Annotated in this window: 47 protein-coding genes and 2 pseudogenes; 29 read left to right on the top strand and 20 right to left on the bottom strand. The window is 33.5% G+C overall.

The features are described 5' to 3' along the window. Together ACWVCY_RS04425 and ACWVCY_RS04420 are read left to right on the top strand one after the other, a co-directional pair. Nucleotides 1-228, top strand: a pseudogene (locus ACWVCY_RS04425) (hypothetical protein); the annotation flags it as partial. A 340-nt stretch (nucleotides 229-568) separates the two neighbouring features. After that, the gene (locus ACWVCY_RS04420) at nucleotides 569-2,971 is read left to right on the top strand and encodes a M1 family metallopeptidase (protein ID WP_455140603.1); all 2,403 of its coding nucleotides are present in this window, start codon (nucleotides 569-571) and stop codon (nucleotides 2,969-2,971) included. A gap of 17 nt (nucleotides 2,972-2,988) precedes the next feature. Here the strand turns inward: ACWVCY_RS04420 and ACWVCY_RS04415 are convergent, their stop codons facing one another. The 3 genes from ACWVCY_RS04415 to ACWVCY_RS04405 are packed head-to-tail and all read right to left on the bottom strand — an operon-like array spanning nucleotide 2,989 to nucleotide 6,085. Continuing rightward, on the bottom strand, nucleotides 2,989-4,245 hold the full coding sequence (locus tag ACWVCY_RS04415; protein WP_455140601.1) for an MFS transporter: 1,257 nt from the start codon (nucleotides 4,243-4,245) through the stop codon (nucleotides 2,989-2,991). Between the two features lie 25 nt (nucleotides 4,246-4,270). Then, nucleotides 4,271-5,455, bottom strand: a complete 1,185-nt coding sequence (locus tag ACWVCY_RS04410) for a M24 family metallopeptidase (RefSeq protein ID WP_455140599.1) — start codon at nucleotides 5,453-5,455, stop codon at nucleotides 4,271-4,273. A gap of 42 nt (nucleotides 5,456-5,497) precedes the next feature. After that, the gene (locus ACWVCY_RS04405; RefSeq protein ID WP_455140598.1) at nucleotides 5,498-6,085 is read right to left on the bottom strand and encodes a hypothetical protein; all 588 of its coding nucleotides are present in this window, start codon (nucleotides 6,083-6,085) and stop codon (nucleotides 5,498-5,500) included. Between the two features lie 229 nt (nucleotides 6,086-6,314). Between ACWVCY_RS04405 and ACWVCY_RS04400 the strand changes: the two genes are divergently transcribed. Continuing rightward, complete coding sequence (locus tag ACWVCY_RS04400) at nucleotides 6,315-6,566, top strand: hypothetical protein (RefSeq protein WP_455140596.1); 252 nt, start codon at nucleotides 6,315-6,317, stop codon at nucleotides 6,564-6,566. Between the two features lies 1 nt (nucleotide 6,567). Here the strand turns inward: ACWVCY_RS04400 and ACWVCY_RS04395 are convergent, their stop codons facing one another. After that, nucleotides 6,568-8,025 carry a B12-binding domain-containing radical SAM protein gene (locus ACWVCY_RS04395; protein WP_455140594.1) on the bottom strand — a complete coding sequence of 486 codons (1,458 nt, stop codon included), beginning with the start codon at nucleotides 8,023-8,025 and terminating at the stop codon, nucleotides 6,568-6,570. 215 nt (nucleotides 8,026-8,240) lie between these two features. Between ACWVCY_RS04395 and ACWVCY_RS04390 the strand changes: the two genes are divergently transcribed. The 12 genes from ACWVCY_RS04390 to ACWVCY_RS04335 all read left to right on the top strand — a co-directional run bounded on the left by ACWVCY_RS04390 (nucleotide 8,241) and on the right by ACWVCY_RS04335 (nucleotide 20,326). Further along, a complete protein-coding gene (locus ACWVCY_RS04390; protein ID WP_455140592.1) occupies nucleotides 8,241-8,609 on the top strand; it encodes an NADH-quinone oxidoreductase subunit A in 369 nt (122 codons plus the stop codon). A gap of 3 nt (nucleotides 8,610-8,612) precedes the next feature. Further along, nucleotides 8,613-9,245 (top strand): NADH-quinone oxidoreductase subunit B, encoded by a 633-nt coding sequence (locus ACWVCY_RS04385; RefSeq protein WP_455140590.1) that lies wholly within the window; start codon nucleotides 8,613-8,615, stop codon nucleotides 9,243-9,245. Next, the gene (locus ACWVCY_RS04380; RefSeq protein ID WP_455140588.1) at nucleotides 9,242-9,748 is read left to right on the top strand and encodes an NADH-quinone oxidoreductase subunit C; all 507 of its coding nucleotides are present in this window, start codon (nucleotides 9,242-9,244) and stop codon (nucleotides 9,746-9,748) included. Before ACWVCY_RS04385 ends, ACWVCY_RS04380 begins: the two co-directional genes overlap by 4 nt. A 14-nt stretch (nucleotides 9,749-9,762) precedes the next feature. Further along, complete coding sequence (locus ACWVCY_RS04375; RefSeq protein WP_455140587.1) at nucleotides 9,763-10,851, top strand: NADH-quinone oxidoreductase subunit D; 1,089 nt, start codon at nucleotides 9,763-9,765, stop codon at nucleotides 10,849-10,851. A 9-nt stretch (nucleotides 10,852-10,860) separates the two neighbouring features. After that, nucleotides 10,861-12,102 carry a complex I subunit 1/NuoH family protein gene (locus ACWVCY_RS04370; protein ID WP_455140585.1) on the top strand — a complete coding sequence of 414 codons (1,242 nt, stop codon included), beginning with the start codon at nucleotides 10,861-10,863 and terminating at the stop codon, nucleotides 12,100-12,102. After that, on the top strand, nucleotides 12,099-12,728 hold the full coding sequence (locus ACWVCY_RS04365) for a 4Fe-4S dicluster domain-containing protein (protein ID WP_455140583.1): 630 nt from the start codon (nucleotides 12,099-12,101) through the stop codon (nucleotides 12,726-12,728). Before ACWVCY_RS04370 ends, ACWVCY_RS04365 begins: the two co-directional genes overlap by 4 nt. Before the next feature lie 2 nt (nucleotides 12,729-12,730). Next, nucleotides 12,731-13,291 (top strand): NADH-quinone oxidoreductase subunit J family protein, encoded by a 561-nt coding sequence (locus tag ACWVCY_RS04360; RefSeq protein WP_455140581.1) that lies wholly within the window; start codon nucleotides 12,731-12,733, stop codon nucleotides 13,289-13,291. After that, nucleotides 13,288-13,599, top strand: a complete 312-nt coding sequence (gene nuoK / locus ACWVCY_RS04355; RefSeq protein ID WP_455140579.1) for an NADH-quinone oxidoreductase subunit NuoK — start codon at nucleotides 13,288-13,290, stop codon at nucleotides 13,597-13,599. The genes ACWVCY_RS04360 and nuoK overlap by 4 nt, the downstream gene beginning before the upstream one ends. 12 nt (nucleotides 13,600-13,611) lie before the next feature. After that, nucleotides 13,612-15,906, top strand: coding sequence for an NADH-quinone oxidoreductase subunit 5 family protein (locus ACWVCY_RS04350; protein WP_455140577.1), 2,295 nt, complete (start codon nucleotides 13,612-13,614; stop codon nucleotides 15,904-15,906). 31 nt (nucleotides 15,907-15,937) lie between these two features. Next, entirely contained in the window at nucleotides 15,938-17,500 is a 1,563-nt protein-coding gene (locus ACWVCY_RS04345; protein WP_455140575.1) for a complex I subunit 4 family protein, read from the top strand. 29 nt (nucleotides 17,501-17,529) lie between these two features. Then, nucleotides 17,530-19,047 (top strand): NADH-quinone oxidoreductase subunit N, encoded by a 1,518-nt coding sequence (locus tag ACWVCY_RS04340; RefSeq protein ID WP_455140573.1) that lies wholly within the window; start codon nucleotides 17,530-17,532, stop codon nucleotides 19,045-19,047. Between the two features lie 61 nt (nucleotides 19,048-19,108). Continuing rightward, nucleotides 19,109-20,326: a geranylgeranyl reductase family protein gene (locus ACWVCY_RS04335; protein ID WP_455140572.1), complete on the top strand. Its 1,218-nt coding sequence runs from the start codon at nucleotides 19,109-19,111 to the stop codon at nucleotides 20,324-20,326. 20 nt (nucleotides 20,327-20,346) lie between these two features. Here the strand turns inward: ACWVCY_RS04335 and ACWVCY_RS04330 are convergent, their stop codons facing one another. The 3 genes from ACWVCY_RS04330 to ACWVCY_RS04320 all read right to left on the bottom strand — a co-directional run bounded on the left by ACWVCY_RS04330 (nucleotide 20,347) and on the right by ACWVCY_RS04320 (nucleotide 22,867). Beyond that, the gene (locus ACWVCY_RS04330; protein WP_455140570.1) at nucleotides 20,347-20,535 is read right to left on the bottom strand and encodes a hypothetical protein; all 189 of its coding nucleotides are present in this window, start codon (nucleotides 20,533-20,535) and stop codon (nucleotides 20,347-20,349) included. A gap of 85 nt (nucleotides 20,536-20,620) precedes the next feature. After that, nucleotides 20,621-22,012 (bottom strand): metal-dependent hydrolase, encoded by a 1,392-nt coding sequence (locus ACWVCY_RS04325; RefSeq protein WP_455140568.1) that lies wholly within the window; start codon nucleotides 22,010-22,012, stop codon nucleotides 20,621-20,623. A gap of 9 nt (nucleotides 22,013-22,021) precedes the next feature. After that, nucleotides 22,022-22,867: an undecaprenyl-diphosphate phosphatase gene (locus ACWVCY_RS04320; protein ID WP_455140566.1), complete on the bottom strand. Its 846-nt coding sequence runs from the start codon at nucleotides 22,865-22,867 to the stop codon at nucleotides 22,022-22,024. Between the two features lie 251 nt (nucleotides 22,868-23,118). Between ACWVCY_RS04320 and ACWVCY_RS04315 the strand changes: the two genes are divergently transcribed. The 6 genes from ACWVCY_RS04315 (at nucleotide 23,119) to ACWVCY_RS04290 (ending at nucleotide 30,048) form a co-directional block, all read left to right on the top strand. After that, nucleotides 23,119-23,694: an Hsp20/alpha crystallin family protein gene (locus ACWVCY_RS04315; RefSeq protein ID WP_455140564.1), complete on the top strand. Its 576-nt coding sequence runs from the start codon at nucleotides 23,119-23,121 to the stop codon at nucleotides 23,692-23,694. 84 nt (nucleotides 23,695-23,778) lie between these two features. Further along, nucleotides 23,779-24,411, top strand: a complete 633-nt coding sequence (locus tag ACWVCY_RS04310) for a hypothetical protein (protein ID WP_455140562.1) — start codon at nucleotides 23,779-23,781, stop codon at nucleotides 24,409-24,411. A 289-nt stretch (nucleotides 24,412-24,700) separates the two neighbouring features. After that, nucleotides 24,701-27,667: a leucine--tRNA ligase gene (leuS, locus tag ACWVCY_RS04305; RefSeq protein ID WP_455140560.1), complete on the top strand. Its 2,967-nt coding sequence runs from the start codon at nucleotides 24,701-24,703 to the stop codon at nucleotides 27,665-27,667. 202 nt (nucleotides 27,668-27,869) lie between these two features. After that, nucleotides 27,870-28,523 (top strand): proteasome subunit beta, encoded by a 654-nt coding sequence (locus tag ACWVCY_RS04300; RefSeq protein WP_455140558.1) that lies wholly within the window; start codon nucleotides 27,870-27,872, stop codon nucleotides 28,521-28,523. An 11-nt stretch (nucleotides 28,524-28,534) separates the two neighbouring features. Then, nucleotides 28,535-29,197, top strand: a complete 663-nt coding sequence (locus ACWVCY_RS04295) for a hypothetical protein (RefSeq protein ID WP_455140556.1) — start codon at nucleotides 28,535-28,537, stop codon at nucleotides 29,195-29,197. Between the two features lie 116 nt (nucleotides 29,198-29,313). After that, entirely contained in the window at nucleotides 29,314-30,048 is a 735-nt protein-coding gene (locus ACWVCY_RS04290) for a metallophosphoesterase family protein (protein ID WP_455140555.1), read from the top strand. A 17-nt stretch (nucleotides 30,049-30,065) separates the two neighbouring features. On the opposite strand, the gene ACWVCY_RS04285 is transcribed toward ACWVCY_RS04290, so the two are convergent. Then, a complete protein-coding gene (locus tag ACWVCY_RS04285; protein ID WP_455140553.1) occupies nucleotides 30,066-30,473 on the bottom strand; it encodes a cyclophilin-like family protein in 408 nt (135 codons plus the stop codon). A gap of 166 nt (nucleotides 30,474-30,639) precedes the next feature. Between ACWVCY_RS04285 and ACWVCY_RS04280 the strand changes: the two genes are divergently transcribed. From ACWVCY_RS04280 to ACWVCY_RS04270, 3 genes are all read left to right on the top strand, one after another. Then, entirely contained in the window at nucleotides 30,640-31,533 is an 894-nt protein-coding gene (locus ACWVCY_RS04280) for an SPFH domain-containing protein (protein WP_455140551.1), read from the top strand. A gap of 137 nt (nucleotides 31,534-31,670) precedes the next feature. Then, entirely contained in the window at nucleotides 31,671-32,543 is an 873-nt protein-coding gene (locus ACWVCY_RS04275; RefSeq protein ID WP_455140550.1) for a geranylgeranylglycerol-phosphate geranylgeranyltransferase, read from the top strand. Between the two features lie 247 nt (nucleotides 32,544-32,790). Further along, a complete protein-coding gene (locus tag ACWVCY_RS04270) occupies nucleotides 32,791-35,295 on the top strand; it encodes a lipopolysaccharide biosynthesis protein (RefSeq protein ID WP_455140548.1) in 2,505 nt (834 codons plus the stop codon). Between the two features lie 14 nt (nucleotides 35,296-35,309). Here the strand turns inward: ACWVCY_RS04270 and ACWVCY_RS04265 are convergent. Beyond that, nucleotides 35,310-36,020, bottom strand: a pseudogene (locus tag ACWVCY_RS04265) (DUF554 domain-containing protein). 251 nt (nucleotides 36,021-36,271) lie between these two features. Here ACWVCY_RS04265 and ACWVCY_RS04260 point away from each other — a divergent pair. Next, nucleotides 36,272-36,562 carry a hypothetical protein gene (locus ACWVCY_RS04260; protein ID WP_455140546.1) on the top strand — a complete coding sequence of 97 codons (291 nt, stop codon included), beginning with the start codon at nucleotides 36,272-36,274 and terminating at the stop codon, nucleotides 36,560-36,562. Nucleotides 36,563-36,620: 58 nt separating this feature from the next. Continuing rightward, the gene (locus ACWVCY_RS04255) at nucleotides 36,621-37,205 is read left to right on the top strand and encodes a YfbR-like 5'-deoxynucleotidase (RefSeq protein WP_455140544.1); all 585 of its coding nucleotides are present in this window, start codon (nucleotides 36,621-36,623) and stop codon (nucleotides 37,203-37,205) included. A 19-nt stretch (nucleotides 37,206-37,224) separates the two neighbouring features. Here ACWVCY_RS04255 and ACWVCY_RS04250 read toward each other — a convergent pair whose 3' ends face one another. Both ACWVCY_RS04250 and ACWVCY_RS04245 read right to left on the bottom strand, forming a co-directional pair. Continuing rightward, nucleotides 37,225-38,235 carry a hypothetical protein gene (locus ACWVCY_RS04250; RefSeq protein ID WP_455140543.1) on the bottom strand — a complete coding sequence of 337 codons (1,011 nt, stop codon included), beginning with the start codon at nucleotides 38,233-38,235 and terminating at the stop codon, nucleotides 37,225-37,227. Between the two features lie 120 nt (nucleotides 38,236-38,355). Further along, nucleotides 38,356-39,555: a serine hydroxymethyltransferase gene (locus ACWVCY_RS04245; protein ID WP_455140542.1), complete on the bottom strand. Its 1,200-nt coding sequence runs from the start codon at nucleotides 39,553-39,555 to the stop codon at nucleotides 38,356-38,358. Nucleotides 39,556-39,701: 146 nt separating this feature from the next. On the opposite strand from ACWVCY_RS04245, the gene ACWVCY_RS04240 reads away from it, so the two are divergent. Further along, the gene (locus tag ACWVCY_RS04240; protein WP_455140540.1) at nucleotides 39,702-40,445 is read left to right on the top strand and encodes a TatD family hydrolase; all 744 of its coding nucleotides are present in this window, start codon (nucleotides 39,702-39,704) and stop codon (nucleotides 40,443-40,445) included. A 28-nt stretch (nucleotides 40,446-40,473) separates the two neighbouring features. Next, nucleotides 40,474-42,114, top strand: coding sequence for a glycerol-3-phosphate dehydrogenase/oxidase (locus ACWVCY_RS04235; protein WP_455140539.1), 1,641 nt, complete (start codon nucleotides 40,474-40,476; stop codon nucleotides 42,112-42,114). Nucleotide 42,115: 1 nt separating this feature from the next. Here ACWVCY_RS04235 and ACWVCY_RS04230 read toward each other — a convergent pair whose 3' ends face one another. The 3 genes from ACWVCY_RS04230 to ACWVCY_RS04220 all read right to left on the bottom strand — a co-directional run bounded on the left by ACWVCY_RS04230 (nucleotide 42,116) and on the right by ACWVCY_RS04220 (nucleotide 45,359). Further along, nucleotides 42,116-43,765, bottom strand: a complete 1,650-nt coding sequence (locus ACWVCY_RS04230; RefSeq protein WP_455140538.1) for an FAD-binding oxidoreductase — start codon at nucleotides 43,763-43,765, stop codon at nucleotides 42,116-42,118. A gap of 75 nt (nucleotides 43,766-43,840) precedes the next feature. Further along, nucleotides 43,841-44,455 (bottom strand): YkgJ family cysteine cluster protein, encoded by a 615-nt coding sequence (locus ACWVCY_RS04225; protein WP_455140536.1) that lies wholly within the window; start codon nucleotides 44,453-44,455, stop codon nucleotides 43,841-43,843. A gap of 172 nt (nucleotides 44,456-44,627) precedes the next feature. Then, nucleotides 44,628-45,359: an ATPase domain-containing protein gene (locus tag ACWVCY_RS04220; RefSeq protein ID WP_455140535.1), complete on the bottom strand. Its 732-nt coding sequence runs from the start codon at nucleotides 45,357-45,359 to the stop codon at nucleotides 44,628-44,630. A 372-nt stretch (nucleotides 45,360-45,731) separates the two neighbouring features. Between ACWVCY_RS04220 and ACWVCY_RS04215 the strand changes: the two genes are divergently transcribed. Further along, nucleotides 45,732-45,947: a 30S ribosomal protein S17e gene (locus tag ACWVCY_RS04215; RefSeq protein ID WP_455140533.1), complete on the top strand. Its 216-nt coding sequence runs from the start codon at nucleotides 45,732-45,734 to the stop codon at nucleotides 45,945-45,947. Between the two features lie 79 nt (nucleotides 45,948-46,026). Here the strand turns inward: ACWVCY_RS04215 and ACWVCY_RS04210 are convergent, their stop codons facing one another. The 6 genes from ACWVCY_RS04210 to ACWVCY_RS04185 form a co-directional block, all read right to left on the bottom strand. Further along, the gene (locus tag ACWVCY_RS04210) at nucleotides 46,027-46,326 is read right to left on the bottom strand and encodes a hypothetical protein (RefSeq protein WP_455140532.1); all 300 of its coding nucleotides are present in this window, start codon (nucleotides 46,324-46,326) and stop codon (nucleotides 46,027-46,029) included. A 2-nt stretch (nucleotides 46,327-46,328) separates the two neighbouring features. After that, nucleotides 46,329-46,733 (bottom strand): hypothetical protein, encoded by a 405-nt coding sequence (locus tag ACWVCY_RS04205; RefSeq protein ID WP_455140530.1) that lies wholly within the window; start codon nucleotides 46,731-46,733, stop codon nucleotides 46,329-46,331. Between the two features lie 430 nt (nucleotides 46,734-47,163). Next, the gene (locus ACWVCY_RS04200; RefSeq protein WP_455140529.1) at nucleotides 47,164-47,490 is read right to left on the bottom strand and encodes a DNA-directed RNA polymerase subunit K; all 327 of its coding nucleotides are present in this window, start codon (nucleotides 47,488-47,490) and stop codon (nucleotides 47,164-47,166) included. A 223-nt stretch (nucleotides 47,491-47,713) separates the two neighbouring features. After that, on the bottom strand, nucleotides 47,714-49,342 hold the full coding sequence (gene thsA, locus ACWVCY_RS04195; protein ID WP_455140527.1) for a thermosome subunit alpha: 1,629 nt from the start codon (nucleotides 49,340-49,342) through the stop codon (nucleotides 47,714-47,716). Nucleotides 49,343-49,354: 12 nt separating this feature from the next. Next, a complete protein-coding gene (gene thsB, locus ACWVCY_RS04190) occupies nucleotides 49,355-51,007 on the bottom strand; it encodes a thermosome subunit beta (RefSeq protein ID WP_455140525.1) in 1,653 nt (550 codons plus the stop codon). 403 nt (nucleotides 51,008-51,410) lie between these two features. Then, nucleotides 51,411-51,655, bottom strand: a 245-nt coding sequence (locus ACWVCY_RS04185) for a histone (protein ID WP_455140523.1), incomplete at its 5' end; no start/stop codon positions are given.

Here is a 51,655-nt window from a genome sequence, read left to right as displayed (position 1 = left end):
TTTATAAAGCCTTTCTGGCCACTAATAGTGAAATTTTACCGAAAGAAAGGATTTGGATATCCATATGTTCCTAATGGTCTCTATAAATTGCAAACAAATCGAAATTATTTAAATTTAAAAGCAAAAAAAGATATTGGTTTCCACCCAAAGATCACTTTTGAAGAAGGAGTTGAAAGAACAATAAACTGGATGAGGAGTCAAAATATGATTAAATCAAAGAGGAAATAAATCCTGCTTTTTTCTTATGAGAGGGTAATTCTAATGCTGATCAGATATCCGTTTGTCCTAAATAAGGATTATGTGCTTTTCTTCCTATTAAATACGATCTAAATGGAAATTTAATGATTTTGAAAGTAAATATTTAATCATGAAAATACATAAAGATTGTTTAGCTGCCATTCACATTATGTGGCAAGATAGATTGATTTAAAAATCACTTTGAGAGGTTTGATATACTGAGTTTTTATTCGTTTATCATATATGGTGATTTATAATGACGAATTTAATACCCCAGCATTATAAAGTGCGTTTAGAGCCAAATTTAGAAACTTTTTGATTTGATGGAAGAATAGAGATTACTATAACATCCAATGATCCAACAATAGCTGTTGTTTTAAACTCTTTTGAATTAGCAATATGGAAATGCAAAGTGAACTATCAAGGAAAATTAGTTGATTGCCCATTTCAAATAGATCCAAACAAACAGGAACTTATAATTAATTTCCCAGAAGCGTTAACCGATATTAATGTACAAATTGAATATACTGGCTTAATAAATGATCAATTAGTAGGCTTTTATCGAAGTAAATATGAAGAAGATGGGGTGGAAAAATATGTTGCTGTGACACAGTTTGAAGAAGAACATGCAAGACAGGCATTCCCTTGTTTTGACCATCCATCAAAGAAGGCAACTTTTGATATTGAATTTATCATTGAGAATGGACTATCAGGGATATCAAACACCAAAATAGAATCAGAAGAGGATTTTAAGGAAGGAAAGAAATTAATTAAATTCAAGACTACTCCCAAAATGTCCACTTATTTATTATTTTTCGGGGTTGGGAAATTCGAGTATATCGAATCTTTTTCTGATAGAATACATTATCGGATTGCAACAACCCCAGGAAAAACCCAATATGCTTCTTTTGCACTCGATTTTGGACAAAAAAGTATTGAATTTGGAGAAAAATACACAGGAATAGAGTATCCTATTGATAAATTGGATCAAATTGCTATCAGCGATTTTGCTTTTGGTGCAATGGAGAATTATGCTGCTATAACCTATAGAGAAAATCTCCTCTTAGTTTATCCTGGAATTACTTCCAAAGCTGGATTAGAACGAATAGCTGAAGTAATTGCACATGAAGTAGCTCATCAGTGGTTTGGAAATCTTGTAAGTCCCGCTGATTGGAAATATATCTGGCTCAATGAATCTTTTGCCACATTATTTGGTTATGCTATCACGGATCATTATTATCCAGAATGGGAAATTTGGGAAGAATTTCTAGCAGGTGAGGTTGATAGTGCTTTTGAGCGCGATTCATTAATTGAAACTTTCCCTATTGAATTGCCAGGAAAAGGTGAAAAAACAAAAATAACAGCTGCTACAGCCCCCATCATTTATTCTAAAGGTGGAGCAATTCTTCAAATGATAAATGGATATTTAGGTGAAGAAAAATTTAAAAAAGGAATTAATTATTTCTTAGAGAAATATAGTTTTGAGTGTGCAGAAAGTACTGCATATTGGGAAGGTATTGAGGAAGCTACCAAGGAACCTATTGGAGATATGATGAAAACTTGGGTTTATCAGCTTGGATATCCAGTTATTGAAGCAAAAAAGCAAGGAAAAACTTTATTGATGACTCAGAAGCGATTTAGTTATCTCCCTAATGATTCTTTCAATACTTGGATTATTCCGCTTACAGTTTCCTTCTTTATAGGTTCAGAGTTGATTCAAACTCTTCGTTATGTTTTTAGAGATAAGTCAATGCAAATTTCTATCCCTGAAGGTTGTACTGCTTATAAATTAAACTATGAACAAACCGGCTTTTATAGGGTAAAGTATGAGAAAGAGAATTTGCATGCACTTGGGAAGCTAGTTAAACTAAAAGTTCTTTCTTCTAAAGATCGTTTTGGATTGCAGAATGATCTTTATGCTTTGGTACGGAGTGGAGACTATATGATTGATGATTATTTGGATTTTATAGAATATTATTCAGAGGAAAACGAATATCTTCCCCTGATTGCAATAAGTACAAACTTAATACATGCATACAAAGTTGTTGAATCACGCAGAGAACGTATAAGTGGAATTGGCTTCAAATTATTCTATAAAGTTCTTCAAGAGATAGGATATGAACCCCGTGAAGCTGAAGCTCACAAAATCACCAACTTGAGGAGCAATTTATTGGTTGTAAGCTATCAATTTAATGATGAAGGTGTAGCAACTTTTGGTGAACAAAAATTTAGCGATTATCTTAACGGAAAAGAAGTGAATGCTGATATCTTAGCAAGTATTATGCGTATTGGAGCTGCCCAACGCCCTGATTCTTATTCTTCTTTGATCCAAAAGCTTGAGAAAGCAGAAACTTCTGAACCTGAAAAAATTAATATACTTCGTGCAATTGGATCTTTTGAGGATAAAAAGCTCCTACTTACAGTGCTTGATTATGTTCTTGAAAAGGTTCCTAGTAAGAATAAAATCTTCCCAATTGCATTAGCTTCACAGAATTTGTTTATAATTGATGAGCTGTGGGATTGGTTTAAACAAAATGTTAAAGTCCTTGAAAAACTTCATCCCTTACACTTTGAAAATGTTATTACTAGTGTTGTCTCTTTATCAGGATTAAATCGTCTTGAAGAAGTAAAAGACTATTTCACAAAATACATGAAGGAGAAAGATTTAGCAAAAGATACAATAAAAATGACCTTAGAAAGATTAGAAATAAATTATCGGCTGAAAAACCGATAAATTTCCTTTTATTAATTTTATAATAAGATTATAGCTGATAATAATAAGAAGAGGAAAATAACAACCATTAATCCAGTATTTCCATAAATTGCCAATACATACCCTCCAATTATTGTACCAACTATTGTTGCCATCCCAATTACAGCTTGTCTTAAAGAAATTGCTTTCGCGAGATCATCACCTGCTAAATCAGTTATCCAAGCGATTGGAACAGGTATCAATGAGACTGCTGCTAGAATTGAAGCTAGAAAAATCAAAATGATTCCAATACCAGACGGATTGAGAGAAATAATGTCATTTATTAGAATAGTTGTTAGATCAAATTGGAGAACAATAAAGAATATTGAAACAATAGTAAATATTCCTAAATAGCCTATGATTAAGACTGGTTTTCTTTTCCAATTATCTGAAATTCGTCCCCAGATGACTAAACCAAGTCCAATGGATATTATTGACAAGATTCCAATGATTATTATTATTGGAAGAGGCAGAAGGAATCTTGATGGCAATTCATCAAGAAATAATTTAATAATTGGAATAAGATAAGTTCCAAAGGAAACAATAGCTGAAAGGCCAAACCAATGAAGTGAAATTTGGATCATTTGTTTTGAAAGAAAAAATGACAATTGAGTTTCTCGCGAAACTAGCTGCTGAAACGTTTTCAGAAAAGATGGCCAATTAAAAGTAGCATAGTTCCCCAAGTCTTTTAGCGGGAATATCAGGAAGGAAGAAATTAGTAACAAAATCCCAAAAATGATAAAAACTAACTCTTTTACCAAGATCCATAAGGTAAAACCAAAAATAGTACCAAATACTCCTCCTACACCAATTAATATATTGATATAAGCTATCGATTCACCTTTACGATTTTTTGGACTGTATTGGATCCAAAAAGCTATTATTGAGCCAATTCTAATAGCAGTTCCGATACCAATTAATCCATTCATAAAAAATAATATAATTGGTTCAGTTATAATTGAAAGAACTAAAAAAGCCAAACCGGAAATCCAATTTGAGGAGATTAAGAGGAATTTACGACCATAAATATCGCTTAAAGTGGCAAAAATTGGGCCAAGTAAAAACCAGAATAAGAAATATACACCAATAATGAATCCACTTATCGTTAATAAATTTAATTCATCCAAATAGGCTGCTAATAAGAGTTGTTGGGCAGTAAAAATTGCTGTAACTATAATTTGGTAAATTCCAATAAGAATTAGAGCTGGTTTTAAGTAGAGGTCAAATAGTACCTCTTTCAAAGAAGAGATTTCCATATGTTTTGAATTATCCTTTAAATTATTAAATTTCGTAGTAACTAGCAGCAGTACTTAATAATCGTGCTCCAGTATCCTCAATTGATATACTATCCTCAATTCCTAAAACAGTTTTATCTAAAACTATTATTTTTGGTTCACAGGCAAGGACATTTCCAACACAAAGATCTGGTCCTTTAGCGTAAAAAACTGGAAGCTCATCTAATTCCAAACCTATACCGTGACCTAAAAAAACTGATTTGTCAGAATGGGTACCCATGAAGCAATCATATATCTTTAACTCTTTGCTAAGTTCCATAACCTCGAGAAAAAGATCTCCAAGGTTTTTCATTGGAGTTAGATTCTTCAAAATAAACTCTTTTACTTGTTCTAAAGCTATTAGCTGATTCAATGTTTCTTTGTCAAATTTACCACAGATAAAAGTTCTTGTTGTATCTGAAATATATCCTTGCCAGTTTCCGCAAGTATCTACAAAAAAGGGTCTATTCCTTCCTATTTTTTGATTGCTTGGACCATAGGGGTATTTCAGGGTTAAACCATAACCCGAAATTGGTGTAAACTGTATATTAAGAGACGTAGAATGACTAGAAATGACATAAGAATAATTTAATAAAGCTGAATTCATAGCTCGTGTTGTAATGTAACCACCATGTCCATTGTTTAAGAGCCAGCTATCTAACTTTGAAGCTAACTCGATTTCACTCATATCAGGTTTTGCTATCTCACAACAGTATAAAAAAGATTCATCTACCATCTTTGCTGCCTTTTTGATCATAAAGATTTCGTATTTAGATTTGATTGATCTTAATTCTCTGAATAACTGACTCCCATCAAGAAATTGAATAGTTTGATTAATATCCCTTAGATATTTAACAAATGAATAAGAGAGATAATCTTCTTCAACCAAGATTATTGAGTTTTCAGGAATGTTTAGGTTATCAACTATTTTAGAAGTCCTCCCATAGGATCGAATATTAGATATTTGAGAGTATTTTTGCGCTAAGGCTACATTTCGCTTAACTAGATGGATTGGTTCTCCTTCTATAGGAATAAATATTAAGCCATCAGCACCATATCCCGAATAATAATATGTTCCAGTAATTGAAAAAAGAAGAGCTCCATTCAAATTTTTTTGAATAAGGATTTTTTGCAATTTTTTTATACGATCGTTGATTTCTGCTCTTGGCAGTGATTTGTATAAATGACTCAAAAGTATCCCAACTTTAACAAAAAGAATTTATGGTTATAATGATTAGAAGGAGTCTAATTCATCTAAAGCTTGTTTTACGCGGGAATCTAGATCCGATTCTTTCTTCATTCCTTTGGCTAATCCTTCAATATTTCTAATCATCTCTTCTTCTGCTGAAGTTAGTTGCATCAATTTTTGTTGATAAAGTGCTTTATACTTATCTCCCTTTTCCATATCTCCCACCTTATAATTTGCCTCAGAGATAATATAGAGTGCTGTAGTAAAGGCATTTGCATTATCGAGTATTTCATCTATTGATAAAGCTTGGGAAGCATGAGTTATTGCCTCTATAAAGTTCTTGTTTTCTGTTTCAATCCAAGCTTTATTCATAAATGTCTCTACTAATCCCTGGTTATAATTTATTTTAGCAGCTAAGGTTCGAGCGAAATTAAATGACTTGGTAAAAGAAGCAGTATCGTTGTTTTGATAGTGTAAAAGTATTAATTGATTGTGAATATCAACAAGCTCTTGGACAGCATTATTTTCAACTCCTATTTCATGAGCACGGTTGAGGAGTATTATTGCTTGGCTATAATCCTTTCTCTGCTTCAATGCTTTTGCTTTAAGAATGAGATCGCTTATTTCTTGCATAATAGCACTTCTTGTTAAGATTGAATAGAATATCTGGATGGAATAAATTAACTCAAGAACCTTAAGGTATTCTTTTAATTCATCGTCATATCAATAAATTAAACCTTTCTATTTTCCGGATATTTAGATAAAAATTTAATATATTCTTTGGAATCTTCTATTAAATCCGTATTATATCAATCATAATTCATTATGTATAGGGTATAATCGTGCTACAGGAGATAAAAAAATGTCCATCCCAAAAATAGGTCATGTTGAGCAGACCATTCTCGATATTATGGCACAGTTTCCAGATATACATGTGTTAAATATAATGGTTCAATTTAAAGATCTATATACAATTACTTCCCAGGATTTTAACAAAGATTTATTCGAGAGGGGGATGGAAATATTAGAAAAACACAAATTTATTAAAAGAATCCCTTCAAATCCCGAAACTTTTACTTTAACGGCAAAAGGAAAAGAATATATAAATAGATAGGTTACATTGAAGTTAAAATTTTCATATTTATAATTCCCTTAGCAAAAACCTGTGCGTTATAAAAAAATTGCCTAATGCCATAGCTTTCTAAGGAATATCTTAGTTCCCGAAATGAGTTCTGAAGAATTTTGCTTGGACGAAGGTAAAAACGTTTGTAAGCCCACTTAGTTAAAAGTTTCATTTCATTGCGGGAAATCCCAGAAATTTCTGCAATAGGAGAAAACAGGTTATATTTCGTATAATTATGTTCTTTAATTTTATTTTTAGTTCTCATTCTTCGATAAAATTCTGTTCCTGGATAAGGAGTAGCAAGCGTGAATAAAGCTAAAGAGGGGTCAAGACGTCTTGTGATCCATTCTACTGTATCAATTATGGTCTTTCGTGTTTCACCTGGAAAGCCAAATGAAACAGATGCAAGAGAGTCTAATCTTGCTTTTTTAATATTATCAAAATAATTTTCTATTTGATTGAGGGTTGTTTTCTTATTTATATTATTCAATATTTTTTGATTTCCAGATTCAACTCCCACAAATACAAGTCGACAACCTGCTTTTCTCATTAAATTTAGTAAGCTACGATCACCAACATCAGCTCGAGTAGTTGCTCCCCAATAAACATCCTGTATCTTAGAGAGCTCTTTTACTAAATTTAGTACTCGTTTTTTTGAAAGAAAAAACAAATCATCAACAAAAGCGACAGCTTTTAAATTCATTACTTCACGAAGATAACGAATTTCCTCTGCGATTTTTTCTGGAGATCTTGGTCTCCATTTTGCATTATAAAAAGCTGATACACTACAAAAATCACATGAATAAGGACAACCTCGGCTTGTTAAAACAGAGGTTGCTGGAAAAGAAGATCCAAAGATGCGATATTTATCCATTGGAAGTAAATGGCGTGCAGGTAATGGTAAGGAATCTAAATCTTTGATGAAAGCAGCTGGTAAATTGTGAATTATTTTATTATTTGCACCTTTATATGATATTCCATGTATTAAATTCCATTCTTTACCTGATTCAATACATTTTATGAAATTTAATGTTGAGTATTCAGATTCCCCACGAAATATAATATCAACATTACCATTACTCAGCTCTAAACACTCCTCAGGCATTGCTGATGGATGATAGCCCCCAAGAGCGACATATGGAACATTTTCTTCTTTTGCTATCTTTGCTGCATTTAAAGCATCAAAAAATGTAGGAGTTAACGTTTGAATTCCTAAAAAGTCCGGTTGATATCGTTTAAGAATTCGTCGGTAGTTTTCTGAGGAAAGATTTAAAGCGTGTGAGTCAATTATTTTAAGTTTTGTAAAACCATTTTCTTCTAGGACAGCAGCAATATAACCAAGTCCAAGAGGTGGAGCTGTAAAGTTAAGGAAAGCTAGTTGATACTTTGAAGTAGATTCATCTTGTAATGTGGGAGGAATAAGAAACAGAATCTTCACTGAAGTAACCATTGAGATCTTCAATGTTTTTCTTAATAAATAAATTGTCTACATTGTTTACACTATCTCTGATTAACAATAGTGACATGATCTTTTTATTTTTTAAAGAAATCTACAACACTAAGAAAGATATTAATAACAATCATTGTTGGTGAGACAAAAACATAATAGAAGTACAAATCAGGTCCATTTACAACAGAAACCATATTTTGTGACGGGATATTAGTATGTATGATGAAGCATTGACACATATGGGAATATTTTTAGTTGCTGGCTTGGCAAGTCCAATAGTAATAAAATTAATACAATATTTACTTGCACCTAACATCCCTCGGTTAAGAAGGGCTTCAACTACCTATGAATGTGGTGAAAAACCGATAGGAGAAGCTCAAGTTCATTATAATGTTCAATATTTTACTTTTGCTGTTGTTTTTGTGGTTTTTGATATTTTAACCGTACTACTTGTATTATGGGCTTATGCATTTCAATTATTTGATCCTGTGGTTTCAGGATTGATCATCATGAGTGTTTTCGCTTTTACTTTATTATGTGGGCTTGTTTTTTGGATGAAAAAGGGAACTTTATCTTGGGTGTAAATAATGGCGAGTTTAGACGAGTTAAATCAACTAGGCGAACTTGAAATTTATGAACCGATGCCAAATGTAGTTTTAGCTAATACAAGGAATTTTGTTGGAGTAATTATTAACTGGTTGAGAAATTGGGCACAAAGATGTAGTATCTATCCAGTTTATATAGGTATGAAATGTTGTGCTATTGAAATGGCAGCAACAATGGCTTCCCGATATGATACTGAACGAATTGGGGTATTAGCACGCGCAAGTCCAAGACATTGTGATGTTCTCTGGATAAATGGACCAGTCAGTATTAAATTCGCTTCTCGCTTACGTGATGTGTATGATCAAATGCCAGCACCAAAATGGGTTTTTGCTACTGGGGAGTGTGCTATAAGTGGAGGACCTTTTTGGCAATCTCCAACCATTTTAGAAGGCGCTGATCAAGTTATTCCTGTGGATATATTTGTTCCAGGATGTCCTCCACGTCCTGAAGCGATGTGGGCAGGAATTTTTAGACTTCAAGAAAAAATTAAAGCAGATGGTATTTTTGTTCCAGAACCACTATTACCTGAAGCTCGTGAATTTTACGATCGTGATCCACCAATTTATGATTACAGAATAAAACTGAAGAAAGAATCGAAAGAGGAAGAGAAATGAGTTCAGAGTCACATCTACAAACTCTAAAAGATAATTATGGAACTAAATTGATACTATTAGAAAAATCTGACAACAATAGACTTAAGGTTCAAGTTAACCAAGATAATCTTCTGGAAGTAATGCAATTTCTCAAATATGAGATGGGATTTTCTTCTCTTGAATCAGTTACAGGATTGGATTGGGAGTCATATTTTGAAGTTGTATATCATATTGACCGTTGGGATGGTGATCCCACTCTTCTTCAAGTTCATATCCGACTTGATAATCGGGAAAATCCTGTGGTTCCTTCACTAACTTCCATCTGGGCTTCAGCAAATTGGCATGAACGAGAACTCTGGGATTTATATGGTATTAATGTCAAAGATCATCCGAATTTAAAACGTTTACTCTTACCAGATGAATGGGACGATTTTGAGCATAAACATATATCTGAGCTTTATCCTATGCGCAAGGAATACAAATTACCAGAGAAACCTTATTCTTTTAAACCACATCCCAAATAGGAGAGAATTAATCAATGTCTGAGCAAATGTTTATACATCTTGGGCCTCAACATCCAGTTAATCATGGATTATGGTCTCTGAAGATTAAAAGTGAAGGAGAGCGAGTTGTAGATTCAGAGATTATGATCGGATACATCTTCCGAATGATTGAGAAAATAGCAGAATCACGACCTTATGATAATTTTCAACCAATAGCTGATCGATTGTGTTATGTCTCTGCTATGTCATGGGAGGCAAGCTATATTTTAGCAATCGAAAAATTACTGGGAATAGAGGTAAGTCGACGTGTTCAATACATGCGAGTAATTCTTCTTGAATTTCAAAGGATTGCTTCTCATCTTACTTGGCTTTCTGCGTACGCTGGAGACCTTGGAGTTATAACAATGCTTGTTATTTCATATCGTGAGCGAGAATATATTCTCGACCTTCTGGAGCATGTAACCGGTGCAAGAATGATGTATAATTTTTTCCGTCCTGGTGGGTTAAAAAATGATTTTCCCCAAGGATTCATAGAAGATGCAACAGCTTTAACTGTCTATTTAGATGAGCGAATACGAGAATACAAAGCCATGTTAGATGATTCAAAAGTATTTATGCTTCGTAGTAAGAATGTAGGGATCTTAGGTAAAGAGGATGCATTGAATCTAGGAGCTACAGGCCCAGTATTACGTGCATCAGGTGTTCAAGCTGACTTAAGAAAGATTGAACCTTACTTAGTTTATGATGAACTTGATTTTAAAATACCAGTTCAGAAAGCTGGGGATTGCTATGCTCGATTTCAAATACGCATGGAGGAAATAATGCAATCTACACATATAATACGCCAAGCTTTGGCCGAACTGCCTTCTGAAGGAGAAATTGCTATAAAAGTTCCACGACAACTCCCGAAAGGAGATGTGTACTTTCGAACAGAAGATCCGCGTGGCGAAGCAGGTTTTTATGTTGTGGGAAATGATAATAGGATTCCTTATCGGGTGAAAATTAAATCACCTGCTTATTCAAACTTAAGTATTGGTTCCCACCTTTTACGAGGAGCCAAAATAGCAGATATACCTCCAATTATCGCGAGTCTAGATCTTTGTATGGGAGAAATTGATCGGTAGGTGGATTAAATGGGTTATGGTATATATGATGGAATAGCTGAGTTTCTTTTAAAAATAGCTAGTTTAATTTTATCACCTCTTGTAGTCTTTTTTGTGAATATAATAGGATTTATTCAAGATTTAATCCCTATCTTTCACTTAGTTAATCCAGAAGATTTTCTACATTATGAAATTGAGTTTCAAGATTCTCTTAGATCAACATTAATTGATACTCTAGAAATGACTACTATCCTCCTCTTTCTTATCGTGAATGCCATAATGTTGATTTGGTTCGAACGAAAACTAGTAGCACGAATGATGAACCGTCGCGGGCCAACTTTCATTGATTTCAACTACGGGCATCTATTCGGAAGAACTTGGAAATTTGGTCTTCTTCAAAATATTGCTGAGTTCTTAAAATTCTTCTCTAAAGAGGATATTGTTCCTGAGAAAGCAGACAAATTTCCGTTTAACATTGGGTATTTTGCATTTATTGTTGTCCCACCATTCGTTCTTGGCGCTATCTTGCCATTAGGGGGAGATGCGGTTATTGCTGACCCCGAAGTGGGATTTTTGTTAATTTTTGCGTTATTCTCTCTTGTTCCAGTTGGAGTTCTAATTACTGGATGGTCCTCAAACAATAAATATTCATTAATTGGTGGATTTCGATCTGCAGCTCAAATGATCAGCTATGAGATTCCATTAATCTTTTCTGTTTGCTCTGTTGTTATTGTATCCCATTCGTTTTCATTGGTAGAGATTGCAGAAAAACAATCCTTCGGAAGTACACCATTTGGACTTCCCTATATGTTTTTGATCCCAATCGGATTTATTGTATTCATTGTTTCATTGGCAGCAGAGACTGAACGTATTCCGTTCGATATTCCTGAAGCAGAGGCTGAACTAGTTATGGGATGGAGAACCGAACTGACAGGATTCCGTTATATGATGTCAATGGCAACAGAATATTTCATTCTATTGATAGGTGCGTTTATCGGTGTATCATTATTCTGGGGTGGATCCAACCTTCCTCTAATTTCCCCAGACTTTCTTATGAGCATTCCATTATTACCAAACATAATCTTCGTCGTGAAATTATGGCTTTTTATCTTTCTTTTTATCTGGGTTCGTGCAGCATTACCTAGGGTAAGAATTGATCAACTTTTAGATATAGGGTGGAAAAGATTAATTCCTCTAGCCATTCTAAACATCCTCCTTGTTATATATTTATTTATAAATTATCCAGGACTTTTTGGAGTGATTAATGGATGAATTTTAAATTAATTCCAAATTTTCTAGTCACAAGGCCTTTAGCATATGTTGGAAGGTTACTCATAAAAAAACCGATCACAATACCTGATGGTGATCGAAGGAACAAAAACACTATATACTATCCTAAAAGCCTTGCAAAAAAACAAGAAACAATTTTAGATCGTGATCTGACACTTTCTGATGTATTCAAGCATACACCACATTTAACTCCAAATGCTCGTGGACTAATTGGACTAAATGCAATAAATTGTACTGGTTGTCAAGCTTGTTACCGAATATGTCCTAATAAATGCATAGAAATGGTTGAAGTCAGTCCACCACCACCTCATTGGGTAGAAAAGCAGAAAGATAAGGAGAAAATACGTCCACTATTACACCCTCAAATTTTTATTGGTCGATGTCTTTATTGTGGTTTTTGTGTGGAATCATGCAAGTTTGATGCCTTATATCATACCCCTGGGTTTGATGCTGCAACTAATTCAAAAGAAGATCTTCACCATAACTATCGTGATCTCTATAAGATTTATCAACTATATTTTCCACAAGAATATGAAAAACAATGGAAAGAGTATGAGAAAAAATATAGCAAAAGCTTATACCAAGAAGATGAAGCAAAGGAGGAATAAATATGGCATATCTATTTCCACCAGAGTTATTTGAGACTTTGGATTTTGTATTTTTTCTTATTTTAATAGTTTATACCACTGGTTCTGCTTATTTAGCAGTTTCGGTTAAAAGCATATATCATGCAGTTTTATGGTTAATATTTACGCTTTTAGGGATAGGTATGATCTTTCTACTTTACGCAGAGTCCGCAATATTATTGGTTGTTCAACTAATTGTCTATGCAGGTGGGATTGCTGTTCTTATGCTGTTTGCAATCTCTCTTTCTGGAAAAGAGGCTATGTTTGAAAAGAGAAAAGATATAAAGTTATTAGACTGGCGATTAAGTTTCGCTGGTGCTTTTATTTTATTTACTATAGTAATTTACCTATTAGGACAGGTTACAGGGTTGTTCTGGCGGAATAAGAGCATAGGAATGAAGCCAACAGAAGCAGAATTAATAGAAAATTTCGTAATAGAGCTTTTCACTACATATGGAGGAACGATTATACTCCTAGGTTTTCTCTTATTAGCTGCAATGTTAGGTAGTGTTTACTTAGTTAAAAAAGAGGTTGAGAATTTATGAACCTAGATGCTTCAGTTTTTGTTGGAATAGCATTAATTTTATTCTTAATAGGATTTGCAGGATTCATAAAATCCCAGTCGGCTGTTCGAATGTTAATTGCTATCGAACTAATGATTAATTCTGCAAATATAAATTTTGCAATTTTTGCTTTATATAATGATTCAACTTTCGTTCTAGGACATGTTGCAGTTATAATTAGTATTGCTTTGGCGGCTGCTGAAGCTGCAGTTGGGCTTGGTATCATTCTTTCGGTATATAGAAATCATGGAACCGTTGATGCTACAGATTTTGTTGAGTTTAAAGGTTAAGGTGACATAAAAATGGCTGTAAATTTATTATTACCCGAATTAGCTTTTCTAATACCTTTAATTCCTATTTGTGCTTCTTTTATCATTCTTTTCTTTGGTAAATTCGTAGATCGTGCAGCTCATGGGAATCTAATAGCTTTACTTTCTTTAGGGTCGAGTTTCATACTAACCCTTTTTGTCTCAGGTCAATATATCTTGAATTTATTACTAGGAAATCATCTAGAGCCATATGAGAAATTAATACCTTGGTTTTCAGTTGGTGAATTTAGTATAGATCTTGGGATTTTACTTGATCCACTTTCTACTATTGTAAGTCTTATGGTTTCTTTAATTTCATTTCTTGTAATTGTGTACAGTCGTAGTTATATGTCTCATGAAGGGTCCCCGCGATATTATGCTGAAATGAATATGTTTGCAGCAGCCATGTTAGGACTCTGTTTATCTCCAAATATGATACAATTATTCTTATTCTGGGAAGTTATGGGTGTATGTTCATATCTATTAATTGGCTATTTTTATACCAAGGAGTCAGTACCAGAAGGACAACCTCATCCTGCTTCGGCTGCGAAAAAAGCTTTTTTGACTACTAAGGTAGGAGATATTTTTTTATTCCTTGGAATTATATTATTATTCACTGAAACCCTTCATCTTCCATCCGAAGCAACCACCTTACTCGGTATTCATGGTCCAACCCTGAATTTCCTTGAACTAAGAGCCTTAATTGAGAGTGATTTATTACATATTGATCCAATGATTTTTGTTGTAATAGCTTTACTGATTTTTGGGGGTGCAGTTGGAAAATCTGCTCAATTTCCTCTTCATGTTTGGTTACCAGATGCTATGGCTGGCCCGACTACGGTTAGTTGCTTAATACATTCAGCTACAATGGTTAAAGCAGGGATTTTTCTTGTTGCAAGATCATATTTTATTTTTGAACATGCAAATATCTTAGGAGATGGGACTACTCTTCTCGTTTTAGCAGGTATTGGAGGAATTACTGCTATTCTTGCCGGTACAATTGCTTTAGTTCAGACTGATATTAAAGGGATCTTAGCCTACTCAACAATTAGTCAATTAGGATATATGACGATTGGATTGGGGGTCGCAGGTATGCCTGCAGCTATTTTTCATGTACTTAATCATGGTATTTTTAAAGCACTATTGTTTTTATCTGCAGGATCTGTGATCCACGGAGCTGGAACTCAAGATATTCGGGAAATGGGAGGATTAAAGGAAAAAATGCCTCACACATGGAAAGTAATGCTAATAGGATCCCTTTCTTTGGCAGGGATAGGAAATGGGTTTTTTAGCAAAGATGCAATAATATTACATGCCCTACATCGGGCTCAACATTCAGGATTTGGGTCATTCCATGATCAACTAATTCTAATAGTTTGGTTATTTTCTGTTATTACTGCATTTCTCACCGCATTTTATATTTTTAGAATGTGGTTTCTTGTATTTCCAGGGAAAAACCGAAAATCCGAACATCATGTACATGAATCTGATAGATGGATGACTGGTCCCTTATGGACATTATCAGCTCTATCAGTAGTTCTGGCTCTTTATTTTCTTGTTGGACTATTTATACCTGATCTGTCTTTTGAGCATAAACTTGTTCATTGGCTAGAACCAGGTGTTCAGGCATTAGATTTTGATTGGATTGTCGGTTTAACTTCAATTGTTCTCGCAATTCTTGGTATAAGTTTAGCTTATCTGATTTACTACCCGAGGGGTGAGACTTTCATCAGTTTTGCAAAAAATGAACCAGTTTTCAAGATTGAAGTTGAAAATCCAGACTTAATTGCAAAAGTTCAGCAATCAGTTCGAAAAGTAACATATGTTACAAAGAAATCTTTCTTTGGTCTGATGGTTCAAAAAATTCTTGAAAAAGGATACTTTCTTGATGCTTTGTATCTAAAGATTGTTCATCTAATTTATACATACTACTGTGAGGCAATGAATTGGATCGAGAAGAATATTTTTGATCGAGCTGTACGGTTTATTGGGTTAATTGGATTTACAATTTGTGGAATTTCAAAATGGTGGGATGATGTTATTATCGATGGGATTGTACGATTTACTGCTCATGCCTCTATTGCGTTGTGTGGATTAGCAAAAACTACTGATGAGAAAGTTATCGATCACGGAATTGTAAGAAACACAGCTAAATATGTAATGCGAGCTGGAGTGCATCTAAGAAAAGTACAAACAGGCGTTATTGAAAATTATGCTCTCTATTCATTGGCTGGAGCAATAATCATATTATTAATTATGATCATAATGGTAGGGGTGTTGCCCCTCTAAAATAAATATATTTAAAGAAGGTTGAAGACAAATGGTGGCACTATTAACATTTGGTGAAATTGAGATTGGAGTTCTATCTTTGATATTTCTGCTCCCAATCATTGCTTCATTTCCAACATGGCTTGTGGGACGAGTACACAATAATTTCTCAAAATACTTCGCCCTTATAATCAGCGGGGTCGTTCTCGGACTTACAGTTCTAGCTTGGATGATGTTTGAGCAGCATTCTTGGTTACCTACAAGTTTACAGATAAGCGCAACGGAAAGATCTGAACTTGCATTAGGAGGTTGGGTTCTCAAGGAAATAATTCCTTGGATTGAATCCATTGGTATGTCCTATGCATTGGGAACCGATGGCCTAAGTATGCCATTAATCCTATTGACTGGATTTATTTTCTTTGTTTCAGTTCTAGCTTCATTTAAAGAGATACACGAACGAGAGCCAGCTTATTATGCTATGCTAATGATTCTTGAAACTGGTGTTATGGGGACATTTATTGCCCTGGATTGGGTTATCTTCTACGTTGCATGGGAACTAGTTTTAGTTCCAATGTTCTTCTTAATAGGCATATGGGGTGGACCTAAAAGAGAATATGCTGCAATTTATTTCTTCATTTATACCCATGTTGCATCACTCGTATTATTGCTAGGTATTATAGGAATGTGGCTACAGTATGCATGGGATCCAGGTACTGCAAGTGGTACTTTCTCTTTTATTGAATTAAGTCAACACGGTTTTGATAGTACGCAACCGTTAATATTATTAGCATTTTTAGCTCTGCTATTTGGATTTATTGTAAAGGTACCTTCAGTTCCCTTCCATACATGGCTTCCTTTAGCTCATGTTGAAGCCCCAACACCTGGTTCTATGATTTTAGCTGGCTTATTGCTGAAAATGGGTGGTTATGGTTTATTAAGAACAAGTGGGTGGTTGCTTCCTGAGATAGTTCCTCAATTTGCCCTACTAATAGCTTTAATTGGATTAATTTCACTATTATATGGTTCTTGGGTTGCATTAAAGCAGATAGATATGAAGAGTTTGGTAGCTTATTCTTCTGTTGGGCATATGGGTATCGTCCTTCTAGGTGTTGCAACTCAGACATCTGAGGGATTTGCCGGAGCAATGTTTATGCAAGTTGCACATGGTATTATTTCCCCATTAATGTTCTTTTTAGCAGGAACAATAGGTCATTCAACACATACCCGTAATATTCCTGAGTTGAAGGGTTTTGCTAAAAATATGCCTCTAGTTGCAGCTGTCTTAGTATTTGGTTCTTTCGCTAGTGCTGGTCTACCTGGATTAGCTGGATTTTGGTCAGAATTATTAGTATTCGTTGCTTTATTTATGTGGGAACCCATTTTTGCTGTGATTGGAGTATTAGGGATAATATTTACAGCGGCATATTATCTTTGGATGCTTCAACGAACAGTTTTTGGAGAAACAAATCCTAAACTGGCACATTCGCATGATGTGTCCTATTTTTCACAATATGCTGTCTTAGCTCTACTATGTTTCTTCATATTAGCCCTTGGAATTTTCCCAGCATTACTATTAGATGTCATGAAAACCGCAACAATATTTTTTGGAGCTTGATTTTGAAAAATTAATTAGGTGGTTTAAACATGAGTAACTTCATTACTGTTTTGTTTCCCTTTTTTGTATTAATGGGTACCATTTTGATATGTTTGCTATTAGAAGCTTTTAATATCGGTAAAAGGTTATATGGTCCTATTACATTAATAGGAGCTTTTATCGCTTTATTGACTATTATCCTTGATACCTCTTCTGGAGTTATTCATGTTTTTGCTAATCCTAATGACATATTTGATGTGTCTGCTAGTCCAGGTTTGTTACTAATTGACGATTTTTATCGATTTTTTGCTATTGTGTTTTTACTTGTCTTAATACTTGTTACCCTTTCAAGTATTGATTTTATTAGCTCTGAAAGAAATACTGGGATTTATTATTCACTGCTGATACTTTCAACTATTGGAATGATGGTCATTGCAGCAGCTAATGATCTGCTCATTATTTTTGTTGCATGGGAGCTAGGCAGCTTACCAGCGTATTCATTGGCTGCATTTCAAAAATCTCGGGCCGAAACAAGTGAAAGTGCGCTAAAATTCTTCTTAATAGGTGCCATGTCTTCAGCTTTTATATTATTTGGCATTTCACTTGTTTACGGTATTTCTGCAGAAACAAATTTGCAATCCATCATCTTAGCGTTTTCTGATCTTTCATCTTATACACCATTACACATTGTGGCCTTAATGTTTTTATTTGTAGGATTTGGCTATAAGATGGCAGCTGTTCCTTTTCATGCTTGGGCTGTTGATGTTTATCAAGGAACACCTACAACAATTACCTCATTTCTGGCTGCTGGTTCTAAAGCAATGGGATTTGCCGCAGCTTTAAGATTAATAATATTTGCTTTTGGGGAAATAGAAGGTAGTTGGGGTGTAATCTTTGCTGTTCTTGCTGTTTTAACGATGACATTAGGTAATTTAGCTGCCTTGGTTCAAGAAAATATAAAGAGGATGTTAGCATATTCAAGTATTGCTCATGCAGGATATATGCTTATTGGTATGGCATCTATCAGTTCTTTTGATCGTGTTGCTTCTAATTTTGCAATTGCAGCTACTGAATTACATATTTTAACTCACGCAGTTATGAAATTGTTAGCATTCACAGCAGTTATTATTGTAGCTTTTTCATTAAAGAGTGAAAATATTTCTGATTATGCAGGTCTGAGAAAGAAACACCCATGGATTGCGTTTGGTTTAACAATATCCTTACTCAGTTTAATGGGAATTCCACCTTTAGCAGGGTTTATTTCTAAATTACTGTTATTTTTTGCTGCTATTTATGCTAATATGGCATGGTTAGCGGTAATTGGAATAATTAACAGTGGAATTTCTATATTTTATTATTTACGAGTAATAAAACTAATGTTGATTGATAAACCGATTGAGGAAGAAGAGGAAACTGCTGTAGTCTCTGTTGACCGATTTGTTCCATATTCAGTACCAATATCTTACCAAGTAGCACTTATGAGTGCAATCATCCTTATTATCCTAATAGGTTTACTTCCTGGGTTCTTTATTGATTATGCCTTATCAGCTGCTCAAAGTTTAATTTAATCATGTTCCACGTTATTCTCATTTTGTGATTATCAATTCCATACAATATGAAGGTAATTTCATGGAGGTCGATGTTCTAATTGTTGGACTAGGTCCTGCAGGTGCTTCAGTACTTTATAATCTGTCTAAAGGATCTCATACTGATATTTCTGTATTAGCTATAGATCAGAGAGAAAATCCAGGATTTCCTGTTCAATGTGCTGAATTTATGCCTTCTCCTGACGAAATGAATATTCTAATGCCTGATGTAAGTGATAGCAGAACAATTTTCCGTTTTGAAGACAAATACATAAGTCAAAATACAAATCAAATAACTTTTATTACTCCAAATGGAAAATGGATTTCTACACCCTTTGAAGGACATTCACTTAAACGAGGATTATGGAATAATGATTTAATTAAGAGTTCTACAAAAGAAAATATCGAAGTATGGAATTCTACATCAGCAATAAAAATGAAGGGTCAAAAGGTGACCCTCTCCTTTAAAAAAAATCAGCAAATTGATGTGAAAGCTAAGATTGTTGTCGGAGCTGACGGTGTAAATTCTCGAATTGCACAATGGAGTGGATTGAATGAAACTAGAACATCATATAATTTTGCAATTGTTAAGCAACATCACATGACTAATATTTTGGACGAGTCATACGATCCAACAAATATATTAATGGTGTTTGGTGAAAAATACGCTCCTGGTGCCTATGGATGGGTAATTCCAAAGGGGAAGCATACAGCAAATGTAGGAACTGGTGTTCGGGTTCCTATGCTTAAAAAAGGTATGACCATCTCAAAAGCCCTAGATCAACTGCTTAATTCTCATCCTACCATCAGAAAAATGCTTGAAGGGGCAAAAATTTCCGAAACAATAGGCGGAGCTGTGCCTGTTGGATTACCTTTTAAAAAAACTGTAAATCCAGTTGTAAATAGTTTATTAATAGGCGATGCTTGTTGTCAGGTGGTTTCTAGTGTTGGTGGAGGAATACCACCTTCAATTGTTGCAGGAAAACTTGCAGCAAGGTCAATAACTAATCATATCTACAATGATGAACCATTGATTAATTATCATCGAAATTGGGAAACCCAAATGCTTTCAATGTTTAAAAAAGCCTTTTTCATAAGGAACTTTTTTGATAGAATATCAGTTGGAAGAGATAGCAGAATCCAATGGTATATGAATCATTTAACTTCAAAAGATATTGACAATGTTGTCCACTGTCATATTCCATGGAAATTATCATTAGCTTCTAGATTTGTTAGACCATTAAACCAAATTATAAAATAAATCGAAATAATCCCTCTCAGTTAAATCCATCGACTATAAGCAGGCATAGTACAGCAGGTTGGAAGTGGTTTACTTGGACAATTCTCACCATTTACTAAACAAATAAGTGAAGGTACCCCATTCACTTCTCCTGGAACCATATCTTTGTTATGACATTGTGGAATTGGTCTTATTACATTTCCACAGGAACCACAACGGTAGGATGGCATGTTTACACTCCTCTGTTATATTTTTTATTTTTTAGATATATAATTGAATTGAAAGATTTCATGAAAAGTAGAGAACATCTATTTTTTATCTTTTCCATATAATACGGATTGAAACAAAAACAAGCCCTATTCCAGTAAAGAATACAAACAATCCGATTAGGAACAGCGAAAGTCTACTAGATTCTATTTTTATCTCCAAAAAAGCTTGTTCCACTTGCAATTTACCTTCTAATATCTCTGAGTTATTCCAATTCTCAATAATTCCAGCCAATACATAAGATCCTGCGGGTAGGACTTCATTCAGATAGGTTTCATTTTGATTTGTTAGATTTATTCCAAGTACATTCGAATAAAGAGTACCTAATAAACTATCATAACCTTCTTTAAATTTTAGTAAATTATCTGAAGTATTCAAAGGGTATTTTTCAAATAAACTTGAAACAGCGGTTGAAAAAATATTATAGTCAGAAGTTTGAGTGATTAGTAAAACCTGTTCAAAAGAATGATTTGAAGAACTTATCACTAAATGTCCATCTACAAAATATCGCGTATTGGGTTGTAAAAGATATTGAGTAGTTTCGAATGAAATTGCAATACTTGGAGCGAATTTATTATTTGAAATAAGAAATGATCCAGTTACTGAATTCCTTTCTGTGGTTGAATTTCCAGTTAAAGGACCTATTACTACTCCTGAGATAATTAATATCAAAGCTAAAGATAAAGCAGTTCCATTAAAGGAGATTGAGGATATTTTTGATCTATAATAATTACAAAACTTCATTGAGCTTAGATTTTTAATTGTAGGAATCATCGGAATTGCTACAATTTTAATAAAAATCACAAAGATAAGAAAATGGATAAAGAAATCCTCAATTATAAAAGGGACTGGAGCTGTTCCATAAATTGCTTCACGTTCTGAAGGGGTTAAATTAATGAAAAAAATGCTTAAACCTCTCATGTAAGAAATACTGTTAATGTTAAATCCAATACCAGCAAGAGAAACAGGAAGGAAAAACCAAGGTATCATTTTTAGTAAAAAAGTAAAATTAAATTGGTATAATTGATCTGATAGAGGATAAAAAATTGCAATAGGATAATCCAAGTCTAATAAAATATGTAGTAACCAAAGAGTACCGATATAATATAGAGATTTCCCGATTAGAGCTATTTCAATTTCATATCCTTTAATTGTTATTCTTTGAGCAAAAACGGAGAATTTTGAAGAAAAAAAGTCTTTTGATTTCACATTTCGATAGTAGATGTAAAAACCTAATATTGTAATTATTAATGGAGGGAAAAGGCTATGAAACAATCCGCGATGAATACCTAAAAATATATCAAGATCAGGAGCTACCGAAAAAAGTAAAATAATCCAGAAAACTAATTTTCTCTTTTTAAAGATGATTTTTTCTGAATCAGGAATAATAAACCAAAGGAAAATTCCTGCTAAACTAAGATGAGTTGGGAATAAAGTCATTTTCGATCACTATGTTAAGTTACTAACGAGAAGTGTGAGGATTGCAATAAAAATAGTTAAGAGGCCAAAGCCTATACAGAATTTATTATATTCAATGTTCTTAAGGCTTAAAAGGGTGTTCATTGTTACTAAACCAATCAGAGCACTAATGAAGATCGTCAATATAACAAGAATATACGGAAAAGAAACAGTTCCAATAATTAGGTTTGATGAACTAAGGTAAAATCCACTTAGTAGGTATTCTAGTACAGTTGCTCCTAAAACTGCTGGAACTGAAATGATAAAACTTGTTCGTAAGGCATCCCGTTGACCTAATCCTATGATAAGAAGAAATGTAAGTGTCATACCACTTCTGCTGATCCCAGGAAGGGCAGCTACCCCTTGGATCATACCAAGAATAAAAACTTCTTTATATGTGAGGGATGAAATTTCCCGGATTCCTTGTTCTGGTTGTTTAGACAATATGAAACCTGTAAAAATTAACATTAATCCAATTATTATTGTAAAAAGTATATCAGTTGGAATTGGAAACAAATAACTTATATCTATCCAAAAATTTTTTAGAAGAATAACTAAAGGTATGGCTGTGATCGCTGTTCCAAATGTAACGAATAGTAATATACGGGTTATAGGTTCATTCTTATTTATTATTTGGTAAAATTCCTGTCTAAACTTCCATAAGACAGAGACCATTGTACCTAAGTGGAGAAATAAAGCTAAGGTTACCGCTTCCAGTTCTGGGATTTCATAAATATTGATAAATATTAATGTAAGCTGCCCTTCAGACGATATTGGTAACCATTCAATTATCCCCTGAAGAATTGCCATCAGAATCGCTTGAATAAGATCTATCATTTTCTTAAAACCCCTAAATACTAATTTCTTCAAGAATTTAACGATTTTTTGATTCGAATGGTTTCGAAAGACAATGACTATTTTTTTATAATTTGTGAAAATATTCCTTTTAGCATACCATACGAAACAATGCATTTTTTGATATATTGAGGGCTTAGAGCTGATATGTAGATTTTATTCACATAGCGTTAAATTTATATATAACATATGAATTTATTTTAAATAGGAAATAAATCATTAAGGTGATTAAAATGAACAAAAAAGATAAAAATTTAGGAAATTTTTGGAACTTCGGGTTTTTTAACCTATTTAAAGAGTTTGAAGAAGAAATAAATTCTTTAATGAATAATAATTTAACAGAATATCAGGCAGGAGGTCCAATAACCTATGGCTATTCTATAAACATTGGCCCTGAAACAAATTATCAACCAGAAATTCGCCAATGGGGAAATTTGAACGACTTCCGTAAGAAACACAATCTGCCTGAACTAGAAGATCCTTTCGAATTACATCAAACCCCTCAACTTCCAAAGAATTCCAATTCCAGTGACCCCTATTTTGATATCATTGATGAAGATGAATACCTAAAGGTTATTGTTGAAGTACCTGGATTCACAAAAGAAACAATAGCTATTGAAATTGATGAAGAAGGATCTGAAATCAAGCTTAAAGGAAATGTAGAAGGCCGAGAATTAAATACATCAATTCAATTGCCTTCGAAGATAGAAGCGAAGGGAACAAAAAGCTCGATAACAAATGGGATACTTGAGATTCGTGGAAAAAAAAGGAAGAATTCATCAAAACATTTTAAGTTGAAGATTGATTAAGCGCAAAAACTAATGAGGGCTTACCTCATTCTTCAACTTTTTAATAAAATGACAAAAAAAAGTAATTAAAGAGTTGCTGAAGAATTGAACTCGTTCACAGACCAAGATGATCAATCTATACCTGAATACCTGTCTCAGCTAGAAGAAACTGTTTTAGAAGAACTATCAGTAAGAGAACGGAATTATTCTTTCCGGTTTAATGGTTTAAGAAGATTGTTAAATGATGTCCACCAACAGAAATTAGCACGAGCACTGGAAAGATTACAGGAAGACAATCTTATTGAGCGTTATCCAGATGGGGGTTATGGTTTAGATAGTAAGTATTATGATCGGATAAAAGAAAAATTTGGTAAGCAATCTCTGAATAACGGAAATTTCGGATTTGACCTAAATATTCACCAAAATTATACCGCTATCTCAACAGGAACGGATTTTCCAGTTCAAATTATTATTAACAAGCTTACAGGAAAATATTTTGGGCAATATAGATTCATTGGCCATTATTTCTCAAATGGAAAAGGACGATTGGAATGGATTCACGCTGAGAATCAATCTAAAATCCTTATAACCCAGATTTCACCTCGTAAGATTGAAATTTCAGCATCAAACGTATCTAAATTAGCTATTGAAAGATTTCTAAGAATCATCCAACAAATTTTGTACGAGTTACAGATAATTGCTCAATTCTCTGGAGAACATCAATCTCAAGCAAATTAAATTAGTACTCTTTCAGTAATATTCCACTTGATCTTTTTTTATTTACATCCTTACCCAAGAACTCAGGCTAAAGACTTATAACCAATTATATTAGGTTGGTTTTTTGAGGTAAAAAAATGAGGCCTTGCGTTCTCCAGGTATAGTATCGCTTTTTTCGTAAAATATGAATGCATTGTGCCATCCTCTAAGAATTACTTTTTGCCTTCATTATTTAGTATCAAATATATACTAAATTTTAGAAGACAGATAGAAAAATGTAAAATATTAAGGTTAAATACGGTGAATTTCAGTGAGTGAGTCACAACAATCTATTGAAGAATTTTTTGCGATATTACGGGCAATTGAAAGTAAATGGCAATCCCGCTGGGCTGAAAAAGATATTTTTAAAGGAGTAAAAAAACACGACAAAGAGAAATACTTTGTAACAATACCTTATCCATATGCCTCGGGACCACTCCATGTTGGTCACGCTCGTACTTATACAATCGGGGATGTATTTACCCGATTCAAACGAATCCAAGGTTTCAACACCTTATGGCCAATGGCTTTTCATATAACTGGAACTCCAGTACTTTCTGTATCAGCAAAAATAGAAGCAAACGATGAAGAGACCATAGAATTATACAAGGATTACATAAGAATATACGAATCTGATGAAGGGATAGTTAACCAAATTATCCATTCCTTTATAAACCCCCTCAATGTTGCGATGTATTTTGCGGATAAATTAATCAATGATTTTAAGGCAATGGGTTATTCATTAGACATACATAGACAATTCACCACTGGTGACCCTGAGTATAATAAATTTATTGAATGGCAATATAATCATTTAATTAAGAAAAATTACATTGTCCAAGGCGAATATCCCATTTTATGGTGCTTAAGAGAGCAAAACGCTGTTGGAGAAGATGATATACGTGATGCAGATGTAAATAAAGTTGAAGTTCAAGAGTTTGTTGCTTTAAAATTTAAATTTGAAGAGGATTTTCTAGTAGCAGGTACTTTTCGTCCCGAAACAATATATGGAGCTACAAATATATGGTTACATCCTACAACCACATACTGTAGAGTTAAGGTAGATGAGAAGGAAACATGGATTATTTCAAAAGAAGCTGTTGAAAAATTAACTCACCAAAATCATAAAACGAAAGTATTAGAAGAATTTTTGGGTTCTACATTAATTGGGAAAAATGCTTTTGCCCCTCGGGTTCCTGATAGACCTTTACCTATTCTGCCTGCCACCTTTGTTGATCCTGACCATGCAACAGGGGTAGTTTATTCAGTTCCTGCTCATGCTCCTTATGATTATATTGCTTTACGAGATTTACAACAAGACTCTAGTGCTCTAAAACCTTTTAATGGATTAGAAAAAATAGTAAAATCGATTAAACCTATTGCGCTAATTGCAATTGAATCTTATGGAGAATTCCCAGCCGTTGAAATCGTAGAAAAAATGGGAATAATGAATCAAGCTGATATTAAAAAATTAGAAGCTGCAACTCAAGAAATTTATTCGACAGAATTCTATAATGGCGTTATGATGGACTTCACTGATGAATTTGCTGGTTTAAAAGTAGAAATAGCTAAAGATAAAGTAACAGAAGTTTTGAAGGAAGAAGGTTACGCCACTTCCTTTTATGAAGTATCAAGAAAAGCAACTTCTAGATCAGGAGGAAAAATAATCGTTGCAGTTTTACCTGATCAATATTTTTTGAACTACGGTGATATAAAATGGAAATCACTGGCTAAAAAAGCTTTGGATCAAATGAAAATAGTTCCTGAGAAGTACAGAAGATCATTCGAGAGTACATTTGAGTGGTTAGATAGACGTCCATGTGTTCGGAAAAGAGGCTTAGGTACTGAATTTCCATTAACAAAAGGCCAAGGTTGGATTATTGAGTCATTAAGTGACAGTGTTATTTATATGGCCTTTTATTTGGTAATTCCCCACATAAAAAAACATAATATCAGTCCTGAACAATTGATTCCTGAGGTATTTGACTATATTTTCTTAAATAGAGGTGCTTTATCTAATATAGCTAAAAAAAGTAGAATTGAGGAGCAAATTCTGAAAGAAATGCAAGATGATTTCAGATATTGGTATCCCAATGACCTACGCCACACAGCAATTGCTCACATAGGTAATCATTTGTCATTTACTATTTTTCATCACGTTGCAATATTCCCAGAGAAATATTGGCCTAAAATCTTCTCTTTAAATGAACTCCTAATAAGAGAAGGAGAGAAAATGTCTAAATCAGCTGGAAATGTAATTCCAATAGCTCATCTGCCAAAAAGGTATTCTGTGGATGTAACTCGCTTGTACTTAGTTTCAGCTGGAGCTTCAGATACAGTTTTAAATTGGACAGAAGAAGGAATAAGTACATTAGTATCACGAATCAAAAAATTTTGGACCTTAGCGAATGAGATACTAGATAATACATCGAAAATTACATTTGATATGTCTAAGGCTTCTTTTATGACACGTTCATTTATTTCAGCATGTAATCATCACTTAAAAGAGGGTATGAAACAATTAGAATTCTTTGATGGACGTGGATATGTCTCTCACACATTCCATTTAATGTTAAAAGAAGTGGAATTTTATCTTAAGGCTTCAATAGGATTACATGAGGCCGAAAGAAATTCTGCCTTAAGATCAATTATTGATAATTGGATTCTATTGTTATCTCCTGTAATTCCGCACCTAAGTGAGGAGTTGAATGAAAAACTAGGAAATAAAGAATTTTGTTCTCTTAGAGTAATAGAATCAATAGAAATTTCAGATGAAGCGCCTATTCTAAGTCATCAAATCTCATTCGTGAGCAATTTGATTGAAGATATCAAATCAATTATAGAACTTAAACGCAGTTCTCCTAATAAAATCTTTATCTATATAGCCTCACAATGGAAACATGATTTATATAACCAGATAGGGTCTATGGTAGATGAAGGAGCTTTAGATATAGGTAAAATAATGAGTAATTTAAGAAAAGATAAAAAATATGCTTCCAGAATGTCTGAAATAGCAAAAGATTTGAAAATGACTAAAGGCGATGTAAAAGTATTCAGACAACAGGTAATTGGGTCTGAAAAGGAAATGGAAGTTATTAGAGGATATTCTAAATATCTTGAGGCATTATTTGAGTCCCCAATTTATGTTTATCTTGCTGATGATGAGAAAGTCGATGACTTCCACAATAAAGCTATCCGAGCTCAACCCTTAAAACCTGCAATCTATATCGAGTTTTAAGAGTTTAATACTAGGAAAATTCATGATCCTAATCGAAATAGAATATAAGCTTTAAACCTTCCTAGTCGTTTAATTATTAAAATTCGTATTTTAAAATAATATTTTAGAAAGCTGGTCAATATAATATAACATTAAAAATATTTATACAGATATAAAATTTGACTTAATATAATAGAAAACATAATTAAAGGAGAAGGATGTTATGAATTTTCCTACAAACCCGTTTTATGACAATATCAATCAAAACCAAATACAAGGTCTAAAAGGAACGACAGGTCTTGCTCTAAAGTTTTCTGATGGAGTTATTCTCGTCGCAGATCGTCGTGCCTCAATGGGAACTTTTGTTGCAAGTAAACAAGCAAAAAAGGTTCACAAATTAAATGAATATACTGGTATGGGAATCGCTGGTTTAGTCAGTGATGCTCAAGCCTTAGTCGATCTGATGCGTAGCGAACTTCGTCTTTATCATCTTGAAAACAACTTTCCACCAACTATTAAAGTTGCTTCTTCTCTGCTTTCTACGATTATGCATGGTGGGTATCGTCGATACCAACCTTGGTGGGTTCAATTATTAGTTGTTGGAGTTGATCGTAGAGGAGCTCATGTTTATACATTAGGACCAGATGGATCTGTTTCTACTGAGGATTATTTCGCGATTGGATCAGGAACATACCTAGCAATGGGTCTATTAGAAAACAGCTGGAAAGAAAATCTCCCTCGGGAAAAAGCTAAAGAATTAGCCATATCTGCCTTGAAGGTTGCTATTGGTCGTGATAGTGCGACAGGAAATGGTATTGACGGACTAATTTACAGCATTAAAACTCCTGAAGTTGAAGAAATTAAGATTGATTTGTGAGGTTAATAAAAATGTATGATTCTAGAGCTCCTTATGATAAAAGTGCTGCGATGTGGTCCCCCGATGGGGAATTAGTCCAATTATCATATGCTCGAAAAGCGTCCGAAAGAGGAGCAGCTGCGGTTGGTATGATTATTGACAAAAAGACTATTTTATTAGCTGGAGAAACCCTATATGACCCATTAGTTGTTCGACCAGATAAAATCCAAGAAATTGATGAAAAGTTATTCTTAGTTGCCTCAGGTCTTTCAACTGACTCTAATCTCTTAATTGGGCAGTCAAGAATTCTAGCACAACAACATAGATTAATTTATGGTGAAAAAATATCAGTTCGAGCATTAGCTCAACGTTTAGGAGATTTAATGGCACGTCACACAATTCAAGGAGGACTTCGTCCTTTTGGAACAGCTTTACTTTTAGCTGGATTTAATCCCGTAACGAATGATGCTGAACTATTTTTTGTTGATAACGGAGGATCCTATTTTGCAGTAAATGCATATGCTGCGGGAAGTGGAAATGAACGAGTCATTGAATCACTAAGGAAAGAATATAAAGTAGGTCTTCCAATAGAAAATGCCAAAAAATTAATTCTTCAGACTGTTTCTTCTGCTCTTGGGAAAAAGGAGACCCTTACTGAAAAAGATTTAGAAATTCGAATTTTAACAGTAGAATAAAACACTTCTTTTCCCTTTTTTTTCATTTAAGAAATAAATCTTTCTGAGATTAAACATAAGAGAAGATTTATATTAACTTATTTACTATAGTTCAAACATTAAAGAGCTGGAAGTAGATGGCTCATCGTCCGATACGAATTTTATTACTTGCAGATTTACATAGTAATCTTCCAGCTTATAATTCCATTCAAGATAAAGTTACAGAAAAATATGGTTCAAATATTGATCACGTGCTTTGTTTAGGTGACATTGTCGGATATGGGCCTTACCCAAATGAGCTTATAAAAATCGCTGAAACCTTCGATGCAATGGTAATAGGTAATCATGACATAGCTTGTGCCACAGGAAATGCCACAGGATTTAAGAAGTGGGCCATTGAAGCAGTACTATGGACTTTTGATGAATTAACTACATATTCTAAAACATTTTTGTCTATTCTAGCTAAAAACGAGTTTTTAGAGATAAATGAAAAGGGAGTGCAACTTTATTTAACTCATGCATCTCCTAAAGATTATATTAATGATTATATATATCCTGAAGACTCCCAAACAAGAAAAGAAGAACTATTAGACATGATTGGTGTAAATCATATTCTTATAGCTGGTCATACACATATTCCTTTTATATATCAAAGCGAGAAATCAAAAAAAGTAATATTCAATCCAGGAAGTGTTGGACAACCCCGAGATAATGATCCTCGTGCTTCAGCAGGAATTCTTGAGATTGATTTAAATTCAAATATTAAATTAGATTGGATTCGTGCAGAGTACGACATTAGGGAAATTGCACGTGAGATACAACAAGTTGGATTACCTATAAGATTGGCTGAACGATTATTTTTTGGTCAATAAGATGAAAATATAAGGGGTTACAAATATTTAATCTCATCTATCGGATCTTTTACCATCTCTAACTTAATAGAACTTCCAATTTTTAATTGATTAAAGAAAGTTAAATTCTCCACTTGTCCAATTGGATTGACTGGATATTCTACCTCTTTTGATTTGATAAATATGATTAACACTTGACTTTGTGTCCAATATGCTACATCCCCTTGATTAACATATTTCACTGTATTCTCTGGGCCAGCTCGACCTATTTTAAAAGGAATACTTACTTCATCGTCTCGAACGACAACTCGGGATTGAATTGGATTTCTTAAACGAAATTCCAATAATGCATAGGTTTTTGGAGCCAAGTGTTTTTTGAATACAACTTTTCCAATATCTGAATTGCCTAAAATAGAGAATTCTAAAATAAATTCTTGATTAGACATACTACAAATCTCAATGTTAAGAAAGATATCAATTTATTAATAAAAATCATTTGTGTAATATTTTATTTAATCATTAATAGTTTCCACTACACACTAGTTTTTAACCAGATATATATAGGTAAAAAATTAGATTGTTTACAAATGAATAAATTTAGGTTTGATTAATATGAGTTTAACACAATTACCTGAACCGTTGAATACCATAACATTGTTTTTACTCTTTTTTGGTGGTTTGTTGGTTCTAATATATGTACTCAGTGGGTTTAGAATAGTAAAAGAATGGGAAAGAGCTCCTGTTTTACGACTTGGACGGTATACAGGTTTGAAAGGACCGGGTTTATTTTGGATCTTACCTGGAATAGATCGAATACCTAATATTGTGACAACAAGAATTCAAACATACTCCTTTCGATCAGAACAAAGTCTAACCAAGGATAATGTCCCTGTTACAATTGATGCAGTTTTATTTTTCAAAGTTATTGACGTTGAAAAAACAATTTTAGAAGTTGAACATTATGTATCTGCTACTCAATGGGTAGCACAAACTACGTTACGCGAAGTGACAGGACAAGTTGAGCTTGATGAATTATTAGCTGAAAGAGAGAAAATTGCAGCTCATTTAGCTGAAATTGTAGATGAGAAAACTGAACATTGGGGAATAAAGATAATCTCAGTAGAAATCCGCGATGTTGTGATCCCTGGTCGGTTACAGGAGGCGATTTCACGACAAGCTGAGGCTGAAAGAGAACGTCGTGCTCGAATAACTCTCGCACAAGCTGAAAAGGAGGCAGCTAAAGGAATGATTGAAGCAGCTGAACAATATGCAACTTCTCCTATTGCCATGGAACTTAGATGGATTAACTTATTGTTTGAAGCAGCTACAGAAGGTGGAGCTACTATAATGCTGATTCCCGCTAATATTCCTACAGCTGGGTTCAGTTATGCAGGAATGCAAAAGTTGGGTGAAGGCGGAAGTGGTCCAATTTCTCCTTTCGGGGTATATGGAGTAAAACCCATACCATTTAAGAAAAAAGAAGAAGAAGTAGAGAAAGAATCATAATCTTATCTCTATTTTTTTTCTGCTTATCCTCTTTTTTTTTGGGGCAGGGTATTAAAAAGTAAAGAATGGTGACCAAAGGTTAAAATAATGTGACCTACAAATGATCTTTACACTTATTTTCTATAGAGCTGACATCTATGTCTCTTAAAGGCTATTATCTGATTAGTAGACCATTGAATTCATTTTATTCTGGATTTGCTGTTTTAATTGGAGCAATTGCAGCAATTTCAAATCCTTTAACCGAGATACAAATTATAAATATCTTTTTAGGATATTTAACTACAGCTTTTATTGCTGCTGGAGGATATGCAATTAATGATGCATATGATGTGGAAATCGATAAGATTAATATGCCACATCGTGCAATTCCTTCTGGATTAATAACACCAAAGCAAGCTATGATCTATGCACTTATTCTCTATGTGATAGGCATACTAACTGCTTTAGTTATAGATATTTTAGCCTGTATTATAGCAAGTATAGGAGCTTTTCTCCTATTTCTTTATGCTGCATATTTCAAACGAACAGGGTTTGTAGGTAACTTGTTAGTCAGTATTTTAACCGCAATCCCGTTCATTTTTGGAGGGATAATTACTGAAAGTTATGAGACTTTGATTTATCCTGCTCTATTTGCTTTTCTATTGATATTGGGAAGGGAGATTATAAAGGATATAGAAGATGTTCGTGGAGATAAATTAGAAAATGTTCAATCCCTTGCTTTACGATATGGTGTAAAACCTGCAAGGAATATAGGAATTATAATAATTCTATCCTTAGTATTATTAGTCCCAATCCCAGTCATATTAGGTTATTATAAAACCCCTTTTTTCCTTGGAGCTCTAATAATAATATTTTTAGCAGTTTGTTATGCAATTTTCCTCTTATTAAAGCAAACTGATGAGGAAATAATCAAAAATGCGACAATTACTAAACGGATATTAAAATCCTGTATGGTTGTAGGAATTCTTGGATTCATTTTAGAGGGATTAACGAAGATTTTACTTAATTAAGCAATATTTCCTTCCTTACCTTGATTTTATTTTACTTTTTGAATTATTTCAGCTTCTTATAGATCTAGAAATATATTTGTAAGTGAGGATAAATAATAGTTTTTCCTTATTCTTTAGTTAAATGGAGATAAATTATCAGATGAAACGATTTTATCGTTGTTTGATCATATTATTTTTTATCCTGGCCTTATTTAAAATTAATAATGTTCCTCTAACCACTGCTAATTCCCCCACATCGGTTTTATTTATGACAACTTCCAATGATGGAAAATTAAAGGAACGATTCAGTTTAGATCCAAAATATTTTATCGAAACACGGAATACATTACCTTCTAACTTAGAAATTTTTGATGTTATAATTTTAATTGATTTTATTTTTAATAGCTCTATTTTAACATCATATGAGGGAGGATTGATCATTTTTACTGGACCAACCTTAGCAAATAATGGTACTTGCTTAGTAGAATTAGGATTAGCATCAACACCAATTGGGACAATAATTAATAATCCAGCTCTCCCAGTTGTGAAAAAAGGTGCTCTTTCCCATCCTTTATTAAAACAAATACAGTGGAATTCAATTCCAGTAATCACAAATTATTCTAATATAGCTCTACTTGGAACAATTTTGGTAGAAACCTCTTCAGATAGTATAAATCCAAATCTACCTTTAATCAGCTCAAATAATAATGATAAACATCTCATGGTTAATATTTGGCCAAATGAACAGCTGAATTCTGAGTTTGTTCAATGGCCCTATTTTAATTATTTTCTATTTCTCCTTTTAGAGATCTCTACAAATCAATCTCCAATGAATTATGCTGATTGGCCCTATTCTCCAGTTCCCCACCTTCCAGAATCTATCTTTCTTGGGCTCTCTGTTCTTCTTATAACTATTGTCACTGTTGGAGGGTATCAGTATGCTAAGAACTATGCTCGTAAAAACCCAATAAATGAAAGAGATCTCCAAGAATTAGCCAAACAAATCGAAAAAGACCAAGACTGGGAAGATATAGGTATGCATCGGCCATTGGGAGGTTTTATGGTTCAATTCTTCATTGGAATTCTTATACTGTTACCAAATGTTATAATGAGTGCCTTGGTTTTTCCCTTACTAATTTTACCTTCTCCCCAAGCAGCAGGATTTTATGATTTTACTCTCCACTTTTTTGAGGCCCTCTGGTTACTATTTGATTTAGGAACTAGTACGGCATTAGTGAAGTTTTTTGCAGAACATCGCGTTAAAAGGCCTCAATATTCAATACGTTTTATTCAGATTTTCATTTGGTTTCAATTAGTTTCAGGTATTATTCAGTTATTCTTGATCTCATTCCTTGGGTCTATTATTTTCCCCAGAACTTTTCTTGCACACATGTCTTGGGTCTTTGTTACTCATGCATTTTTTCAGTGGCCAGCATTCTTTATTGTATTCATACTAATTTTTCAAGGCATGAATCGATTAGACTATTATCAGATTTTAAATCTTTTATTATATGGAGTATTTAACATTACAATTCAATACTTAGTTATAATTATCTTCCGATTAGTATTAGGTCCTAATATCATTTATGGTGACTCTTTAGCAGGAGCAATTGGTTACAGCATGGGGAATTACGTTGTAATGTGGACTGGATTTCTAGTGGGGTTATGTTTCTTCAAACGCTTAGGTTTTTCCGTTAAAAGTATATTTCGAGTAGATTTCACTTTTGAAGAGATAAAAATAACTCTTAAATTTGGATCAAAATGGGCAATAGGAAATTTATTACCTCCTTTAGGCTGGTTTTGGCAAGTATTTTTATTATCAGCATTTTTACCAAATTATACAGAACAACAAGGCTTTTTTTCAATAGCTTGGTCTTTTGCATTAATTGTTATGCTGGTAGGTTTATTTGCTCAATCCATCCTAGGCGGAGTTTCTGAATCATTTCATGCAGGGAGAAAAAAACTTACACAATACTATGCTGCTAGTTCTTTAAAGTGGTCCGCGTTTTTTGATTTTTTCTTTGTTGCAGCATTACTAACAATTGGACCTAAATTTATTTTAGGTGGAGCAGGTTCTGAATGGATTGGGGCAGCTATTTTAATTCCGTGGTTACTCATATTTCATGGATTTGGATATTTATCTTGGCTTGGAGATTGGATGTTTGCAGGATCAGATCGTCCTGGATGGGCAGCAATTTCTTGGATAATAGAACAAGGAATCAGAGGTGTTTTATTGCTTCTCTTTATTCCAAATTGGACTTTATTTAGTAAAACCTTTGGTAGTCCAATGATTGCTGTAATGTTTGCTTATATTCCAGCCTTAATAATTAAAGATATATTTATGTGGTGGGGAATACGTCGTTCAGAATTCTTCCGTTTTCCATGGCGTGATGTTGTTTATCAAGGTTTTATCGCTCCGATATTAAGTGGAATACTAATTTTTTTACTGTTAGATTCCTTATTTAACATTATATGGCAAGGTGATATTCTAACTTCGGTAATAATTCTTCTTATCGGAATCATTGGAGGAATTTATCTATTTAGCTTCATATATGGATTATTAGGAGGGTTTGATGATAATTCACTTACTGAATTCCACCGTGCAGCAAAAATGGCTAAAGGACTCCGTTTTCCAGCAATCTTACTTTATAAAACATCAAGAGTAGGGGCGAGAGTCTCTCCATTACACAATAGATTCCCAATTACGATTTTCGAAAGTGCCATGCAGGAAGCACATAGCTTAACAAAAGAGAAAGAAGAGCTTGTAATTTAAAATTTTCCTTGAATTTAAAGTATATTTAGGATTACAAATAATAATGTAAAAGGGATAACCCATAAAATTGCGGGAATCATGTTGACAATAGGAATGTCTTGTATTTCTGAGATTCTAAAGCCTAAACCTAATATTAAAATCCCTCCAACTATATATATCATATCAATTATTACGATAGATAAATTTGCTCCTAAAAACATAGCAAGAATTGTAATAGTTCCCTGATAAACTAATACTATAATAATACTAAATATGACGCCAATTCCATATGAAGTGGCAAGAACTAACACCATGATTCCATCTAAAGTCGACTTGATAAGTAGTAAGGTAAGGTCTTGAGTAAGACCATCATTGATTGATCCTAAAATTGCCATAGGACCTGTTTCAAATATTATAGAAGCTATTAAAAAGCCTTCCACAAATTTCGTTTCACTCCTTTTAGCTTTTGCTTTTAACCGTTCACCATGCTTATTTAGATTCCCTTCAATATTAACAATCACCCCTGAAATTCCACCTAATACGAGTGAAAAAATTGTAATTAGAAATTCTTTTGCTCCCAAACCTTGTTCGGGAGATATACACATTTAAATTCCCAGTACAATTGTTATCAATCCTATACCTTTGATTGTAATACTCTTCATCTCTTCAGAGAAGTATTTACCAATTAAAAGACCACCAAGGGTTCCAAAAACGACCGTAATACAATTAATCAATGTTCCAAACATTTGACTTCTTCCTTGGTTTTTATCCAAAAAATTAATATTTTTTAAGTAATTAATACCTAAAATAAATCTATAAGGAGAGCTAAAAAAACTTTGAAAAAGATTTAGATTCCTTATATCCTCTAATTATTCCTTTTAATATTTGGTAAATTAGTGATTCGAAACTCCTTCTCTATCAAGTATCCACGAAAAGATCATAAGGATTAATTTTTATGCTTCAGATGAGCAAGAAAGGGTTACTGAAGGCACCAATTATGAGTGTAATAGATAAAAAAGTACGAAAGAAAAGAAGATGGGGAAAAATTTTTGAATATAGTAGTTACGAACGTTTACTACCTGTTGGTAAAGAATATGAAGAAATTTTGAATGAATTAATTAAAGAATATTCTAAGAAAAAATCTATTCTTGTAACTCCTCAAGAAATTGCCTCAAAACGAGACATTCGGGTTTCAGTTGCAAAACGTTTACTTGACGATCTAACAGAAAAGAAAATTCTGAAACAGGAACATTCTTCTAAACGTTTAAAGGTTTATACTAGAGCTTAATCTGAAGACATGATAGCTCTTAAAATGACCCTTTTTTGAGTAAACTAAGTGAAAATATTTGAGCTTTAGAAATAACCTTCATTTGATGAAGCAGCTATTAAGACAGGGTTGGATTCGGGCGGGAGTTCCATTAAGTTCCATTGAGTCGCTTGCTGATCATTCTTGGTCCTCAGCAGTTATATCATACATTTTAGTACAATTAGAGAATGAATTTAGAAAAAGAAATAATTTTTCGTTATTAAATGTTGAAAAGGCAGTTTGTATTGCACTTTTTCATGATTTTCAGGAGTCTCAATACTTTGATATGGACAAGAGTTTAGAAAATCTTGTTGATAGTAGTTTATGGGGAAATATTGTTACAAAAATAAATGAGTCAGCAATAGATAACTTAATTGAAGATATACCTAAATCTGTCCAGAATTCAATATATAAGCTAATGAAGGATCGAAAGAGTGAGGAATATCACATTGCTAAAGCTGCAGATTTACTTGATCTCTATTTTCAAGCAGTCGAATATTTTAATCGAAATTGGATAGTAGAGTCTCAATACAAGAAATTTACAAAAAAAACACTTTCCAAGTTGAAAGGTTATGAAAAGCAATTTCCTTCAATAAGGGAATTATATGATGAGCCTCATGACTAATGTTATTACCTAGCTTTTTTTATTCATCTTCTTTTAATTGTGTGTACTCAACAACCTCTTTAATAAATTCTATGCTAACATCAAAAAAATTATTAGAATCTGGCAACTTTATTCCTAATTTAAATGCGTGTGCCTGTTCTAGCATTGTATAAAATTTCGAAAAAGGTGATTTTTCTCCAAATATTTCTCGAATTTCTTCATGAATATCTGGTTTAACTAAATCCATTTGCACTGAATTGAATCCAACTTCATAACACGAGAGTGCAAATGCAATGTCGATTACAGAACCTCCTATTAAATACTCCAATTCTCCATCAGGTAGATCTTCTTCTTTGGCAGCGCTAATTATTTCATCAAATGATGCAATTGCATCCGCAATCAATACCCTTGCCGATTCTTTTAATTGCTCTTCCGTAATTTCAAGTTTTGTGAAAACATTTTCACCATATTTAACCTCACCATCTTTTGCATAAAGCGCATGAATATGAGTAAAGACGGATCCGAATTTTTCGAGTTGTGGGAGATCATCTTCCTTTAAAATCATTAAATCAAAAATGTGAGCAACTTCAGGAGTTATAATTTCCTCTGCAATTGAATTGATTGACTCAATAGCCTCCTCCTCATTTAGGATATCTGATCGTAAAACCACCACAAAATTAATATCACTTTCACCAACAACATGTAATCGCTTTGCATATGAACCGTAAATAATTATCGCTTTAATATTATCTTTTAACATATCATTGGTAGTAAGTCTACTGACAACTTGATTTTCTAACATTTCGTACTCTGTCGATTCATCTCCTCCTAATTCTTCTTCAGAAATTTCAGAAAGATCATCTTCATCTAATTCATTTGCTTTTTCAATCTCTTCTTTCACAATTGCCATTGAAGATCTGACTATATTTTTCAAGTCAGGATTATCTGTAATTGCCAGTTTTAGTACAGATGTAAGTGTAGCCTCACCTTGTTCTAAGCGTACTTGAATCGCATAATTTTGAATAAGAGCCCGAAGTTCTGATTCATCCATTGAAAATCATCGTCCTATCGTTATTCATCTCTTAATTCTCTGATTTGGTTGTTTGCGGTATTTTAATATTAGGAAAAATACCTATTTATGGTTTAAGATTTGCACTTAAATTTATAAAACTTAAGGCTTTCCTTGAAAGTAAGCTTTACTATTGGATAATCGGTTTCGAAGTTTTCCAACTTCTAAATTGATATTCCCTTCTTCATGAAGAGAAATTTTTCCTTTTTTTCGTATTAAATTGACGATTTTGGCAATTATGAACCCAAGATCCAACATATCTTGTTCTTTAAATCCCCGATGAGTCAATTCAGCAGTTCCAAATCTTAATAATCCATCAGTTACGATTTTATACCTATATAGGCAATCTCTAAGATATTCTCCTTCTAGTGAATCTTGAATTTTCAATAATACTTGGTGAGACTCGGTAAAACCTAATTTTTCTCCAAATAGAGGGATGTGATTTTCATAGAGAGAGTTTGCTAATTTTTTAGAGTTCTTGACTACTTGAGTAGCATAATCCCTCCCATATTCTTTAAATTCTCCAAATGATATACCTAAAGCGGCTATTCGAGAATTGTGGATATTATCAACAAGACCTATTCCTTCTAGGGGATCTATACCAATTAATCGTTCTAATTGATCGTTTTGGAAATCATTTGATAAAATAATACCTCCTTGAGGACCTGGAAATGATTTGTGAGTTGATCCTAATAAAATATCTGCTCCTTCTCTAAGAGGATCTTGAAATTCTCTACCTGCAATTAATCCAAGAACATGCGAAGCATCATATATGACCACTCCACCATATTTATGAATCTCCTCTGCGATCTCGGCAACAGGTTGTGGAAATAGAATTAAAGATGCTCCCAAAATAACTAAAGAAGGTTTTAAGTTTCTTATCATTTCTCTAGTTTTAGCGATATTAATATTAAAATGATCTATGTTATATGGAATATCTATCCTTTTTCGATTAAAAATTTCCAAATTGAGAGGGTATCCTCCTCCAGGGAAAAACGGGAGAATTGCGATTTGGTCACCTGGATTTGAAAAAGTAAAAATTATAGCTAAAAGAGCCATATTACCTGAAAGAGGAGAAATATGAGCTGAGGAACAACTAAACAGATCCTTTGCTAAACTAATAGTTTTTTCATAAATTTCTAAAAAAACCTCAGTCCCTGCATAAAATTTCGCATGATACCGGGAATTTTCAACACTTAAAGCATATTTTACATTTGGACTTAGACAATTTTCAGATGCAATCATATTTAAGGAGGACGAACGAATATTTTCATGTTTTTTTAATAAATTAAAAATATCCAAGTTTAAAATCACCTTATTCAGTATACAAATTTACATCATCTAGTTGAGGATCATCGAATAATAAATCCTCTGATGCCTACAACAAATATTAATTTTAAAATAAAATAAAATATGTATCTTTAGGCTTTATCTAGAGGTTAACCTTTATGATTGATTCCCATGCTCATCTTCTCCCTGATTTTGTCAATGATGTCGAACAGTTGGTAATTAATGCCCAAAATTCTGGTCTAACGGCAATAATTAATTCTGCTATTGAACCAAAGCACTATAATTATTCAAGAGAACTTGCAGAAACCTTTAAATCATTTGTTTATAGCACTTATGGTTTTGCTCCTCAGAAAATTAAATCTCTAGATGATAATGAATCCATTGAAGCAATAAGAAAGATTAAATCCTTGGTTGCAATTGGCGAAATTGGTTTAGACTACCATTGGATACAAGAAAGGGAATGGAGAGAACAAGAAAAAAATGCTTTTTCAAAATTCATCAATTTTGGGAATGAAATGAAACTACCCCTTGTTATTCATTCAAGAAAAGCTGAAGAAGAGTGTATTTCGATCTTAGCAAAGAAAGCTGAAGTACCAGTCTTAATGCATTGTTTTGCGGGAACAATTGATCAAGCAAAGCAGGTAATTGATCTTGGATGGCTTATCTCAGTACCTACTGCAGTCAAAAACAGAAAGAAGCATCGAAAGATTACGAGAATTACTCCATTAGATTTTATTGTAGTAGAAACCGATACTCCCTTTCTAAGCCCATTTAAAGGGAGATCTAATGAACCAGCAAATATTAGATATGCAATTCAAGAAGTTAGTTTATTAAAAGACACAACTTTTGAAGAGGTCGAATTGGTTACTACACGTAACGCTAAAAAATTTTTCAAAATCTGACATTTTATAATTATCTTTGGTGAAGAAAGTGTCTGAAAAGAGTTTAAAGTACCGTGATGAAGTGGTTAAGAAGCTAGAAAACGAAAAATTCGATATTTTAATAATAGGTGGTGGAATTACAGGAGCAGGAATAGCAAGAGATGCAGCTCTTAGAAAACTTAAAGTAGCATTAATTGAGAAAGGTGATTTTGGATCTGGAACAAGCAGTGGATCTTCAAAGCTAGTACACGCAGGTTTACGTTATCTTGCTCAGAAAGAATTCCGTTTAGTATTTGAAGCCTCAAAAGAACGGAAAAAATTATTAGAAATGGCTCCACACCTAACAAGACCTTTAAAATTCTTAATTCCGTTACATTCAGACACAAAAACACCTAAGAATAAAATAAGATTAGCTGTATGGCTTTATGATTTTTTAGCTGGATTTAAAAACTATACTTTCCACCAGATATTAGGAGAAGAAAAATCACGAGAGGTATTACCCAAATCGCTTAGGAGTGAAAATTTTCAGGGAGCTGCGTTATACGGGGATGGACAGATGGATGATGCAAGATTAACATTAGATGTAATTCTTTCTGCAGAAGAATATGGAGCTTATATTTTAAATTATTGTTTAGCTGAGGAATATCAGGTAGGAATAGATGAAAAAATCGAAACAGTTGTTGCTGTAGATAGAATATCAGGTAAAAAAATAAAAATTGCTGCTAAATATATTATTTTAGCCTGTGGTCATTGGACTGATAAAATAATCAGACAATTAAATCCTAAGACTCCTATACGAATTCTTCCTTCTAAGGGAATACATATAATAACTGAAAAATTTTACGATCAAGATTTTGCTGTAGTTGTACCTGTAAAAGATGGAAGGATAATATTCTTAGTTCCATTTGGTGATAATTTACTCATTGGTACAACTGATACAGAATATTCAGAGGACCTAGATTATGTTCCTGTTCTAAATGAGGAGATAGAATATTTAATTGAAGCTATCAATTTCATTTTTCCAGGAATTTTGAAGAGAGAAAATATTTTAAGTGCTTATTCAGGGGTAAGACCATTAGTCTTATCACCAAATGCGAAATCGGAATCAGATACTTCACGAAAACACGAAATCTTTTCTGTTAAAGCTAATACCTTCGCTATTGCTGGGGGTAAGTACACAACATATCGATCTATGGCTAAGGAGATAGTAGACAAAGTTTCAAAGGAATTAAGTTTAACAACAAAGTGTATCTCTGATAAAATGCCATTATATGGTTGGCAAGCAATAACACGTTCTCAATGGAATAGTTGGAAGACTTTGATAAAAGAAGAAATGATTTATAGATACAATTTTCCAGATGATGTAGCTGAACATTTAACTACCTATGGGAAGCATTATAAGTCAATTTGTGAGATTTCAGAGACCAATCCAGAGTTAAAGAAGCGGATCTCAGGATCTAGACCTTATATCTTTGCAGAAGTAGTATATATGATAAAAAATGAAAAAGTAGTTACTCTGAATGATGTAATGCTAAGACGAACACAAATTCAACTCTCAGAAAATCAAGGATTGGACTGCGTTGAAGATTTAGCACAATTTATGGGTAAATATATGGACTGGACACCAGAGAAAATAGCAAATGAAATAAAAAATTATCATGAAAGTTTAGTATTTAAACCCACATCCTAGATTATTTCTTTTCTAAATTCAATACTCCCAAGTTCATAATTCGATTAGGGTCTAAGGTAGATTTTAAGTTCTCTAGAATATTTATTCCTTGTTCTCCAATTTCGTTAAACAACCAATTTTTAAAAGATCTACCAATTCCATGATGATGACTCAGGATTCCACCATATTCTTGAATTGTATCTAAAATAATTTTCCTTAGAGAGTAAAACTGATTTATTTCTTGATCTTTTTGTTGATTTGCAAATATAGTGAAATAGAGATTAGCTCCATTTGCATAAACATGGCTTACATGAGACCATAATATTGGATAATCTGGTTTTAATCGTTTTCTAATTTCGAGATAAAGATTATACACCTTATCCCAAGTTGCACAAGTTTCAAATGTGTCTAATAAAACTCCACGATCGATTAAAGGATCACGAAGGAAAGGGGTTTCATAGCGGGTCTTAAACCACGATTTCGCAGGGCCTTCTCCAAGATAAAAACCTCCATGTTTTCCTATTATATTTTTTGAAATTTGCTTTGTTGAATTTACCAATATGGGATCTCCTTCAAATGTCATGATTCCTAAACACCGATTTTCTTCTGAATAACCTCTCAGATTCAGAAATTTAAAGGCTAGTTCCTGAAGAAATGATTCTTTTGGGGGTTCTTTCATTAGACTAGAAAGAATAATATTATCAATGGTTTCCTCTGGATCAGAAAGACGCATAATAGCTGGTTTATATCCTCGTTGTAAAATTTCACGATATGCGTTTAATCCGTCCTCAAAACTTCGAAAGAAAAAAGTTCCATACTTTATTGATCGTGGCATCTTCCATATACGAAGTGTTGACTCGGTTATTATGCCAAAAGCTCCTTCTGAACCAACTATAAGTTGATTTATATCAGGACCGGTAGCTCTAGCTGGAGAGGGCTTTATTTGAAGGGTTTTACCAGATCCAGTAACCATTTTTAATCCGAGAATCATATCTTCTATTTTACCATACAATGTGGAATTCTGTCCTGCACCCCTTGTAGCAATCCATCCACCTAAATTACTATATTCAAATGATTGTGGAAAATGACCCAACGTAAATCCTTCCTTATTTAATAGTCTTTCTAAGAGAGGCCCTGAAATTCCAGTCTGTGCTGTTACATAGAATGAATTCCGATTTATGGTAATAATTCGATCCATCTTTGAAATATTAACTGCAATGGTTTTAGGAGAAGGTTCAATTCCAAGTGTTACAGAGGTTCCACCCGCTACAGTATTAATTGGAATCTGATATTCATTAGCAATGTTTATGATCTTTAAAACGTCTTTGTGATCAGTAGGAAACAATACTAGCTCTACTACTGCAACTGGAAGGCCTAATCTTACTCTAAGATTTTCTAGGTAAGCTTGCCCAAAAGAATTCTTTAATCGGACCCAAATATCTTTTGAAACACTTTCAATGCCTAGTTCATTAATAAAACGGTTATAAATTTCTTCAAAAGGTGGAGAAATATGATCAATAGAGTTACTGTCAAATTTTGAACCAAAATCTTTCAGTTCTAAATCTTTACTCAGAAGAAGACGTTTAGAAAAATACGATAATACAGCTGGAGTTAATTTAATATGGGGAGAGTCTCTATCTCCCCACTTAGAAATCTTTGATAATTTTTTCATTATTACCCCCACATGTTAATATGGGAACTGTGAATAACAAGTAAGTATTAAAGTACAAGGATTCTAAATGTTTTTTCAACTAGGTGGAGAATTATTTGATTTTTGAGCATATGTTAATAAAATGAGTAGTGATTCTCTTGCTGTTAAAGCTCGCCCAGTTTCAGCCTCTATATTGATATTTTCCACAACACGATTATGCTCACCAATTATTCTGTGATATGTAAGAGCTGATTTTTGTAGCGATGATTTATTGATCTTATTGCCTTTTCCTATACCTGGACATGTCTTTTCTGCATTTTTTGCCCAAATAGATAATATAAAATCTTCTTCTTCAATGAAAGCAAAAGGATAATTTTGACAAGCAAGAGGTCTCCTGGAATAAATTGAACAACTAGGTTTGTGATAAAATATACAAACTTCATTATCTAGTTTTTTCAATCCAGGGAGAATAATCCCATCTGAAGTATTTACAGGGCTTAAAACTAATTGTTTAATAAAATTTGAATTATAATTTTGTTTAACCTTATAAAACGTAATTTTTCGTAATAATTGTTCGAAATCACTGTCGAGATAAACAAATAAATTGAAAATATCCAAATAAGTAAGTGTGACCAAGATTTTGGAGCTTGTGCAACAATGGCCACTTTGTTGACATTTAAATCTTCCATGAATAGTTTCAATAAAATTCAATAATCTTCTTCCTGGGGGACCTTATATTTACAATATTCACATCTGATAATTCGAGACCTTTTTTCTGTTACTGTATCAAGGTATGTTTCCATTACGAATGGTCTTAGGCAATTACCACATCTTTCCTTGATTGTTTCAATTTTGATTAATATTCCTGTAGGGATATCGCTATTCATCTTAGATTACCTCGCCCTATTGTACGTTCTGGAAATATTTTTACTCCATCTTTAGTAATTTTAAATTCCTTCCAAGAAAAGTCGTGCTCAAATCCACGCATCTTTTGTACTAAAATCAATCTACGAAATTCTCCTGTTGGAAGTTCATCGTAACTTAATCGAATTAATCCTTGAGCAGAATATTCTTCAACTCCAGATTCAGAACTTTCAGATGTTAGCATTGTAGTGCAGCCTTGTTCTCCTAAAATTGCCCCCATAGTTAGAATTTCTTTGCGAACCTGCACTGGATCTTTAACTATTGTTGAGAGGGTCGATAATGAATCAATACACACTCGTGTTGCACCAGTTTCTTCTAATATTTCATTTAAAACCATTAACAAACTATCTAAATTTGCCCTTATTGTGAATTTTTCATTAGTAGTTAAACCTACACGAGCAGAAAATCCATCTACAAGAGTTAATAGCGGTGGATCAAATTCCTTTTCAAGCTGTTCAATATTCCACCCAAATGATTTCATGTCTGTTCGAATATGTCTTGGGAGATCATCAAAGCTTACAAAAATACCCGGGTCATTAAAATTTAAAGCTCCATTAATGAGAAATTGCAGTCCAAAAACAGTTTTTCCACTTCCAGGAGGTCCTGTAACGAGTATTTGTCTTCCTTTAGGAAATCCTCCACCTTCAAATAGTGAATCTAATCCTGGAATCCCTGACCGAATAGTATTCATTATTAATCAAGAAGCATTCTATAATATGTGGTTTAAATCTTTCCTCACCATGATAAATATAAAAGAATATTTCAGAATTAAGTAGTTATTAAGCAATTACGCAAGTACAATTTGTGTGATTATGACATTTAGTAAATAGAATTTGTATTTAGAAGCATTATCTATCTCTAGTTTCTAATACTATTAATTTTTTTTAGATGAAATCCTTTACTCTCAAATTATGGATTATTGAATAGATCAAAGATTTTTAGGCAGAATCATTGCTACAATTATTTATCAACTAGAAGGTTGAAAGATTTAAAAAATTATTCAAAAAACCTTACAATAGGAATCTTTTGCCTTTTAACTGAAAAAATATAAGGTAGATACACAATGGGAAAAGTAAGAACTGCTTCTGTTAAAATAATTTCCCGAGAAATTATTAAGGAGTATGGTGCAAAATTATCACCAGATTCTTTCGAGCATAATAAAGATATTGTCTCTAAAGTTGCTATAATCCATTCAAAATCCTTTAGGAATAGAATAGCAGGCTATGTCACTCATCAATTGAAATTAAAGAAGATAAGGGAAGAAGGGCTAGAAATCTAAATCCTAATAAGTATTAGGATGTTAAATATTCGCTTCATTCAATCAGAAGCGATTTCTTATACGAAATTTTATTTCTACTTTATGGGGAATATATTAATTCCTGTTCATCATCGAATGAATTACATGTTAGTAATAATTTGATAATTGTTTTCATCTGCGGTTTTTTAATAACCCAATTGATTATTATCTGGTTCTTATTTATCTCTGAAATCTCAATCATATCAGATTGAGGTGGAATAAAGATTACAGGAGGATTTGCTTGAAGTTTTATTTTGATATCAAAAAGGGGAGGACTATTAGATGGTTGTCCAAGATCCCATGATATCAACAGTCTATCATCGAAGAACTGAAAAATTCTCGGAGACTGAAGAAAAGACAATATTAGACCTCTTTAAAATAGTCTGGTAGGTATAATTTTTTCTCTTTATGATCAATAATACATAAATTATATGATTCTAAAATTTTGAGTAAGTTGTGGATCTTATCCCTTGACCAAATAGTGCTAGAATAAATTTTTTCAAAGGAAACCTCACCATTGGGAGATATATGAATTGAAATAATCTTTAAAAATTCTTGAATATCTTCTGAAAGGGTTAAAGGTTCAAATAAAAGGCCATTTGGAGTTTTTATAACGATTTTTTCGTCGACCAGTAGTTTTAAAGATTTTTCTATGTCTTGAATGTCACAATGCCACCATGGTCTATGTTTATGAAAAGAATGAGCTATTTCTGAAAGATGAGTAGCTCTTAAATAAACTCGTTGATAGGATAAACCAAAAACAATCAATTCAGAAGCTAGACGAGAGAAAAAGTCTTCTTTTCCTCGGAATGTGGGTCTTTTAAATAAAGATGAAGGTAATATTGATTCAGGTAAATTAGAATGTTGTTTTAATGATAAAAGATAATTAGAAAAATCCTCTGGGAGAAAGCGAGGGCTTGATATTTTTTCAACTCCTTTTGCTAAGGTTGATTTAGCTTCTTGATTTACTTCATCCTCTATTCGTTTAAGCTTCTTTCCTAATTCTTTGAAATGGTTTTCTCTATCTTTATTGTTTGGGATGTTTTATTCCTCCATGTGTTACATCTTGAAGCTTTATAAAAAACTTTTACTTTGAGGAGATTTTATTGGTATTAATCGGATCTGATCAACAAAAAATTTGGGGATTATAATCAAAATCAATAACAAAAATGAGGATGCTTTTTTAGCGTTTAAAAATTTATTTATTTGCCATGAGTGCTTCTTTACGTCCTTCCCATGGTTTTTCTAACCAATCGAGAGGAATCGTTTGAGATTTTCCATTTGGTAGGGTACGAAGAATAAGGATTGGAAGCACATCTCTTCTCAATTCATCTTCTGCAATTAATAATGGATCTCCCTGTTCCTCCTCAATACTTATTGATTTTTCCTCTGTAGCAGAAAGATCACCTAAGACTGGTGCTCCCATTGAGATCTGAAGTGCTCTTGCGCCTAAAATTCGTGCATATTCGAATCTAGTGAGCATTTTAGGCCCAATATCAATTTTATGAATTTCCTTCCGTTTCACCAAATGTTAACCAGTCCCAAAGATCCATTGAAAAAAAATTAGAATAACAAATGCTCTGCTGAACAGGTTTGGATGAATTTGAAGGAGATTTATGAGTCTTTTTGCCAGATAATGATAGAAAGCTTATCTCGAATAGAAGATTTTTCTAGAGTAAAATTTGTTTACTTTGCGTATTTGAGAAGGAAAGCTAAAAAAAAAAATGAAAAGAATAGAGGTTACACCTCTAATCCATATCGTCCATACCTTCTCCGCCTGGTCCACCAGGAGGTCCAGCACCTGGTCCACCGCCAGCTTTTGCGGCAATGATGTCATCAATTCTTAATATCATCTGAGCATTTTCACTAGCTGCTGTTATGGCATGAGTTTTAACTCGTAAGGGTTCTATGACATCGATCATTTCGCGTACTTTACCTTTGAAAACATCGATTCCAGTAGCTGAACTTCCACTTTCATGAGCACTTCGGAGTGCTACAATTATATCGATTGGATCCAGACCAGCGTTTTCTGCTAAAGTTCTTGGAATAACTTCTAAAGCTTTTGCAAAAGCTTGGACAGCTAATTGTTCGCGACCAACAAGAGACTCAGAAAATTTCATCAGCTTTCGACTGACATACGCTTCAGGAGCGCCACCACCTGGTACAACTTTTTTATCCTCTAGAACGTTTCGAACAACGCAAATTGCATCATGTATTGACCGTTCTGCTTCATCAACAACTAATTCAGTTCCACCCCGAATTAATATAGTTACTGATTTAGCTAAAGGACAATCTTCCACAAAAACCATGTCATCATCACCAACAGAAGTCTCATATACTTTTCCTGCGGTTCCTAAATCATCTGATGAAAGGTCTTGTATGTTATCAACTATTTTTGCACCAGTTGCTTTAGCCAATTTTTCCATATCTGATTTTTTGACACGGCGTATACCCATTATGCCCTTCTTTGCTAGTAAATGTTGAGCAATATCTTCAATCCCTTTTTGGGCAATTACAACATTAGCACCTGATTCAATTACTTTATCTACCATTTTTTTGATCATGTCTGATTCACGATCGAGAAATTCCTGGATTTTTGATGGATCAGTGATACTGAGTTCAGAATCGAATTCTGTTTTTGAAATTTCGAAAGCTTCAGCGATAAGGGCAATTTTTGGATCCTTTAGCTTTTTAGGCATTCCTGGATGAACAACTTCTTTATCTAAGACAATTCCCCTTATCATTCTTGTTGATGTTATATCTTCGCCCTCTTTTTTCTCAACCTTAATATCTTCAATGTCAATTTTTCTTTTACCGCTATCAATACTTTTAACAGCGTCGATTACGATCTTTGATAGATGATCACTGTGAGAAGCTACAATTTTGGATCCCATTGACGTCTGTACTACCATTTTGAGGAGTTTTTCATCATCAACAGCTACATCATGAGCTATCTCATTTAAATATTCTAATGCTTTTTCAGTAGCAACACGGTACCCTTCAACTATTAGAGTAGGATGGATTTTGTCACTACTAATCAATTCAGCTGCTTGTTGTAAAAATTCACCTGCAAGAATGACGACAGTGGTTGTTCCATCACCAACTTCCTGATCTTGAATTTTACTTAATTCAACCATCATTTTTCCAATTGGATGTTGAATGTCAATTTCTTTAAGAATAGTGGCACCATCATTTGTTATAACCACATCACCAAAGTTATCAACGAGCATTTTATCCATGCCTTTTGGTCCTAAAGCTGATCGAATAGCTTCAGAAATAACTCTAGCTGCAGCAATATTACTACTTGTTGCATCTTTACCAGTTGTACGTTGAGTATCTTCTTTTAATATAAAAATTGGGGTTCCTTGTAATGTCATTTTTATCTCCTCCTACATCATTGGGGGCATTCCGCCCATTCCGCCCATTCCGCCCATTCCACCCATTCCACCTGGAGGCATTCCTGGAGGGGCTTCACCCATACTCTTTGAAGCGATTACATCATCTATTCGAAGGATGAGTTGAGCTGCTTCATTAGCGGAAAGGAGAGCCTGTCTTTTTACTCTTAAGGGCTCAATAATTCCTTCTTCAAAGGCATCAACGGTTTTGCCAGAAATTACATCAATTCCAGCATTTTTTTCTCCTTTATCGTGTGCTGCTCTTAGTTCAACAAGGATATTAATAGCATCCAAACCAGCATTTTCAGCAAGTGTTTTGGGAATGATTTCGACTGCATCAGCAAACGCGTCGACAGCCATTTGTTCACGACCCTTTATTTTTCCAGCATAAGCCTTTAAGCCTTTGTGGAGTTCAATTTCAGGGCTTCCTGCACCTGCAACTGCCCATCCATCTTCAAGTACATCTCTTACAACACATAAAGCATCGTGTAAGGCTCTTTCAGCTTCATCAGTTACATATTTAGTTCCTCCGCGAAGAACAATAGATACTGATTTAGGGTTTGGGCATTCCTTAACATATATAAGTTTCTCGTCTCCTATCTGGACTTCTTCTACGATTCCAGAAGTACCTAGATCTTCTGCACTTAGATCTTTAATGTTATTAACAATCTTTGCACCAGTTGCTTTCGCTAATTTTTCCATGTCAGATTTCTTAACACGACGAGCTGCCATAATTCTATCTTTGGCAAGAAAATGTTGAGCTAGATCGTCAATTCCTTTTTGACAGAATATTACAGTTGCACCTGAGTCTTTTATTTTGTTAGTCATATTTTTAATCATATTCTGTTCTTGATCAAGAAATGCGTCCATCATACTAGCGTCACTGATTCTGATCTTGGCATCAAATTCAGTTTTTTTGATTTCTAGAGCAATATCGAGTAGAGCGATTTTTGGATTTTCAAGAGAATTGGGCATTCGACTATTTACTACTTCTTTATCGACAACAACACCTTTAATCAGTTCAGAGTTTTGTAAGGCTTTACCTTGTTTTTGTGTCACTGAAATCAGATCAAGATCAACTTTGCCCTCTTCTATGACACTCTTTGCTGCTTTAACAGCTATTTCTGCTAAAATATTTTTAGCACTACCAGTAGATTTAGAGTTTAATGAAGTTTGAGCAACAGCGATTAAGTGCTTTTCGTCTTCTGGATCGATTTTATTTGCAATCTTCTTTAAAATTTCGCCAGCTTTGTCCGATGCTAATTTAAAACCACTAACAATAACTGTTGGATGAATTTTTTGATCTAGAAGTTTTTCAGCCTTTTTTAATAGTTCACCAGCAACAATCACGGAAGTAGTTGTTCCATCACCGACTTCCTGATCTTGAACCTTAGCAACTTGCACAAGCATCTTAGCTGCAGGGTGTTGTACATCAATTTCATCTAGAATAGTGGCTCCATCATTAGTGATGACCACATCTCCTAGAGAATCAACTAAAAGTTTATCCATCCCGCGGGGGCCTAATGCACTTCGTACAGCGTCAGCAACAGCAATAGCAGCTTGAATGTTATTTCGCTGAGCATCACGACCACGAGTGCGTTCTGTGCCTTCCCTAAGGATAATTACAGGTTGTCCACCTAATTGCATAGTATTCACCTTGTTTTTTCTTTATATACGATATTTATTCCACAATGATAAAAAATGGGTTCGTTTAGGTGTAAGATCACCAAGTAGATATTTTTATTGAGATTCGGGGTGATCTAATAGCATGAAAATTTATTTTGAAAGTATTTCTTAAATATGTTGATTGCTTCCGGACAATCTCCTTGAAATATATTTCATAAAAGAAAACGAATTACTAAATATTAATAGCTATTAATTCGGGAAATACCTCCAAATCCCATTTATTATGATTTTTTGCCTTAAAAATTAAAAATATAGTTCTAATTACTTTTACATAGTTAACATTAAAAAATTAGGGTGATAGGTGGTCAAAAAGATTTTTATTTAAAAGTAAAAATAAAAAAAAAGGAAAATGATGAGCCTACAGCTATTTAGAAGCTGCTAGCTTAACATCAGATTCTTTGACAGTTTTTCGTCCAGAATGACGGGCGATTTCAACCGCATATTTTGCGATACCCATACCATAGTCACTAACGACTTCATTTAATCTGTCAATTGCACCAGCGGAAACTCTACGAGCACCCGCGTCACGAATTATTTTTTCAATTCTTGCAGAAGCAAATGCCATTTTTTTCACCTTTTCTCCGTATAAGTGATTGTTCTGGATTTCGA

The sequence above is a fragment of the Candidatus Hodarchaeum mangrovi genome, assembly GCF_975850365.1.
This window is presented reverse-complemented; position numbering and strand designations above follow the sequence as displayed.

Excerpts from the sequence above, each read along its gene's own strand:
- ACWVCY_RS04415 (WP_455140601.1), bottom strand. The coding sequence starts at position 4,245 with ATGGAAATCTCTTCTTTGAAAGAGGTACTATTTGACCTCTACTTAAAA.
- ACWVCY_RS04405 (WP_455140598.1), bottom strand. The coding sequence starts at position 6,085 with ATGCAAGAAATAAGCGATCTCATTCTTAAAGCAAAAGCATTGAAGCAG.
- ACWVCY_RS04400 (WP_455140596.1), top strand. The coding sequence starts at position 6,315 with ATGTCCATCCCAAAAATAGGTCATGTTGAGCAGACCATTCTCGATATT.
- ACWVCY_RS04395 (WP_455140594.1), bottom strand. The coding sequence starts at position 8,025 with ATGGTTACTTCAGTGAAGATTCTGTTTCTTATTCCTCCCACATTACAA.
- ACWVCY_RS04390 (WP_455140592.1), top strand. The coding sequence starts at position 8,241 with ATGTATGATGAAGCATTGACACATATGGGAATATTTTTAGTTGCTGGC.
- ACWVCY_RS04385 (WP_455140590.1), top strand. The coding sequence starts at position 8,613 with ATGGCGAGTTTAGACGAGTTAAATCAACTAGGCGAACTTGAAATTTAT.
- ACWVCY_RS04380 (WP_455140588.1), top strand. The coding sequence starts at position 9,242 with ATGAGTTCAGAGTCACATCTACAAACTCTAAAAGATAATTATGGAACT.
- ACWVCY_RS04375 (WP_455140587.1), top strand. The coding sequence starts at position 9,763 with ATGTCTGAGCAAATGTTTATACATCTTGGGCCTCAACATCCAGTTAAT.
- ACWVCY_RS04370 (WP_455140585.1), top strand. The coding sequence starts at position 10,861 with ATGGGTTATGGTATATATGATGGAATAGCTGAGTTTCTTTTAAAAATA.
- ACWVCY_RS04365 (WP_455140583.1), top strand. The coding sequence starts at position 12,099 with ATGAATTTTAAATTAATTCCAAATTTTCTAGTCACAAGGCCTTTAGCA.
- ACWVCY_RS04360 (WP_455140581.1), top strand. The coding sequence starts at position 12,731 with ATGGCATATCTATTTCCACCAGAGTTATTTGAGACTTTGGATTTTGTA.
- nuoK (WP_455140579.1), top strand. The coding sequence starts at position 13,288 with ATGAACCTAGATGCTTCAGTTTTTGTTGGAATAGCATTAATTTTATTC.
- ACWVCY_RS04350 (WP_455140577.1), top strand. The coding sequence starts at position 13,612 with ATGGCTGTAAATTTATTATTACCCGAATTAGCTTTTCTAATACCTTTA.
- ACWVCY_RS04345 (WP_455140575.1), top strand. The coding sequence starts at position 15,938 with ATGGTGGCACTATTAACATTTGGTGAAATTGAGATTGGAGTTCTATCT.
- ACWVCY_RS04340 (WP_455140573.1), top strand. The coding sequence starts at position 17,530 with ATGAGTAACTTCATTACTGTTTTGTTTCCCTTTTTTGTATTAATGGGT.
- ACWVCY_RS04335 (WP_455140572.1), top strand. The coding sequence starts at position 19,109 with ATGGAGGTCGATGTTCTAATTGTTGGACTAGGTCCTGCAGGTGCTTCA.
- ACWVCY_RS04330 (WP_455140570.1), bottom strand. The coding sequence starts at position 20,535 with ATGCCATCCTACCGTTGTGGTTCCTGTGGAAATGTAATAAGACCAATT.
- ACWVCY_RS04325 (WP_455140568.1), bottom strand. The coding sequence starts at position 22,012 with ATGACTTTATTCCCAACTCATCTTAGTTTAGCAGGAATTTTCCTTTGG.
- ACWVCY_RS04320 (WP_455140566.1), bottom strand. The coding sequence starts at position 22,867 with ATGATAGATCTTATTCAAGCGATTCTGATGGCAATTCTTCAGGGGATA.
- ACWVCY_RS04315 (WP_455140564.1), top strand. The coding sequence starts at position 23,119 with ATGAACAAAAAAGATAAAAATTTAGGAAATTTTTGGAACTTCGGGTTT.
- ACWVCY_RS04300 (WP_455140558.1), top strand. The coding sequence starts at position 27,870 with ATGAATTTTCCTACAAACCCGTTTTATGACAATATCAATCAAAACCAA.
- ACWVCY_RS04295 (WP_455140556.1), top strand. The coding sequence starts at position 28,535 with ATGTATGATTCTAGAGCTCCTTATGATAAAAGTGCTGCGATGTGGTCC.
- ACWVCY_RS04290 (WP_455140555.1), top strand. The coding sequence starts at position 29,314 with ATGGCTCATCGTCCGATACGAATTTTATTACTTGCAGATTTACATAGT.
- ACWVCY_RS04285 (WP_455140553.1), bottom strand. The coding sequence starts at position 30,473 with ATGTCTAATCAAGAATTTATTTTAGAATTCTCTATTTTAGGCAATTCA.
- ACWVCY_RS04280 (WP_455140551.1), top strand. The coding sequence starts at position 30,640 with ATGAGTTTAACACAATTACCTGAACCGTTGAATACCATAACATTGTTT.
- ACWVCY_RS04275 (WP_455140550.1), top strand. The coding sequence starts at position 31,671 with ATGTCTCTTAAAGGCTATTATCTGATTAGTAGACCATTGAATTCATTT.
- ACWVCY_RS04270 (WP_455140548.1), top strand. The coding sequence starts at position 32,791 with ATGACAACTTCCAATGATGGAAAATTAAAGGAACGATTCAGTTTAGAT.
- ACWVCY_RS04260 (WP_455140546.1), top strand. The coding sequence starts at position 36,272 with ATGAGTGTAATAGATAAAAAAGTACGAAAGAAAAGAAGATGGGGAAAA.
- ACWVCY_RS04250 (WP_455140543.1), bottom strand. The coding sequence starts at position 38,235 with ATGGATGAATCAGAACTTCGGGCTCTTATTCAAAATTATGCGATTCAA.
- ACWVCY_RS04240 (WP_455140540.1), top strand. The coding sequence starts at position 39,702 with ATGATTGATTCCCATGCTCATCTTCTCCCTGATTTTGTCAATGATGTC.
- ACWVCY_RS04230 (WP_455140538.1), bottom strand. The coding sequence starts at position 43,765 with ATGAAAAAATTATCAAAGATTTCTAAGTGGGGAGATAGAGACTCTCCC.
- ACWVCY_RS04220 (WP_455140535.1), bottom strand. The coding sequence starts at position 45,359 with ATGAATACTATTCGGTCAGGGATTCCAGGATTAGATTCACTATTTGAA.
- ACWVCY_RS04215 (WP_455140533.1), top strand. The coding sequence starts at position 45,732 with ATGGGAAAAGTAAGAACTGCTTCTGTTAAAATAATTTCCCGAGAAATT.
- thsA (WP_455140527.1), bottom strand. The coding sequence starts at position 49,342 with ATGACATTACAAGGAACCCCAATTTTTATATTAAAAGAAGATACTCAA.
- thsB (WP_455140525.1), bottom strand. The coding sequence starts at position 51,007 with ATGCAATTAGGTGGACAACCTGTAATTATCCTTAGGGAAGGCACAGAA.